The organism is Thermobifida halotolerans, from assembly GCF_003574835.2.
In the GTDB taxonomy this organism is placed as follows: domain Bacteria; phylum Actinomycetota; class Actinomycetes; order Streptosporangiales; family Streptosporangiaceae; genus Thermobifida; species Thermobifida halotolerans.
Map to the genome: position 1 here is coordinate 4,359,229 of NZ_CP063196.1, position 57,671 is coordinate 4,416,899.

The following is a 57,671-nucleotide window of genomic DNA, read 5'->3' on the forward strand; positions in this document are numbered from 1 at the left end:
GGAGACGATCGTCGCCTCGGTCAGGAAGACCGGATGCGCGGTCATCGCCGAGGACGACTGGCTGACCTACGGAATCGGCGCCGAGATCGCCGCGTCCATCCAGGAGGGCGCGTTCGACTACCTGGACGCGCCGGTGCGCCGGGTGGCGATGGCCGAGGTGCCCATGCCGTACGCCAAACCGCTGGAGACCGCCGCGCTGCCGTCGGCGGAGTCGATCACCACCGTCATCCACGAAACCCTGAGCGCCGTCGGCCGGAGGGTCGGTTAAGGAACACAGATGTCTGATATCTACATGCCGCGCCTCTCCGACACCATGGAGGAAGGCGTCATCAGCTCCTGGGTGAAGCAGGTCGGCGACAAGGTCTCCGCGGGCGACGTGCTGGTCGAGATCGAGACCGACAAAGCCGTCATGGAGTACGAGGCCTACGAGGACGGCTACCTGGTCAAACAGTCCGTCAGCGAGGGCGATACCGTGCCGATCGGCGCGGTGATCGGCGTCATCGCCGACAGCCCCGACGCCGCTCCGTCCGACTCCGGCACCGGCGGCGCCGCCGAGCAGGCCGCCGAGGAGAAGGCCCCGGCGCCGACCGTCGAGGAGGCGCCCGTCGTTCCCGCGCAGGCCCAGCCGACCGAGCCGGTCGAGCCGGTCGAGCAGCCGGAGGGGCCGCGTCCGCTCTCCTCCCCGTTGGCCCGCCGCCTGGCCCGGGAGTACGGACTCGACATCACCCGGATCAAGGGATCGGGTCCCAAGGGCCGTGTGGTGCGTGCCGACGTGGAGGCAGCGGCCAGGCAGCAGCAGGAGCAGGCTCCCGCCGCTCCGGCGCCCGCGCCGACTCCGGCCCAGGCGCCCGCCGCGGGTCGGCCGCAGCCCGAGTTCGAGGACCTCCGCGACTCCGAGGAGGTCCCGGTCGGCAACATCCGCAAGGTGATCGCCCGCCGACTGACCCAGGCCAAGCAGGAGGCGCCCCACTTCTACCTGCGCCGCACGGTCGACGCCGAGGAGCTCCGGGCGTTTCGCGCCCAGATCAACGAGCAGCTCGCGCCGACCGGGGTGAAGGTCAGCGTCAACGACCTGATCGTCAAGGCCGTGGCGACGGTGCTGCGCGACCACCCGGCGGTGAACTCCTCCTGGGTGGACGACAGGCTCCTCAGGCACAACCGGATCAACGTCGGTATCGCGGTGGCGGTGGAGACCGGCCTGGTGGTTCCGGTGCTGCACGACACCGACAAGCTGCCGCTGTCGGAGATCGCCCGGCGCTCCCGCGCGCTGGCCGAGAAGGCCCGCGACGGCAAGCTGAGCCCCCAGGAGATGAGCGGGGGCACGTTCAGTGTCAGCAACCTGGGCATGTTCGGCGTCGACAGTTTCTCGGCGGTGATCAACCCGCCCGAGGCCGCCATCCTCGCCGTGGGTGCGATGCGGCAGGAGCCGGTGGTGCGTGACGGGGAGATCGTGGCCCGGCACACCATCGCGCTGGAACTGTCGGTCGACCACCGTGCCGTGGACGGCGCGGTCGGCGCCGCCTACCTCAGGGACCTCGCCGAGGTCCTGGAATCCCCGATGCGGATCATCCTGTAGCCGGTCCCGCTGTCAGGCGCCCGTCCCGCCGAGTACGCGCGGGGCGGGCGCCGCGTGCGGGTGCCCACTCCGCCGCCCGCACCCCCGGGGCGAAGCGTCCCCGGAACCCGCTGACTCCCCGGCATCCGTTGAAAAGTCCCCGCCCGCCGGCCCCCTCCCCCAAGAAGGACCGGCGGGCGGGTGCTTTCCGCACCAGGGTCACGAACCCCGCGAGGTCGCCGTTCGGGGCGTCGTGAACACCTGGTGAGGCTGGAAGACGCAGATGTTGGTCTCGCCCTGGACGTTGGAGTCGGTGACCTCGACGAAGTAGGCGTAGGTCGTGTCGGGCTCGAGTCCCTCGGCGACGGTGACGCCGTCCCGGTTGAGACCGGCGGTCAGGTCGCCGCCGCCGATGCGCTGCATGAAGATGTTGTCCCACCAGGTGAGGTTCTGGGTGTCGAACTCACGCGCCGAACCGCCCTCGGCGAGCCGGTAGATGTAGTAGGCGTCCTGCCCCGCCAACTCCCTGAGGGTGGCCCAGGAGCACCTCAGGCCGGTCAGGCCCGTGCCCTCGGGCAGTCGTCCGTGCCCCGAGGGCGTGAAGGAGTCCAGCATCCGCTGCCGGTTGTCCCTGTAGGCCCCCACCAGGGCCTCGGCGGGCTCCTGCCGCTGGGTGCGGGACCTGGTCAGCACCTCGCCGCTGGTGCAGGTGACCTCGATGGTGTACTCCCCCTCCGGCATGAACCCGGTGGAGAGGTTGACCATGTACCAGTAGTAGTCCAGCGTCCGGTCGTAGATGTAGCCGTCGGTGTTGGACGGAGTGAACAGCTGGTTGGTGAACTCCACCTCGTAGCCGCCGGGGCCGCGGGCCACGATCCGCTCGACCAGCTCGGGAGTGGGAACGCCCTTGGTGGGATAGAAGGACACCAGGAACTTGTGCTGTTCCCGGGGCAGGGGCGAGCCGTCGAAATCCCAGTAGACGTTGCAGGCCATGATGTCGAAGATCCGGACAGCCGTCTCGGACATGGTTCGCGCTCCCTCGTGGTGGTCGGTGGCACCGGCTCGCCGTCCCGCGTCCGTTCCCCTCCAGCCTGAACCGGACACTGTTGACTCCACATCGGTGATATGACCAGTCCTGCCGGGTTCCGGAGGCCCCGAGGAGCGGAGGTCCCGACCGGACGGCGGCCTCGGCCCGCTCCTGTGGCACGGCGCCGCGCCGTGTTGGCCACATCCGGCCACCCCGATGGGCACGAATGCTGTCCGTGTTCTAATGCGGCAGTGACCGCGCCGCTCCCCCACCCCGTTCCGGGGTACGGCCCTCCCGGCTCCCACCCCTGAGCGGCGTCCGGAGGACCGCGGGCCACGTCTGCCTGCCGTTTCCCTCACCGGTCTCCGCTCCGTGCTCCGGTGCGCCCGCCAAGCCCCTGACACGCCCCCACGGTCCCGTGAAGGGAGAACGCCTTGCCCAGCAACGAGGAGCTCCTGGCCGAGTTGGCCGCCCTGCGCACAACCGACCTGCCCACCCGGGGCGGCCGCACCCTCGCCCACGTCTACGACTCCGGCCTGCCCTGCCTGGACGGCCTGGCCACCGCGGCCTACTCGGCCTTCGCCCCGGTCAACGGACTGGACACGGCAGCCTTCCCCAGCGTGGTGCGTCTGGAGAACGAGGTGGTGTCCTTCGTGGCACGCCTGCTCGGCGGTGACGCGGCGACCCGGGGTTCCTTCACCGGCGGCGGCACCGAATCCATCCTGCTGGCGGTCAGGGCCGCACGGGAGCACTCCAGAGCCGTGCGGGGAGTGACCGAACCGGAACTGGTGGCCCCCGACACCGCACACGCCGCCTTCCGCAAGGCCGCGCACTACCTGGGCCTGCGGCTGGTCACCGTGCCCACGGACCCGTCCTCCTGCGTGCCCGACCCCGCCGACATGGCGGCGGCGATCACCGAGCGGACGGCCCTGGTCGCGGTGTCGGCGCCCTCCCACGCGCACGGAGTCCTCGACCCGGTCGCCGAGACCGCCAACGCGGCGGCCGAGCGCGGCGTGTGGTGCCACGTGGACGCGTGCGTGGGCGGCATGGTGCTGCCCTTCCTGCGCCGCCTCGGCCACGAACTACCGGACTTCGACCTGTCGGTGCCGGGCGTGCGGTCGCTCTCGGTGGACCTGCACAAGTACGGCTTCGCCCACGGGGGCGCCTCGGTGGTGCTCTACCGCGACGGCGAACTGCGCCGCCACCAGTACTTCTCCTCCACCGACTGGCCCGGCCACCCGGTGGTGCACCCGACGGCGCAGGGCACCCGGTCGGCGGGACCGCTCGCCGCGGCCTGGGCGGTCCTGCGGCGGCTCGACGAGGAGGGCTACACCGAACTCGCCGCCACCGCGATCGGCGCGACCGAGGAGATCGTCGCGGGAATCAACGGGATCGACGGACTCCGCGTGGTCGGCGCGCCCGCGGCGACACTGCTGTGCGTGGCGTCGGAGCACGCCGATCCGCTGCACGTCGCGGACGAGATGCGCGAGCGCGGCTGGTTCCTGCGGACCCAGTTGTCGTTCGGCGCGCACCGGCGCAACCTGCACCTGACCGTCACCCCCGCCACCGCGCCCCGGGTTCCCGAACTGCTGTCCGACCTGGCCGACTCGGTGCGCGCCGCCGCCGCGCTGCCCTCCCCCGACCCCGCGCCGGACCTGGCGGCCGCCGTGGCCGCCCTGGACGCCGACACGGTCTCGTCCGAGGACCTGGCCTCGGTGCTGGACGCGGCGGGCCTGGACCGGTCGGCCGGTGGCCTGCCGTCCCGGACGGCCCCGCTGCTCGCCCTCCTGGACGGCGCCCCCACCGCCCTGCGGGAACGCCTCCTCACCGAGCTCACGGGCTCCCTGCTCACCGGCTCGGGGCTGTGAGGCCACCACCCCCACCCAGTCCCCGACGGCTGGGGACCGCACACCGCCGCCCGCTCCCCCGCGTCCCCGCCGTCTCCGTCTCCCGGACCTGCCGGGATGCCGCTCGCCTCCGCTGATTCCAGTACTGTGGTACTCCACATTCCCCGGGTGCCGAATCCCGGAGCCAACCGGGCGACCACCCCAGGGGAACTGGGTTTTCATCCTCGCGGCATTCAGGATGCCGGTGTGCGCTCGGCCCCGCCCCGGACGGAATCCGCGACCTTCCCTTCGGAGCAGCACACGGAACCCACACCTCGTCTTCTGGATGCTCCAGCCCAGTCCCACGAAGGTCTCATGAGCTGGGTGGTCGGTCTGATGGGGACTCTGGGCGGGCCCGGGGCCGGCCTGATCATCGCCCTGGAGAACGTGTTCCCGCCCATTCCCAGCGAAGCGGTCCTCCCCCTCGCCGGCTTCGCCGCCAGCCGGGGCGAACTCGGCCTGGTCGAGGCGGTCGCGTGGACCACGGCCGGATCGGTCGTCGGCGCGCTCGTCCTGTACTGGCTCGGAGCGCTGCTCGGCCGCGACCGCGTCCGGCGGATCGCGGCGCGCATGCCGCTGGCCAAGGTCTCCGACATCGAACGCACCGAGGCCTGGTTCCTGCGACACGGGACCAAGGCGGTCTTCTTCGGCCGGATGGTCCCGCTCTTCCGCAGCTTCGTCTCGATCCCCGCGGGAATCGAACGCATGCCGGTGCCCCTGTTCGTGGCCCTCACCGCCACGGGCAGCCTGATCTGGAACACCGTGTTCGTCCTCTCCGGCTACCTGCTGGGGGAGAACCGGATCCTGGTCGAGAGGTATGCGGGTCTGGTCTCCAAGGGCGTGGTGGTCGCAGTGGGCGTGGCCGTCCTCTACTTCGCCGTGGTGCGCGTCCGCGAGCTCCGGCGCGCCAAGAACGGCGACGACCGCCTCCCGGAGGCGACCGGATGAAAACCCAGTGCCGGGGAGTCAGGCAGGAGACGCGGCACTCCAGGTGAGCGTCCGGGGTGGGCGGTCAGGGCGCCCCGGCGTCGCGTCCGCCTTCCGCGCTTTCCGGGACGACCCGTACCGGAAAGCGCGGGATGCGCGAAAGTCTCCGGGCGCGGCTCAGCCGACCCGGCCCGCGCGGATGCGGGCCAGCCACTGCTCGGCCTCGTGGAAGTCGTCGTTGGTGGTGCTGATGCGCGCCGCCGGCCGGAGGTGCCCGAGCCCCGCGTCGGCGCGCGGGTAGCTGCCGAGGAAGCGCACGTCCTTGCAGATACGCCGCAGCCCCATCAGCGCCTCGCCGACCCTGGCCTCGGCCACGTGGCCGTCGGCGTCCATGAAGAAGCAGTACGTGCCCAGCCCGTCGCCGGTGGGGCGGGACTCCAGACGGGTCAGGTTGACGTCGCGGACCGCGAACTGGGTGAGCAGCTCGACCAGAGCGCCCGGATGGTCGTGGGGCAGGAACGCCACCAGCGAGGTGCGGTCGGCTCCCGTCGGTTCCGGCAGCGTCCCCGGCCTGCTCAGGTAGATGAACCGGGTGGCGGCCTCGGCGCGGTCCCCCACCCCCTCGGCGAGCGGGACCAGCCCGTAGCGCTCCCCCGCGATACGGGCGCAGATCGCGGCGTCGTACGGCGAGCTGGGCTCCTCGGCGACGGACTGGGCCGCCGCGGCCGTGGAGGAGACGATGTGGGCCTCCGCGTCGGGCAGGTTCGCCGCCAGCCACCCCCTGCACTGGGCCAGCGCGTGCGAGTGGGTGGCCACCCGCTTGACGTCGGGCAGCGCGGTTCCCCGCCGGGCGAACAGCGTGAACTCCACCGCGACCGCGATCTCCGCGGTGATCAGCAGCGGGTCGCCGTTGACGAGTTCCGCGGTGGTGGCGCTCACTCCGCCCTCGACGGAGTTCTCCAGCGGGACGACCCCGCCCGTGGCCTCTCCGCGTCGCACCGCCGCGAACACCATGTCCACGCCGTTGCACGGCACGAACTGCGCGGCCGGGGCGTCCGGTTTGAGCGCCCGCAGCGCGGCCTCGGTGAACGTGCCCTCGGGCCCGAGATAGGCATAGCGGTTCGACATGTACAGCAGGCTACTCGGCTGGGCGAACCGGTTCGTGCGCTCCTCGCGGCCCCGGCGGGTTCCCCGGCCGCCACGGCCTCGGCGTAGGTTCCTGTCTCGAAACGCCCGGTGGCAACCACGGAGCGACACTGACCGCTGCGGGGCGCTCCCCCGGCGAGGCGGTCAGTGTTTTTCCCGTTGCTTTCCCGCGACGCGGTGGACCGCTCCGCGTTCCGGAAGGACTCCGCGGCCTCTCCGGATTCCGGCACCGCGCACCTCGCGTACCGCGAGCGTGCGGGCGACGTCGACGAACTGGCGGGCACGGTGCAACTGGGCGCGGACGTCGGTGCCGGTGGCACGGTGGTCCATCGCGACATCGACCTCCAGCACCGTGAACCCGCGGCACAACAGGTCGATGGTCAGGCCGGTCTCCACACCGAACCCGGGGGCGAGCGGCCGTGCCGCCTCGAACGCCCGTCTGGTCAGGCAGCGCTGCCCGTTGAGCGGCTGCTCGGCCTCCCAACCGGTGGCGCGCCGGATGCCGTCGCGGGCCAGTCGGACCACGAAACCGTGCCCGCCAAGGCGGGCCCGCGTCTGCGGGAAGCGCGCGATCGTCATGTCCGCGGCTCCCGCGCGCACCGGTTCGATCAGCGGCGTGGCGGCGCCGGCGGTCACTCCGAGGTCGGCGTCCAGGAACAGCAGGTGCCGGGAAACGACATCGGCGCCTGACCGCCGTTCGTACTCCTCGAAGCCCCGGACCCCTTCGGCTCCGGTCTCCATGGCAGCCCCTTTCCCGCGGTTTCGGGCATGCCGGAACACGCGGGCACCGGCCTGACGGGCGGCGGCGGCCGTGTCGTCAACCGACCCGTCGTCGACCACGACAACAAGGTCCACTCCGGGAAGGCCGTGTGCGGCCCGAACGGTGTCGCCGATGCGTTCCTGTTCGTCCCTGGCCGGAATGACGGCCGCGACGCGGTCCGATCCGTCCGTCGGAGATGCCATGTCCGCCTTCCCGTCGGCTATTTGGCGGCGCCTGTGGCGGCCGCCGCCGGAGCGTCGACCGTCGCGTGGATGGTGAAGACCTCGTCCAGTCCGGTGATCTGCAAGATCCTGCGGACCGGAGACTGGAGGGCGGCCAGTTCGAGTTCGCCGCCGTTCCTGCGCGCCTGCTTCAGCGCCGACAGCAGCACACTCAGACCGGTGGAATCGCAGAACTCCACCCCGGACATGTCGACGACGGTTCTGGTCCTGGGGACCACCGCGTCAGCGAGTCCGCTGCGCAGCAGCGGCGCCGTGTAAAGGTCGAGTTCACCACAGATGGAAACCAGTGTGTGACCAATCCGAGACTGCTTTGAGATCTTCAACTCCACAGTCGTGACTGTAGCGGTCCGGCCCGACCGTGGCCACCTCGCGGAGGGTGTTTCGCCGCGCCGCCCCCGCACCCACGTTCTCCGCTCTGACCGGCTGAAACGCGGAGTGGGTCGGTTGCTCAGGCCGAGGAGGCGCGCGGGAACGCCGGAGCGGTCTCCGGGGTCACCGCCATGACCGGGATGTCGATGACCGCCCAGACGGTCGTGGTGCTGTCGTCCACTTCCGTGCCCCACTTGCTGGCGAGCCGCTGCACGATCCCCAACCCCCGACCGCCCAGCGCCGAGACCGACGGGCTCGCCAGTCTCGGCAGGGTCTCACCGCCGCCGTCGCTCACCGCGATCTCCACCCAGTTTCCCTCCGACGGCTCCGGCGCTTCGGAGGCACGCACCAGGGACCACGCCACCCGGACCTGTTCCGGTGGGTGGGGCGGAGGCAGCGGAGCCGCGTGACGCAACGCGTTGACCAGCAGCTCGGTGAGGACGATCGCGGCGTCGTCCACCAGTGACCGGACCACTCCCATGCTCCGCAGATCCGCGCAGAGATACCGGCGTGCAACGGCGACACTCGATGGCGCATGTGGCAGCAGTACGGCCCGCGACACGTCCCCACTCCTCAGTTCCCCGATGCCCGCCGGCACTCCGACGCGTCGACACGACGGCGCGGAGGCGACGACCTGTTCGTCCTACTGGTTCTGTCGGTTGTCGATCGACCACCGTGCGATGCCGTCCCGGATCTCACCAGGGGCGAAATGCCCGGTTCAGCAGCCCGGGAAACTCCTCCCGGAGACTTCGGTGGAAGCGGCCCCCTCACCCGGGGCTTCCGCTGTTCTCGCTCTGGGCGGAGACCTCCACTTTCTCACCAGAATCACCCGAATGGTCCGAAGCGCACTGTAACGTGAATCTCATCCGGGTTCCCCGGGGTTTGTTGGGATGGGCACTGATACGGCCGTTCTGCGCCTCCGCCAACTGCTGCACGATGTACAAGCCCAGCCCGAACCCCCCGAACCTGCGTCGATCCCCCGTCTCCCCCTGGACGAAACGCTCGAAGATCCGTCCGGAGTCGGTCGAGTCGATCCCCACCCCCTCGTCGACGACGGTGATGACCACGTGGCCGTCCTCCTCCGCCGCGGCCACCGTCACCGCTCCCCCGTCCGGGGAGTACTTCAACGCGTTCTCCAGCAACTGACTGATGATCACGTCGGTGGCCTCGGGATCGGCGAACACCTCCGGCAACCGCTCCGGTATCCGCAGTTCCAGCTCGTGGTCGGTGACCAGGGGACGGAACGCCGCGAACACCCCGCGCAGCGACTCCCGAACGTCGCAGGCCCGGATCTTCACCGGCAACTGGCCGCTTCCGGCCTGGACTCCCAGCAGCAGGTTGTCGACCAGGCGCGCCATCCGCTCGGAGCGATCGGCGATCAACTCCATGTAGCAGCGCCGGTCCTGGTCGGAGATCTGCTCCCAGTGCTCGATCAGCGTGCTGGAGAGTCCGCGCACGACCGTGAGCGGCGTGCGCAGCTCATGGCCCGCCGTGGCCAGGAAGAGGTCCTTCTGCTCCTCCAGCTCCTTGGCCGGGGTGATGTCACGGAAGTCGACCACCCGTTCCCGGGTGCCCGAGATGTCGGTGACCAGGATCTCCAGCCAGCGGCCGTTACCCATCTGGTACCTGACGAGTTCTCCCGGTTCCGTCGGGAGCGGGAACGGGGGCGGGTTGCCGACGACCTCCGCCCGCCCGTAGCCGGTCAGCTCAGCGGCGGCACGGTTCCACTTGCGCACCCGCCCCCAGCGGTCCAGCACCGAGATGCCGTCGGCGCTGGCCTCCACGATCGCGTGCTCGTGGGCGCGCTGACGCACCGTCTCCTTGTAGGCCATGGCGTTGCCGAGCGCGATCCCCGCGTGCGCCGCCAACAGCTCCAGCATCTCGATCTCGACGTGGCTGATCCGTCGCCTGCGGTACAGCGCGTACAACGCGCCGTAGGGGCGTCCCCGCACGTCACAGACGCACAGCGCAACCGTGTGCAGCCCCTCCAGGTCGGCCCACACCAACTCCTGCAGCGGCCGGACCTCGTCCGTTGTCAGCAGCACCTTCTTGCCGCTGGCCAGAAGCTCACCGAACAGGCTCTGCCGCAGAGGGGTCTCGAAGCCGAGCAACTTCCGCGACAGCCGGGTGACACTGGCCAGCTTGAGGGAGTCCCCCTCGATCAGCGCGAAACCGCCCGCGTCCGCGCCGGTGAGTTCGGTGAGGCCGCACACGACCCGGTCGAGGACCTCCTCGATGTCCTGGTCGGCACTGATGTCGGTCATCATGTCGGTGAGCCGCCGCACCAGATGCGCGCGCTCGGCCAGGTGCAGCAGTTCGAGCTCGTTCTCCGTGGGGGTCATGGTGTGCGGATGGAAGACGCACACCCACCCGCCCATGGCCCCGTGCACGTCGGTGAGCCGGTTGAAGCTGGCCCGCACGTCGAGCAGATCGCCGTCGCGGTGAATCCGCCTGGTGGTGATCGAGATCGGCTGACCGACCCGCACCCGCTCGAGAACCGCGTGGTACTCGGCCTTCCGGTCATCGGGCACCATCGGGACCGGGTGGCCGATGACCTCGGTGAGCGTCCAGCCGAACAGGTCCTCTGCTCCCTTGTTCCACTGGACGACCCGCTGGTCGATGTCCAGGACGACGACGGCGTCAGCCACTGCGGCCACCACGGCCTCAGCGGTGAAGGTTGCCGAGTCGAATCTCACCTACGCCATAGTGCCACTCGGGAAGCCCTCCGTGGCGGGGGATTGGCGGAGGTCGGTCCAAATTCCGTCACCCGGACGCCCCCGGGGAGGTCGCCGAGCCCGTCCGCCCTCCTCACCGTCCCGGCCTCAGACGACCACCGGAGACCGACCGTCCTCACTGACCATGGGACGTCCGGCCAGCGCCCAGGCGCTCATGCCCCCGGCGACGTTCGCCGTCCGCCATCCGGCCTCGTTGAGGACCTGGACCGCCTGCGCGGAACGACCGCCGACCCGGCAGACGACATACACCTGGGCGTCCCTCGGAATCTCTCCGGCGCGGCGCGCCAACTCCCCCAGGGGAATGTGCACGGCACCGGGAGCGTGTCCCGCACGCCATTCGTCGTCCTCGCGGACGTCGAGCAGGTAACCGTCTTCGGGCACCGCGTTGACCTCGACCACCGGAATACTGGCAGCGGACACCGGGACACCTTTCCGTCACATCACGTCACCGACACGTCGCGCACCGGGAACCCCATCCCGTTCACGCACGTCTCAAGGGTATGCGCAGCCTCATCCCGACCACCTCGCGGATTCCGCTCACCGTGCTCGTCGCCACGGGCGTCCTGCTCTCCGGCTGCGGGGAGACGACCGTCACCCCGGGCGATCCGGGGCAGACCTCCGCGGAGTCCCCGTCCACCCGGCGTCCGCGAATCGAACTGACCATCGAGCGGGACGTGTCGTCCGAGGCCGACGGCTCCACGGGGCTCGACGGATTCTCTCCGGGGGTGTGGACACTGACCTGCGATCCGGTCGGTGGCGACCACCCCGACCCCGAGGCCGCCTGCGCGGCGCTGGAGGAGGCGGGGATCGAGGTCTTCGCCCCGGTTCCCGAGGACCAGCCCTGCACCATGATCTACGGCGGCCCGGAGACCGCGACCGTCACCGGACGCATCGGGGACACCGAGGTGAACGCCGAGTTCTCCCGCACCAACGGCTGCGAGATCGACCGCTGGGAGCGGCTGTCCCCACTGCTGAACCCGTGAAGGGAGCCCCCCGAAAAAGCAAAACCCCGGCCATGGGGCCGGGGTCTCTGTGGGCGAGGAGGGATTTGAACCCTCACATCCTTTCGGACACACGGACCTGAACCGTGCGCGTCTACCGTTCCGCCACCCGCCCGAGTGACACTCACCGCGTCTGTCGACATAGTATCGACCTGGGAGTTCCCCGGGTCGTTCCCTTTCGACGTGTTCAAGGCTAGCACGCTCGCGGAGGGGCTCGTGCCACCTCTTCTCCACCGGTCGTTCGGTAACGAGTCCGTCTGGTGAAGCAAAAGAGGCCGTAGCCCGGTTACGATCATCTCATCGGGACGTGGAGTCAAGGGAGGTACCTCGTGGGAGTGCTTCAACGCTTCGAGCGCCGGCTCGAAGGGATGATCGAAGGCACCTTCGCGCGAGCCTTCAAGTCGGAGCTCCAGCCCGTCGAGGTCGCCAGCAACGTGCAACGAGAGATGGACGAGCGCGCCGCGATCGTCGCTCAAGGCCGCACCCTGGTCCCCAACGACTTCGTCGTGGAACTCTCCGGCTCGGACAGGGAGCGACTCGCCGTCTACGCGGACAACCTCGGCCAGGAGCTGGCCAAGCTGGCCCGCGAGTACGCCACCGAACAGGGCTACTCGTTCGTCGGTCCGGTCCGGGTGCGGTTCGAGACGGCCGACGACCTCCAGACCGGCCGGTTCCGGGTTCGTTCCGCTGTCATCCGTGGAGACACCTTCAAAGACGGCGAGATCATCAAGCCGGTCACCGATCACCCCCGCCACGGAAACGCGGTTCCGGGCCGCCCCCGACTGCTGCTGTCCCCCGGCGGTGCGGCGGCCGAAGGCACCTTCACCGCGCAGGGGTCGCAGCAGGCCTACGAGCTGACCTCCGAGGTGACGCTCCTGGGGCGGGGCACCGACTGCGATCTGAGACTGGTGGACAACGGTGTCTCACGTCACCACGCGGAGATCCGGGTGGAGGGCGCCGAGGCCGTCCTTGTGGACCTGAACTCCACCAACGGAACCTTCGTCAACGGCCAGCAGGTCAAACGGGCACGTCTCGTCGACGGCACCCGGATCAGCCTCGGCAGGACGACGATGACGTTCCGGCGCGACTGAACAACTGAATCAGGCAACGAGACCCGCGACGTTACGTGACGTAGCGGGTCTTCCCCATAGCGACACCAATCATGCCGAGGCAATTATTCATCCCCCCAGCAGGACTTTATTCCGAATACCGCTTCAATCGGGCACAATAACCGGGTCCAATGGGTTCACCTGGCTTCCGAGGCGGTAGGCACGGTTCGACGCGACAGTACGCGCTGGCGGAGCCATCACCGCTGACCCAGCCGGAGCACGACAGGGGCTGAAGAGCACTGCAATGTCCGAGTTGACTCTCATGTTGATCAAGCTCGCGTTCCTCGCGGTGCTGTGGCTGTTCATCATCATGGCGGTGGGAGTGATCCGCACCGACCTGTTCGGCCCTGCCACCAGCAAGAAACGCGGCTCCGCCCGCGGCGGCCGAGAGGCCGGACGCCCCAAACCCGCCCGCCCCGCACGCGGGCGGCGCAACGAACCCCGCGCCCTGGTTGTCACCAAGGGTCCCCTGGCGGGGACAACCATCGACCTCACCGCCCAGCCGATCACCATCGGCCGCGCCAAGGACTCCACCCTCGTCATCAACGACGACTACGCCTCGGGGCGGCACGCCCGACTCTTCCCCGACAACGGCCGCTGGATCGTCGAGGACCTCGGTTCGACGAACGGCACCTACCTCGGCACGGCCCGGCTGACCCGCCCGCAGCCCGTCTCCGTAGGCCAGCCCATCCGCATCGGCAAGACCGTTCTGGAACTACGCAAATGACCATCGCACTTCGATACGCGGCGTACTCCGACGTCGGCTGCCTGCGAGAGGGCAACGAGGACTCCGGTTACGCGGGACCCAATCTGCTCGTCGTGGCCGACGGGATGGGCGGACACGCGGGTGGCGAGATCGCCAGCGCGCTGGCTGTGCACTCGTTGATGCCCCTGGACGAGGACATGCCCGGCAGCGAAATGGTCCGCGCCCTCGAGAACGCCGTCGCGGCGGCGAACGACGCGCTGGCCCGCAGGGTCATCCAGGAACCCCACCTGGAGAACATGGGCACCACGCTGACCGCCATGCTGTGGTCGGGCGCGCGGACGGTCCTGGTCCACGTCGGCGACTCACGCGCCTACCTGCTGCGCAACAACGAACTCCAGCAGATCACCAGCGACCACACCCTGGTGCAGACCCTGGTGGACGAGGGGAAGATCACCGAGGACGAGGTCGCCACCCACCCCCAGCGCTCCCTCCTGCTGCGCGCCATCCAGGGCCAGGGACGCGTCGATCCGGACCTGTCCGTGCGAGAGGCCCAGATCGGCGACCGTTACCTGCTCTGCTCCGACGGCCTGTCCGGAGTGGTCAGCAAGGAGACCATCCACGAGACGCTCGCCACGGAGCGCAGTCCCGAGACGGCGGCGACCCGACTCATCGAACTGGCCATCCGCGGCGGCGGTCCCGACAACATCACCGCCGTGGTCGCCGACGTGATCGACACCGCCGTCGATCCGCTCGGTCCGACAGCCACTCCCACCCTGGTCGGCGCGGCGAGCCAGCGTCGGGAACCGGCCGTGACGTCCGACACCCCGGCCGGACGCGCCCAGGAGTTGACGCGCGGCGCCGGCGACACCGCCGAGATGGACCGCATCCCCTCCTACGACCCCGAGGACGACGAGCCCGACCCGCCGCGCACCCAGCGCTGGTGGCCGATGGTGCTCACCTTCCTCGTCCTGGTGGCGATCGTGGCGGGGGCCGGCTTCTACTTCGGCCGCCAGTTCCTGGCGAGCCAGTACTTCGTGGGTGCCAGCGAGGACGGCGAAGTCGCGATCTACCAGGGCATCAACACCGACGTCGCGGGATACAGCCTGGCGACCGAGGTACAGCGCACCGACATTCCGCTGGACGGGCTCCCCGACACCGAACGCGAGTCGGTGGAACGCAGCATCACCGTCGACAGCCTCGACGAGGCGGAGGAGCGTGTCGCCACCCTGCGGGAGACCTTCGAGGCCTGTGAGCGGGAGCCCTCCTCCTGCGGCCTCGACGACACCGACAACGGCGTCGCGCCGACCTCCGCGCCCACAGGGGACGAGGAGGCGCAGACGCCAGGAACCTCCGCCCGGGAACCCGCGTCTCAACCCAATGAGACGGACCAGGGTGGGCAGGACACGGGAGGCGAGCAATGAGCGACGCACTGTCGACCGCGCTGCCGCCGGTCAAACGGCGTAACGCCGAACTGGTCATGCTGCTGATCTCGATCGGCATCACGCTGTTCGCGATGATCGAGGCGAGCCTGACCCGCAACGGTGAGATGCCGCCGAACCTGTTCCTGTACGGGGGGCTGTTCGGCGGTCTGACACTGCTGGCCCACGTCTTCATCCGTTTCTTCGCGCCCTACGCCGACCCGCTGCTGCTGCCGCTGGCCACCCTCCTCAACGGACTGGGCATCGCCATGCTGTGGCGCCTGTTCGAGGCCACCGGCAGCACCGACAACGGCAGCGCGATGGACCAGTTGATCCTGACCGCGGGCAGCCTGGTGGTCTTCGCCGCGATCGTGTACTTCCTCAAGGAGCCGCGGGTCCTGCAGCGCTACCCCTACCTCACGGCGCTCTGCGCGGTGTTCCTGCTGCTCCTCCCGCTGATCCCCGGCCTGGGCATGACCATCAACGGTGCCCGGCAGTGGATCAACCTGGGCGTCACCAGCCTCCAGCCGTCCGAGTTCGCCAAGATCGCGCTGGTCGTCTTCCTGTCCGGATACATGGTCACCAAGCGCGACGTGCTCTCCCTCGTGAGCAAGCCGGTCAAGATCGGTCCGATCAAGGTACTGGAACTGCCCCGGATGCGCGACCTGGCCCCGATGGCCGTCATGTGGGGCTTCTGCATCATCGTCCTGGTCATCCTGATGAACGACCTGGGCACCTCACTGCTGCTGTTCGGCACCTTCCTCGCGATGATCTACGTCGCCACGCAACGCTCCTCGTGGATCATCCTGGGCCTGAGCGCGTTCTTCGGCGCCTGCGCCCTGCTGTACCCGTTCGTCCCGCACTTCCGGACCCGCGTGGTCACCTGGCTGGACGCCTTCAGCCCCGAGGTGTTCTGCACCGACGAGGTCATCGCCAACAACACCGACGCCTTCTGCGTGCAGGCCGGACAGACCAGTCAGCAGCTCGTACAGGGCCTGTTCGCGATGGGCGAGGGCGGCATTCTGGGTGCCGGACTGGGCGGCGGCAAGCCCGGTCACGTCCCCGAGGTGCAGAACGACTTCATCTTCAGCGCGTTCGGCGAGGAGCTCGGGCTCACCGGGCTCATGGTGATGCTGTTCGCGCTGGCCCTGCTCGCCGAACGGGGCATGCGCATCGCGCTGGCCTCCCGGGAGCTGTTCGTCAAGATGTTCGCCTCGGGAATCTCGTTCCTCATCGCCTTCCAGAGCTTCGTGGTCATCGGCGGCGTCACCCGCGTCATCCCGATGACCGGTGCGACCATCCCCTTCGTGGCCAAGGGTGGTTCCGCGCTGCTGTCCAGTTGGATCATGCTCGCCCTGCTGGTCCGGATGAGTAACAACGCCCGTAAACCGGCCCCCGTGGCCATCCAGGACGAGGGGGCGACCCAGGTGATCTCCCGATGAACAAGCCCATTCGCAGACTCGCGGTGTTCTCCCTGGCGCTGTTCGGGGTGCTGCTGCTGAACACCACCTGGATCCAGGCGTTCCAGGCCGAGTGGCTGCGCGAGCACGAGTTCAACCGCCGCGACGTCGCCGAGCGGACCTCCCTGCCACGCGGCCCCATCGTGGTGGGCAACGAGCAGATCGCCACGTCCACGTTTGTCGAGGAGGAGGAGTACTACCAGCGCGACTACCCCCAGGGGGAGCTGTACGCGCACCCGGTGGGTGTGTTCAACCCGATGGGCAACTTCGGTATCGAGCAGACCCACAACTCCTACCTCAACGGCTCCGACGAGAGCCTCATGGTCCGCAACTTCCTGGACATGCTGACCGGCACCGACCCGCAGGGCGCCTCGGTCGTGCTCACCCTGGACCCCGCGGCCCAGCAGGCGGCCCTGGACGGGCTGAAGGCCAACGCCACCAACGGTCGGGGCGCGGCCGTCGCCATCGACCCCGAGACCGGCGCGATCCTGGCCGCCGCCTCGATCCCCACCTACGACCCGAACTCGGTGGCCGACCTCTCCGACGTCAACACCTCGGTCGAGAACTGGAACGCGCTGGCCGACAACGAGAACCAACCGCTGCTGAACCGGGTCCTCAACGAGCGCTACCCCCCGGGTTCCACGTTCAAGATCGTGACGGCCGCCGCGGCACTGGAGAACGGCCACACCATCGAGTCCACCATCGACGCTCCCGCCTCGATCCCGCTGGGCGGCAGTTCGCTGCCCAACGCCTTCGGCGGTCCCTGCAACGGCGGGGCGCCCGACTCGATCGCGCACTCGATCGAGATCTCGTGCAACACCTCGATGGCCAACTGGGCCATCGAACTCGGTGCCGATGCCATGCACGAGCAGGCCAGCGCGTTCGGGTTCAACTCCGGCCCGATGGAGATCCCGCTCCCGGTGACGGAGAGCCTGGCCCCCCTGGAACCCGACGACAACCTGCGCGCCCAGATGGGCATCGGGCAGGGCAAGATCGAGGCCACCCCCCTGCAGATGGCGATGGTCGCGGCCGGGGTCGCCAACGACGGCACCGTCATGCAGCCCTACCTGGTGCAGGAGATCCTCGGCCCGGACATGTCCGAGATCGAGTCCACCACCCCCGAGGTGTTCAGCGAGGCGATCAGCGCCGACACCGCCGAGCAGCTCACCGAGGCCATGATCCTGGTCACCGAAGGCGACGAGGGCAGCGGCACGAGCGGTGCGATCCCCGGCATCCAGGTGGCGGGCAAGACCGGAACCGCCGAGGTCGGTGACGGCGACACCCACAACTGGTTCATCTCCTTCGCTCCCGCCGACGACCCCCAGGTCGCGGTGGCGGTCGTCATCGAACGCGGTAACGCCAGCGGCGGCGTCCTGGCGGCTCCCGTGGCCAAAGCGATCATGGAAGCAGTGATCAACGAGTGAGTGGAAACCCTGAGCGCGGCCTCGGCTCCCGGGCCGGGGTGGTGCTGATCGACCGGTACCGCCTCGACGAGCGGATCGGCGTGGGCGGCATGGGCGAGGTGTGGCGGGCCACCGACATCCTGCTCAGCCGCCCCGTCGCGGTCAAGATGCTGCACCTGGCCCAGGTGAGCGATCCGGTCTCCCAGCAGCGGTTCCGCACCGAGGCCCAGATCACCGCGGCCCTGTCCCACCCGAACATCGCCCAGGTCTACGACTACGGCGAGCAGGACGGCTACGCCTTCCTGGTCATGGAGTTGATCTCGGGCGAGTCGCTGTCGGCGATCATCAAGCGCAACCCGGGACTCTCCCCCGACATCGCGCTGGACGTGCTGGACCAGGCCGCGCAGGCGCTCTCCGCCGCGCACGCCGGAGGGGTCATCCACCGCGACATCAAGCCGGGCAACCTGCTGGTGACCGAGGACGGCGCGGTGAAACTCACCGACTTCGGCATCGCCCGCGGCAACGAGTCGGTGACTCTGACCCAGACCGGCATGGTGATGGGTACCGCCCAGTACATCTCCCCCGAACAGGTGGCGGGAAAGCCCGCCACCCCGCTGTCCGACATCTACGCGCTGGGCATCGTCACCTACGAGTGCCTGGCGGGACGGCCACCGTTCACGGCGGACACCCCGCTGGCGCTGGCCCTGGCGCACTCCCGGGAACCGCCTCCGCCGCTGCCCGAGACCGTACCGCTCCCGGTGCGTGAACTGGTGGAGCTGATGCTGGCCAAGGACCCGCAGGACCGCCCGTCCTCCGCGGCCGAGGTCGCCCGGTTGGCGCAGCACGTGCGGTCCGTCCTGGGCAGCGGCAACGCCACCGAGACGCTGGGGCTGGCGTCCGCGGCCGACGCGACAGCGGTGGTCGCGGCTCTTCCCGGTCCCGCGACCGGTCCCGGCGCCACCGCCCACGGTCATCCCTCCGGAGCACAACCGCGGACGTGGTCTCCTTCGGAGGTCAGCGGCTCGGATAGAGTTGCCGAGAGATCCGCAGCACCGAACAGCCGCCTGAACCTGCCCGTCGTGTTCGCTCTGATCGCAACTGTCGGAGCCGTCGCGCTGGGAATCTTTCTGGTCGGGCAGCCGTGGAAGGAAACTGAACCCAATGGGACCCCTGCCAGCAGCCGGTCGGTCGTCCCCTCTCTTTCCCTGTCCCCCGACGAAACCGAGGACATAGCGACCGATCCGGAGACGTTTGCCCCGGATGAGCCTGGCGGCCAGCACGTTCCGGTCGAGACCGAACCGGAGCCCAGCTACTCGCCGACCACGGACCCAGAGCTACAGACCACACCGCCACCGTCCGCGGAACCCACCCCGCCCGACGACACCGAGACCGAGACCGACCCCGGTGACGATTCAGGTGACGACGAGGGCGAGGGCGCCCCGGACGCCGGTGGTGCGGCGCCTGGCGGTCCGACCACGGACACCAGCAGCGAGTCGAGAGACTTCACGTTGCCCTGATGCCCGCGGACGGCCGCTCAGGTCCCTTCACGACCGTGAGGAACAGTTCACGACATGTCTCAGCCACGGCTACTTGGTGGCCGCTACCAACTTGAGGCCCCCGTCGGGCGGGGTGGCATGGCCGAGGTCTTCCGCGCTCGCGACCTCCGTCTCGACCGGCTGGTGGCCGTCAAGACCCTGCGCTCGGACCTCGCCCGGGACCACACCTTCCAGGCCCGGTTCCGCCGGGAGGCGCAGTCCGCGGCCTCGCTGAACCATCCGTCGATCATCGCCGTGTACGACACCGGCGAGGACATGATCGACGGGCTTCCCATCCCGTACATCGTCATGGAGTACGTGGACGGACGCACGCTCAAGGAGCTGCTCGACGACAACCGGCGTCTGCTGCCCGAGCGGACGCTGGAGATCACCGACGGCATCCTGCGGGCCCTGGCGGCCGCACACGCCCGAGGCATCGTGCACCGCGACATCAAGCCTGCCAACGTCATGCTGACCCGCCAGGCCGAGGTCAAGGTGATGGACTTCGGCATCGCGCGGGCCATGGACGACTCCCAGGCCACGATGACGCAGACCTCACAGGTCATCGGCACCGCCCAGTACCTCTCTCCGGAGCAGGCGCGCGGTGAGCGGGTCGACGCGCGCAGCGACATCTACTCCACCGGCTGCGTGCTGTACGAACTGCTGACGAGCCGCCCCCCGTTCACGGGCGACTCCCCGGTGTCCATCGCCTACCAGCACGTGCGGGAGGACCCCATCCCGCCGTCGGAGCTGGACCCGGAGATCCCGGAGTGGATCGAGGCCATCGTGCTGCGCGCGATGACCAAGGACCGGGAGCAGCGCTACCAGAGCGCCGAGGAGATGCGCGCCGACATCCAGCGCGGTCTCCAGGGCATGCCGACCGCGGCGAGCACGATGGCTCTGGCCGCGGCGAACGGCGGCGCCACGACCGCGCTGCCCCCGGTGCGGGACCGCCGCCGTGACGACGACTACGACGACTACGACGACTATCCCTACGACGACGAGGACGACCGTCGGGGCGGCGGCAAGGCCCTGTGGATCGTGCTGGGCGGCGCGGTGCTGGCCGCCGCGGTCTTCCTGGGCTGGCTGCTGCTCTCGTCGGGCACGGACAACGTCACCGTCCCCGACGTGTCGGGGATGACGGTCGAGGAGGCCGAGGAGAGGCTTCGGGGAGCGGGCTTCGAGAACACCGAGGTGGACGAGGAGGGAGTGCCTGACAGCGAGGTCGAGGAAGGCCTGGTCGCCGGAACCGATCCCGCCAGGGGCGACACGGTCGCACCCGACACCCAGATCACCATCCTGGTCTCCAGCGGCCCGGAGATGATCGAGATGCCCGACCTGACCGGAATGACGCAGAGCGACGCGCTCGGTGAGATCAACCGTTCGGGGCTGGAACGCGGGGAGATCACCCACCAGGAGTCCGACGAGCCGCAGGGGACGGTGCTGTCGACCGATCCCGCGGCCGGCGAGGAGGTCGAGCCGGGGACTCCGGTGAACCTGGTGGTCGCCAAGGCCAGCAGCAGGATCCAGGTGCCCAACTTCTCGGGCATGACCCAGGACCAGGTCAGCGAGCAGCTCGCGGAGCTGGGGCTGACGCTCGACGCCCAGACCCAGGAGACCGACCAGGCCGCTCCGGGAACCGCGATCTCCCAGTCCCCGGAGGCGGGTGCCGAGATCGAGCGGGGCGGCACGGTCACGGTGACCTTCGCCGAGGCTCCTCAGCAGCCCACCGAGCAGCCCGGTCAGGGCAACGGTAACGGCAACGGCGACCAGTCTCCCCCCGACGGCTTCCCCACCGATTCCGACGACTGGGAGGATCTGTTCGAGAACTATCGCGGCAACGAGGAGTGACCGAACTCGACCGCGGGGCCGTCCGATCCTGGTGGATCGGACGGCCCCACCAGCGTTGATGACGGTCCGTCGCGGGAGTTATTCGCCCACACGTCCGGTTGTGCCTTAGACTGGCTTACCGTCCCGGATAACCTTTCGGACCACCTGTATTTTGGAGCAGCGACCGTGCCCAAGTCCCGCAGCGTGCGCAAGAAGAAGGCCGTTTACACGCCACCCCCGACGGCTCCCCAGCCGAAGATCGGCGGGCGCTGGGTGGCACCGGTCATGGTGGCATTCGGTGTCCTGGGAATCCTGTGGATCGGGGTCTACTACCTCATCGGCAACTTCGTCCCGGTCTCGTTCCTGGAGAACCAGCCCAACTGGAACCTCGCCATCGGGTTCAGCGGGATCATCCTGGCGCTCATCGTCTCCACACGCTGGCGCTGATTGTCCACAAGGTGGACGTGGCGCTGTTTTCCCAGCTCCATAGGGGTGCTGTGGGTTCTGTCCACAGATGATCCACTAGTTATCCACAGGGTTATCCACAGGGCGGTCGCCAGCGGCGCAAGGCCGCAGCCAGGCCGCCCTCCAGGACCAGGACGTGGTTTCCCGGCCGAACAGGCCGGGTCTCTTTCTGTGTCTCAGCGCAGGACCGTCCCGAGCACGGCCGCGACCGCGAGAACCACCATGTACCCAGCGGTGAGTCCGACGTGCCAGGCCGCAGGCGCCCACGGCCGGGTGCTGTCCCTCCTCGGTGGCAGGTAGGCGTACACCACTCCCAGGACCAGGCCGCTCACCAGACCACCGATGTGCGCGGTCCAGGAGATGCCCGGCACCAGGAAGGTGATCAGCAGGTTGGCCACCAGCAGGCCGAGGATGAAACGGGTGTCCAGCCTCAGCCGCCTGCCGAGCACGAAGGTCGCGCCGAACAGTCCGAAGATCGCCCCCGAGGCTCCGACCGACATCACCCCGGGCTGCAGCAGAAGACCCAGCACCGACCCACCGAGCGCACTGATCAGCCACAGGGCCGCATAGCGCAGGTGTCCGAGCCAGTTCTCCAACTGGGGTCCCAGGATGTACAGCGCGAAGCCGTTGAACAGCAGGTGCATCACACCGCCGTGCAGGAAGGCTCCGGTGATCAGGCGGTACCACTGGTCCCCTATGATCACCGCCGCGCCCCACATGCCGAACTGGCCGACGAGCGGGTCGTACTGGGTGGCGACCAGCCCCAGCGAACCGGCCGACACGACTTGGGCCACGAACACCACCGCGACGAGTCCCAGCAGCGTCCAGGTCACGTAGGGCTTGGCGATGAGCTTTCCTCCAAAAACGGTGCGCGCCTCTCTCACGCTCCGATTCCCCTCGGCGACGCATTCCACACACTGGAAGCCGACCGCGTCCTCCCTCATGCAGTCAGGACAGATCGGCCGGTCGCAGCGGCGGCATCGGAGGTAGGTCTCCCGGCCCGGATGCCGGTAGCAGACCGGAGCGTCCTGGGATGTCGGTTCGGAACTCGGAGAGGCGCTCATACCGTGTCGGGCCTACCTGCGTTCGATCGAGACGGTCTGGAGGACGACCGGATCCAGCGGCTTGTCCATCTGGTCGGTGGCGACCTCGGAGATGGTCTTGACGACCTCGCTGCCCTCGACGACCTCACCGAAGATGGTGTGCCTGCCGTTGAGCCAGTCGGTGGTGCCCACGGTGACGAAGAACTGGGATCCGTTGCTGTTCGGTCCCGCGTTGGCCATCGCCAGCAGGTAGGGACGGTCGAACTTCAGTGACGGGTGGATCTCGTCCTTGAACTTGTATCCGGGGCCGCCACGTCCGTTTCCGAGCGGGTCACCGCCCTGGATCATGAACCCCTTGATGACGCGGTGGAACACCGTGCCGTCGTAGAGCTTGGCCGTGGTGGGCTTGCCCGTACGGGGGTCCACCCACTGCTTGGTCCCCTCGGCGAGACCGACGAAGTTCGCGACCGTCTCTGGCGCCTCGCTGGGGAAGAGCTTGACGACGACCGTCCCCCTGGTGGTGTTCAGCCGCGCGAAGAGCTGACCATTGGTGTCAGACACCCGAGTGCCTTTCCGTTGCGGATGCTTACCCCTGACACGTTACCGCTCACCCGGGCCGCTCCGACTGCCGGAACAGCCTGAAAAGAGACACCGGACACGGTGTTTGAGGCGTGATCGGACCCGTATCGACCACGTATGTTGAGATAACACCCTGATAACGGACCGGTCGAGAACTGCGGGTCTGACGTCGAAGGCATAGGCCCTTGGCGTTCGGGAAGAGGGCACCCAGCAGCCCGCGAGTCAGAGGAGGACCACGTGGCAGTCGCATTGCAGCGTCGACAGGCCAGGAAAGAAGCCGAAGAAGCTCTGAGCCGCTTCCAGGAAATGGCCAGGGAGCAGGCGGAACGACTCACCCCATACACCACGCAGGCCAGGGAGGCCGCGGCACTGCGCATCCAGCAGGCTCGCGGCTGGACCGCTCCCCGCCTGCAGACCGCGGCCCAGCGGGTGGAGGACACCGTCGCGCCCCGCGTGGCCGGTCTCCTGAACACCGCCGCGCAGAAGGTGGAACCGGTTCCCGTCGTTCGCCGTCGCCGGGTTCCGAGGACTCTCGTCTACGTCGGGGTCGGAGCGGTCGGGCTCGCCGCCGTGTACGGCGTGCTGCGCCTGCGCCAGGCCACCCAGGACGCCGAGTGGCAGGCCAACCTCGAAAACGCTCGTGAGCAGGTGCGCCACACCAGGGAGCAGTTGGCGGCCAAGGCCCGTGAGACCCGTGAGAGGCTCATGAACAACACCGCGACGTCCCCCGAGGACGAGAAGACCACTCAGGGCGCTACGGAGGGCTCCAGTGAACTGAACGGTCGGGTCAAGCGGTAGCCCTTTGTGCCTCTTCGCCGTGAACGCCGGTGGCCCCACAGTTCCGACTGTGGGGCCACCGGCGTTTGTCGGTCCTGTGCGGCGCCGGGTGCGGCTGCGTCACCGGGTGGTGCGTCTGTCCTTGACGATCTGGTAGGTGAACGGGTAGCGCCAGTTGCTTCCCAGGAGGGTGCTGGCCCCCGCGACCAGTGGCAGGACGATCCAGCCCACCAGCATGAGGACGTAGATGGGGATGGTGACGATCAGCCACAGGGCGATCGGCGCCACCGCCATGGCGATGAGGATGTTCAACTGGTAGTTCAGCGCCTGGAACGCCTGGGCGCGCACGTACGGCGAGTTTCCCTGGACGAGCAGGACGATGAGCGGTCCCAGAAGGGAGACGAAGTAGCCCGACAGGTGTCCGCCCATTGCCCAGAGGCGTTCCGTCTGCGTCGGTTCGCCCCGCGCTCCGATGGCAGACGTAGCCGCCGAGGTCGGGACGGCGGACAGGTCGGCGACCAGTGGTTCCAGGTCCCCCCTGGTCTTGGCCGCCATCGCCTGGCCGAGCCGTTCGTCGAACTCCTCCTCGTCGAGTTGTCCCTCCGCGTACGCCTCCCGCAGCACTTCGGTGATACGGTCGCGCTCGGCATGGGTCACCCGCATCTGGGACGGCGGGACGGGACTTCCCCCTCGGGGGGAAGGAGGCGTCGGGTTGTACACGGCCACGATCACTCCCTGCCGCGCTCTGGTTCTGCTCTGGCCTTCCCGTTCAGGAAGCTGTGCTCTCCCTGTCCATGATCGGTCATCATGGATGTCCGGAACTCCGGGGACGCCCCTGAATATCCCCTGATTTCCACCCCCGTCGCTCCTCGTCGACGCAGTGTGTGCCCGGCGCGGCAGCCGTCGCCGCCTCAGGAGAGGGCGCGCCCGTCCGGACGGGGGTCACTCAAGGATTCCAACGACCGCCCGGCCGTCCTGGTTCCCCGTACCGATGGCCCCCGACGAAGTGCCTCGCCGGATATGCGAAGGCCGCCCCCTCTGGTGAGTGGGCGGCCGTTGTGGTCTGTGCTGACCTGTGTGTTCACTGGTGGAGCCAAGGGGAGTCGAACCCCTGACCTCCGGTATGCAAAACCGGCGCTCTGCCAGCTGAGCTATGGCCCCTCGGCAAGGTCATTGTCGCATTGCCTACGACAACGATTGAAGAGCATACCGCTCTCTCGCCATGTGTGGGGCGACCGGCGACCTTCAACCGGAGGACGGCACCAGGGTTTCTCTGGTGGAGTTCGGCGACGCGTCGGACTAGTTCTCGCTGGCGGCGGTGGCCTCGGTCCACAGGTCCAGCTCGGCGCGGTCAGCCTGGATCTTGCGGTAGATGGCGAACGCCCCGAGGGCCACCAGCACCAGGATGATGATCTTCTTCACGGTGAGGACCCCTTTACTTTCTTTTCGGGATGCTTGAGACGAGGCTCGACGCACGGTCCAGGCCGAGCTGAGTCGTGGCCGACATTGGTTGGCCGGTTTCGCCTGGGCCAGTCAAACCGAGCCAAGGCGCCTTTACAGCGCTTTATGGTTTTGTCCCCAAGCAGCCTAGCAACCCCGCGGCACTGTTACCTTGAATGGCATGCGGTGGCGTGCCTCCCATCCGTCTTGATCTCGGCGTTACCGGGATCAAAGCGCAGGTGGGTGACTGTTGCCGCGCCGTGGGAGTCCGGCGACGTGGCCACACTAGGTCAACAGGTCCAGGCGCCGAAGGACGGTGACGGTGTCCTGCCGGTCGGCTGCCATCCCGACCAGGTCATGCCACACCTCCTGGTAGGACGCCACATCTGCCTCCGCCTCCACGATCGTGCCGCCGTGGGGGTTGTCCACGAACACCAGCGAACTCTCCCCCTCGTCGAACCCCAGCACGGTGAAGGGGCCCGCGAAACCCGCGTGCGGACCGAGCGAGGAGGAGAGCAACTGGATGGTGACCCGTTCGTGCTCCTCTGCGAGCTCGATCATCCGGCTCAGTTGCGCGTGCCTTGTTTCCGGATCGGTCACCCGCTGCAGCGCGTCCTCCTCGACCAGGGCGTGATAGCGGGTGAGGGTGTCCCGGTCCAGGTTCTCCTGACGGTTGAGGTAGGCGGCGACCATGCGGTCGGTCAGGCGGCCGTTGTAGCCTCTGCTGCGCGCCAGCAGAGCCGTGTACTCGGGTGCCTGGAGAAGGTCGGGAATCAGCGCTCCGCCATAGGTGTCGATCGCGACGGCACCGGCCTCGTTGCCGACGTAGGCCGAGGAGACGACATTCTCGTAGTCGCTCCACCACGGGCGTGTCCGCGCCTCCCGAGCCAGCGTCAGGATGGCCTCGCGCTGCCCTCCGGTCACGCCGTACAACTGGAGCAGCGCGGACACCTCGGGGATCGAGAGCTTCTTGCGAATACCCGTCTCGATGTGTCCGAGTTTCGCCGGCGACCAGTCGAGTTCCTCGGCGGCGTCGCTGAGTGTCATACCCGCCCGCACACGCCAACGGCGTAGTTCCGCTGACAGGCGACGGCGACGAACAATGGGGCTGGTCATGACCTTCAGTCCGGGAACGCTGACGACCTCTGGCTCTGTAACCAGAGAATCACTACTGTCAGCCACGGGCAATGCGTTCCTGGAAATTGTTTGACGCTCGGGTGGGCGTCCCACCCCTTGGGGAAGCTGCCGCGGCGGAGGCCCTGTCGGACGCACCGGTGGAGTTCTTCTTCCGCACGGGCATGCCCCAACGGACCGGAGCGGTCAACAGGACGCGTCCCGGACGCCCCGAACCCGTTCCTCCTCGGTCCGCCGACCGCGCCGAACCGGTGTTCCCGGTCTCGCCCTGTCCGGCCTTCAGCGGTCTTGTGGGCAAACGCGGTGAGTCCGGACTATCGACCGCGTACGATGCGATGAGCCAGGAAACCAGAAACCTTCCGGTCGCAGCCTAGGAAACCGATGAGCTACCCCGTTGACGACACCGAGCAGTTGATCGAGGCCGTGGAGAAGGAGCTACCCCCATCCACACGCTCACGACTGATCGCGAAACTCCGTATGGGGGTCCACATCGACGACGCCGCGCGCGAGCTGGGGGTGAGTCCCCAGCGGGTGTTCTCGGCCGCGCGTGTTCTCGGTGCGTTCGGCGCCCAGCTCGACGCCACGCTCACGGCCGAACGCGACCCTGGACTACCGCACGGCACCGTCACCGGTTACAACAAGCGCTGCCGCTGTCCCGACTGCCGCGCTGCCCTCCAGCGGCGTATCTGATTCCGTCGCACTTTGAATATGCGCAGGTCAGACCGGTAAACCCCATACGCAAAACACCTGAAACCAGGATTTCACACAGTTTCTTCCGGGTTTTGGTCTCGGGGCATGCTTATTGATCTTGCAACCGGGGAACCGCGTCATCATGAATGAGCATGTGGACTGGGCCGCGATGAGCGACGAAGAGTTCATAGCGCTGGTGCGCCAGTTGCTCGAAGTACCGGTGGGGGCGGACTCCGAAGAGGAGTGACGCCCCTTCTCCGTATTCCTGGTCGAAACACTCCGCACCCTCTGGCGAGCCGTTGTCATCGGCTGGTGGGTCCGCTGTCACCGCACAGTGGTGGGCGCACTTCTCCCGCACGCCTGTGAACAGCCGCCTCGCCAGAGCGTGACTGCCGGTTTCCCGAGGAAGCTCGGGGGTAGCCAGCCTCGACATGGACACCGGCCCGTCGGCACCGATCCACGAGAGTGACCTGGAGTCTCCTGGGATCACTCGGCGCAGACGTGGTCGGGGGTTCAGTTATCTGGCTCCCGATGGAACCCCCTTGGACAGGCGGGAGCTCGCACGGGTCAAGGCTCTCTCAATCCCTCCGGCCTGGCGGGACGTGTGGATCTGTCCCTCACCTCTGGGACATGTCCAGGCGACGGGGGTGGACTCGGCCGGTCGCAGGCAGTACCTCTACCACGAGGAGTGGCGACGACGGCAGGACCGTGAGAAGTACGACCGCGTGGTGGAGTTCTCGACGTTCCTGCCCAAGATCCGCGAGGTCACACGGGCCGCTCTGGCACAGCGGGACTTCACCCGCGATCGGGTGCTGGCCGCTGGCCTGCGGCTGATCGACCTCGGTCTCTTCCGTGTGGGAAACGACGAGTACGCCGAGAACAACGAGAGCTACGGAGTGTCCACCCTGTTACGCGAGCACGTGACGTGCTCCAGGAGAAAGGTGGTTTTCCGCTTTCCCGGGAAGGGCGGCCAGCACAACGAGATCGAGTTGCGGGAAACCGGGGTGTGCCGGGTTGTCAGAGGGCTGCACCGGCACCGCGGCAGGGGCGAGAAGCTGCTGGCGTTCCGGGACCGCGGTTCCTGGTACGAGGTGACCTCCGACGATCTCAACGCCTACCTGAAGGAGATCGCCGGGGACCGGTACAGCGTGAAGGACTTCCGGACCTGGCACGCGACCGTGCTGGCCGCGGTCGGCCTGGCGGTGTCCAGCGAGGTCTCCGAGGAGGATGAGGCCGCGGTCCGACGCGCGGAGGCACGGGTGTGCAAGGAGGTCGCCGGTTACCTGCGAAACACGCCGGCGGTGGCACGGGCCTCCTACATCGATCCTCGGGTCTTCACGCTGTTCGAGAAGGGCGTGACCGTCCGGGACCGACTTCCCGAGCTGGGGAAGCAGACCGACCTCGGTGACCTCTCCACGGAGGGACCGGTCGAGGAAGCCGTGCGGGAACTGCTGACCGAGGTTTGACAGCCGGGTTGGCGGCGGATGCGATTCAGCCGCACCCCCGGCGAGGTCGAGGCATTCCACGGAACTCTCCAGAAGCGGGACACCACAGGTTGCCGGTGGCCGGTCGAGGCGCCCCCGGCGCCGAGTCCGGACACGGCCCCACCCACCCGCACTCGGATCACCCACCCGCACCACAGGGCGCTGCCCTCCTGGGGTGGCTGGTGTTCTTGCGGCTGTTCCGTCTGTGGGGGCGCGCCTGGACTCGGCGCCGGGGGCGCCTCGACCAGGCGCGGCCAGCCGGTGGTGGCCCGCCCCGGACGGCCGGGGTGGAATACCTCACCCATCCCCGGGACCCCCGCGCCCACCGCAGAACCGAACACTCACACCTCAGTGAGTGGGTGAGGGTCCCGCCTTCAGAACATCCCCCAACGCAAAAAAAGAGAGGGGCCGCCCCTTGCGGGGGCGGCCCCTCTCCAACACTGTGTACGGCGGCGACCTACTCTCCCACCCCACCAAAGAGGCAGTACCATCGGCGCTGGACGGCTTAACTACCGGGTTCGGAAAGGGACCGGGTGGACCCCGCCCGCTATGACCGCCGTAACCCTCACACCCACCCACACACCCAACAAAAGCATGCAAGCAGGAAACCTCAACATGAACAACGTGCGCGAGCACCCAGCATCTGCGGTGGACAAGCCCTCGGCCGATTAGTACCGGTCAGCTCCACCCCTCACAGGGCTTCCACATCCAGCCTATCAACCCCATCATCTCTGGGGAGCCTTACCCACTCGAAGTGGAAGGAGACCTCATCTCGAAGCAAGCTTCCCGCTTAGATGCTTTCAGCGGTTATCTCTCCCGAACGTAGCCAACCAGCCATGCCCCTGGCGGGACAACTGGCACACCAGAGGTTCGTCCATCCCGGTCCTCTCGTACTAGGGACAGCCCTTCTCAAGTCTCCAACGCGCGCAGCGGATAGGGACCGAACTGTCTCACGACGTTCTAAACCCAGCTCGCGTGCCGCTTTAATGGGCGAACAGCCCAACCCTTGGGACCAACTCCAGCCCCAGGATGCGACGAGCCGACATCGAGGTGCCAAACCATCCCGTCGATACGGACTCTTGGGGAAGATCAGCCTGTTATCCCCGGGGTACCTTTTAGCCGTTGAGCGACGCCGCTTCCACACGCCGACGCCGGATCACTAGTCCCTGCTTTCGCACCTGCTCGACACGTCCGTCTCACAGTCAAGCTCCCTTGTGCACTTACACTCACCACCTGATTGCCAACCAGGCCGAGGGAACCTTTGGGCGCCTCCGTTACCCTTTAGGAGGCAACCGCCCCAGTTAAACTACCCACCAGACACTGTCCCCGAACCGGATCACGGCCCCAGGTTAGATGCCCGAAACAGCCAGAGTGGTATTTCACCAACGCCTCCACCCGAACTAGCGTCCGAGCTTCACCGGCTCCCACCTATCCTACACAAACCATCCCAAACACCAATGTCAAGCTGTAGTGAAGGTCCCGGGGTCTTTCCGTCCTGCTGCGCGAAACGAGCATCTTTACTCGTAGTGCAATTTCACCGGGCCCACGGTTGAGACAGCGGGGAAGTCGTTACGCCATTCGTGCAGGTCGGAACTTACCCGACAAGGAATTTCGCTACCTTAGGATGGTTATAGTTACCACCGCCGTTTACCGGCGCTTAGATTCCCAGCCTCGACCCGAAGGTCTAACCGGTCCTCTTAACGTTCCGGCACCGGGCAGGCGTCAGTCCGTATACCGCGTCTTACGACTTCGCACGGACCTGTGTTTTTAGTAAACAGTCGCTTCCCCCTGGCCTCTGCGACCCCACCCAGCTCCGGACGCACAGTCCATCACCAGACAGGGCTCCCCTTCTCCCAAAGTTACGGGGACAATTTGCCGAGTTCCTTAACCATGGTTCACCCGAACGCCTCGGTATTCTCTACCAGACCACCTGCGTCGGTTTCGGGTACGGGCCGCCCACACACTCGCTAGAGGCTTTTCTCGACAGTACGGGATCACTCACTTCGGCTCAACGCCTCGACATCACGCCTCACCCCTGTAACGGAGCACGGATTTACCTGCACTCCGGGCTACACGCTTGACCCGGGACAACCACCGCCCGGTAGAGCTACCCCCCTGCGTCACCCCATCACTTACCTACTACCTCCTCGGACCCCACGCCGACACCCACCATCATCCGAAGACAACAGCAGCGCCGGTGGTGGTTAGCATCAGAAGCCTCGGTATCGGGCGCATGCGGACGGGTACGGGAATATCAACCCGTTATCCATCGACTACGCCTGTCGGCCTCGCCTTAGGCCCCGACTCACCCTGGGCGGATTAACCTGCCCCAGGAACCCTTAGTCAATCGGCGCACACGTTTCTCACGCGTGTTTCGCTACTCATGCCTGCATTCTCACTCCCACGCAGTCCACCCCGGATCACTCCACGGCTTCACCCCACGCAGGACGCTCCCCTACCACACCAGGAAAACCTGGCATCCACGGCTTCGGCGGTGTGCTTAAGCCCCGCTACATTATCGGCGCACAATCACTCGACCAGTGAGCTATTACGCACTCTTTCAAGGATGGCTGCTTCTAAGCCAACCTCCTGGCTGTCTCAGCAACTACACAACCTTTCCCACTTAGCACACGCTTAGGGGCCTTAGCCGATGATCTGGGCTGTTTCCCTCTCGACCACGAAGCTTATCCCCCGCAGTCTCACTGCCACGCTCAACTTCACCGGCATTCGGAGTTTAGCTGACCTCAGTAACCTTGTCGGGCCCATCAGCCAACCAGTCGCTCTACCTCCGGCAAGCACCACGCAACGCTGCACCTAAATGCATTTCGGGGAGAACCAGCTATCACGGAGTTTGATTGGCCTTTCACCCCTACCCACACCTCATCCCCCAGGTTTTCAACCCTGGTGGGTTCGGGCCTCCACGAGGTCTTACCCCCGCTTCACCCTGGACATGGGTAGATCACCCCGCTTCGGGTCCACAGCATGCGACTCAAACGCCCTCTTCAGACTCGCTTTCGCTACGGCTCCCCCACCCGGGTTAACCTCGCCACACACCATGACTCGCAGGCTCATTCTTCAAAAGGCACGCCATCACCCACCCCAAAAGACAGGCTCTGACGGCTTGACAGCACACGGTTTCAGGTACTCTTTCACAACCCCTCACCGGGGCACTTTTCACCTTTCCCTCACGGTACTCGTCCACTATCGGTCACCAGGACGTATTCAGGCTTAGCAGGTGGTCCTGCCAGATTCACACGGAATTCCTCGGGCTCCGCGCTACTCGGGAACACATCCAACACCATGCCGACAGGCTTCGCCTACGGGACTCTCACCCACTCCGGTACCGTTTCCCACCGGTTTCGACTACCCACGACACAAGCGCTCCAGGCCGGCAGACCCAGACAGACACGCCCCACAACCCCACACACGCAACGACTGCCGTCTTTACCACGCATGCGGTTTAGCCACCATCCCCTTTCGCTCACCACTACTCAGGGAATCACTGTTGTTTTCTCTTCCTGCGGGTACTGAGATGTTTCACTTCCCCGCGTCACCACCAACTGCCCTATACATTCAGACAGCGGCGACGTGCCATAACGCACGCCAGGTTTCCCCATTCGGACACCCACGGATCAACGCCCGGTTGACAACTCCCCGTGGACTATCGCGGCCTCCCACGTCCTTCATCGGCGCCTGGTGCCAAGGCATCCACCGTATGCCACTCTCGCTTGGCCACCACAGAAACAAGATGCTCGCGCACACTATCCACAAATCAAAACACACACCACACACCCGACCACCACCAGACAGGACCCAACCAGACCCACGTCCAACCAAACCCCACCCGGAGTTCGTCGGGATGGCACCCGCGGAAACAACCACCCAGCACCCCACCCACCCGGGCAGGACACCAAGGAAACACGGTTGCTCCCTCAGACACCCAACAGCGCGCCCCCACCAGACCACAAAGACCCAGCAGGGGAAGTTCGCTCTCACAACCGAGTACCAGACCCCGGCCACCGACAACCGGCGACACCAGAGCTGGTTCCACTCACGAGCCCGCCAACCCATCGACAAAACGGTTGGCTCGAAAAGCTCCTTAGAAAGGAGGTGATCCAGCCGCACCTTCCGGTACGGCTACCTTGTTACGACTTCGTCCCAATCACCAGCCCCACCTTCACACGCTCCCTCCCCGAAGGGTTAGGCCACGCGTTTCGGGTGTTGCCGACTTTCGTGACGTGACGGGCGGTGTGTACAAGGCCCGGGAACGTATTCACCGCGGCGTTGCTGATCCGCGATTACTAGCGACTCCACCTTCATGGGGTCGAGTTGCAGACCCCAATCCGAACTGAGACCGGCTTTAAGAGATTCGCTCCGCCTCACGACATCGCACGCCCTCTGTACCGGCCATTGTAGCATGTTTGCAGCCCAAGACATAAGGGGCATGATGACTTGACGTCATCCCCACCTTCCTCCGAGTTGACCCCGGCAGTCTCCCATGAGTCCCCACCATCACGTGCTGGCAACATGGAACAAGGGTTGCGCTCGTTGCGGGACTTAACCCAACATCTCACGACACGAGCTGACGACAGCCATGCACCACCTGTCACCGATCCCCGAAGGACCCCACATCTCTGCAGGATTACCGGTGATGTCAAACCTTGGTAAGGTTCTTCGCGTTGCGTCGAATTAAGCAACATGCTCCGCCGCTTGTGCGGGCCCCCGTCAATTCCTTTGAGTTTTAGCCTTGCGGCCGTACTCCCCAGGCGGGGCGCTTAATGCGTTAGCTACGGCACGGAAACCGTGGAAAGTCCCCACACCTAGCGCCCAACGTTTACAGCGTGGACTACCAGGGTATCTAATCCTGTTCGCTCCCCACGCTTTCGCTCCTCAGCGTCAGGTAAGGCCCAGAGACCCGCCTTCGCCACCGGTGTTCCTCCTGATATCTGCGCATTTCACCGCTACACCAGGAATTCCAGTCTCCCCTACCTACCTCAAGCCTGCCCGTATCCACTGCACACCCGAAGTTAAGCCCCGGGCTTTCACAGCAGACGCGACAAGCCGCCTACGAGCTCTTTACGCCCAATAATTCCGGACAACGCTCGGACCCTACGTATTACCGCGGCTGCTGGCACGTAGTTAGCCGGTCCTTATTCCCCACCTACCGTCAACCCCCAGAACACTGGAAGCCTACGTCAGTGGTAAAAGAGGTTTACAACCCGAAGGCCGTCATCCCCCACGCGGCGTCGCTGCGTCAGGCTTCCGCCCATTGCGCAATATTCCCCACTGCTGCCTCCCGCAGGAGTCTGGGCCGTGTCTCAGTCCCAGTGTGGCCGGTCGCCCTCTCAGGCCGGCTACCCGTCATCGCCTTGGTAGGCCATCACCCCACCAACAAGCTGATAGGCCGCGAGCCCATCCCCAACCGAAACAACTTTCCACCCCCACCCATGCAGGCAGGAGTCATATCCGGTATTAGACCCGGTTTCCCGGGCTTATCCCAGAGTCAGGGGCAGGTTACTCACGTGTTACTCACCCGTTCGCCGCTCGTGTACCCCCGAAGGGGCCTTACCGCTCGACTTGCATGTGTTAAGCACGCCGCCAGCGTTCGTCCTGAGCCAGGATCAAACTCTCCATCAAAGGCCAAACACCAACCCCCGAGCAACCCCGAAGGCGGCAAACCTGAAACAGAGGCTCATCCCAACCAGACACCCAAACCAGGGTGCCGATCAAAGGAACCCCCACCCCCTCAAACCGAAGGAGTGGCAGGAGCCAAAATCACAAACTCGGCTGTAAAAACAAACACGCGCTGTTGAGTTCTCAAGAAACAACCGCCGACCGTCCACAAGCCACCAGGCTCTTCCCCAGCCGCGGCATTCCCGCTTCGTTGTCGGTTCCGACTCTAGCAGCTCCCCGCCCCGGCGCAAATTCGCGCCGATCCGGAAAACCACCGGAGAAGAAACCGGCCGGAGTTTCCCCGCAGAAACCATTCCGCCGTTCCGCTCCGTTGCGCTCTGGACTTTACCGGCTCTCCCCGAAACCGCCAAATCGGCGTTTCCGGATCCTTTCCGGAGGCACAGAGCAAGGTATTGCCGCCAATTCCTCGCGGCATGGCAATCATGCCAGAAGAAAGAGGCGCTCAAGACCGTTGGGTGTTGGGCACGTCCACCAGAGCGGTGTCCGGTTCGCCCAGAGAAGGTCGCCACCACGCCCGGGCGTTGCCACGGGCTCCAGGGCGACTCGACTAAATCTAGTCGCCCTCCACGGCCATGACAACCAAAAGCACTGTGACCTGCATCACATATCCCTGTCCAGGAGGACCGCCTGCTCCGCCGCCCACGGGCTGATGCTCCAGGAGGCGGTCTCGGCCATGTCGACAAAAGCCTGCCAGTCGACCCACCGCCAGTCCATGACCTCCGCCGGATCAGGCTGCGGCTCGTCCTCCGTCGCGGCGACGTACACGGGGCAGACCTCGTTCTCCACCACACCGCTCGCGTCGACGGCCCGGTACCGGAAATCCGGCAGGACCAGGCGCAACCGCTCGATCCGCAGCCCCAACTCCTGCTGCACCCTGCGGTGTACCGCCGCCTCGACCGCCTCTCCCGGTGCCGGGTGACCGCAGCAGGAGTTGGTCCACACCCCTGGCCAGGTCCGCTTGTCCAGCGCGCGCCGAGTGACCAGGAAGCGGCCCCGCGAGTCGAAGATGTAGCAGGAGAACGCCAGATGCAGCGGGGTCCGCTCGTGGTGCACTCCGCTCTTGGCCGCCGCACCGATCGGTCGACGCAGCTCGTCGAGCAGGACCACGTTCTCCCGCCCGGCCGGTCTCGCAACACCGCTCATCAGCTTCTCCCGACTCTCTCCCCGAGGTTACCCGCCACCATCACACTGACTACCTAGAGTTCTACAGGGAACACAGAAAGTCTCCTGTTTTCGAGACGACGGTGTTCCGCCGCGACCGGGTGGCGGCCACCACCCTGCCAGGGAGGCTCCATGCGAACCGTGACCGGACCGACGGACCACGTCGTGGTGGTGGGTGCGGGGCTGTCCGGGCTCGCCGCCGCACTGCATCTACTGGGTTCGGGACGACAGGTGACCGTGGTCGAGCGGGAGGCTCACCCCGGAGGCCGCGCCGGGCGACTGGATCTGGACGGATTCCACGTCGACACCGGACCGACCGTCCTGACCATGCCGGAACTGCTCGACGAGGCTCTGGCCGCGGTGGGCGAGTCGGTGTCCGACCGTCTCGACCTGGTGCCGCTGTCCCCGGCCTACCGGGCCTCGTTTCCGGACGGCTCCACCCTCGACGTGCACACCGACGCGGCCGCGATGGCCGAGGAGGTCGCACGGGTGTGCGGCCCCCGCGAGGCCACCGGCTACCTGCGGCTGCGCGGGTGGCTGCGCGAACTGTACGAACTGGAGATGGCCCGGTTCATCGACGTGAACTTCGACTCCCCGTTCGCCCTGCTCTCCCCCCAACTGGCTCGGTTGGCGGCCGTCGGCGGGTTCCGGCGCCTGTCCTCAGCGGTCGGCGGCTTCGTCAGGGACGAACGGCTACGCCGAGTGTTCTCGTTCCAGTCCCTCTACGCGGGAGTACCACCTCACCGGGCGTTGGCCGCCTACGCGGTGATCGCCTACATGGACACCGTCGCCGGGGTCTACTTCCCGCGCGGCGGCATGCGCGTGCTGGGCGGGGCCCTCGCGGACGCCGCCGCCAAGGCCGGGGGGCGGCTGCGTTACGGACAGGCGGTGACCCGACTGGAGCGGCGCGGCGACCGGGTGAGCGCCGTGCTCCTGGCCGACGGGGACCGCATCCCCTGTGACGCGGTGGTGCTGACCGTGGACCTGCCGGTGGCCTACCGACTGCTGGGACGGACCCCGTGGCGACCGGTGCCGCTGCGGTTCTCGCCGTCAGCGGTCGTACTGCACGCGGGAACCGACCGGACCTGGCCGCGACTCGACCACCACACCATCCTGTTCGGTGCGGCGTGGCGGCGTACGTTCACCGAGATCACCCGTGCGGGAACGCCGATGAGTGATCCGTCACTGCTGGTGACGCAGCCGACGGCGACCGACAGCGGGCTGGCCCCACCGGGCCGGCACCTGTTCTCCGTGTTGGCGCCCTGCCCCAACCTGCGGACCGGGCGGATCGACTGGGCGTCCTTCGGTCCCCGTTACCGGGACCACCTGGCGGCGACGCTGCAGGCACGCGGAATGCCGGGTTTCGACTGCTCGGTGCTGGTCGAGCGGTTGGTGACGCCCGAGGACTGGTCACGCCAGGGGCACGCGTTCGGCAGCCCGTTCGCCACAGCGCACACCTTCGCCCAGACGGGACCGTTCCGGCCGCGCAACCTGGTGTCGGGAACCGCCAACGCGGTGCTGGCCGGCTGCGGGACCACCCCCGGTGTGGGGCTGCCCACGGTCCTGGTCTCGGGAAAACTCGCCGCGGCACGCATCACCGGAGACGTCCCCGTCTCCTCCCGGACGACGGTCACGACCTCGGGGAGACGGCGATGAGGCGGGAGCTTCGGGCGGCGGGCATCACCGACCCCCGGCTGTGCGCGGACTACGTCCGCTGCCGGGAACTGCACGCCCGGTACGGACGCACCTACTACCTGGCCACGCTCGCGCTGCCCCCGCAGCGGCGGCCCGCGGTCCATGCCCTCTACGGTTTCGCGCGGTGGGTGGACGACGTGGTCGACGACCTGGACGACACCGTCCCCGTGGAGGAGCGGACCGCCGTGCTCACCCGTCTGGACGCGGAGCTGACCACCGCGCTGTCCGGCGGGGAGAGCACCGAACCGGTGGTCAGGGCGGTCGCCGACACCGCGTGGCGCTACGGGATCGGGGCGGAGTTGTTCGCGGCCTTCCTGCGGTCCATGCGGATGGACCTGTCCGTCACCGACTATCCGACCTTCGACGACCTGCGTGGCTACATGTACGGCTCGGCCGCGGTGATCGGTCTGCAGGTGCTTCCGGTTCTGGGGACAGTGGTGCCCCTGCCCCGTGCCGCCCCGCACGCGGCGGCGCTGGGGGAGGCGTTCCAACTCACCAACTTCCTGCGCGACGTGGCCGAGGACCTCGACCGGGGGCGGGTCTACCTGCCCGCGGACGTGCTGGCGCACCACGGCGTGGACCGGGAGTTGCTGGCGTGGTGCCGGGCTCGGCGGCGCGGGGATCCCCGGGTGCGGGACGCGCTGGCGCACATGGTGGCGGTGAACCGGGACGGCTACCGGATGGCCGAGCCGGGAATCGCGATGCTCGACCCGGTCTCGCGGCCGTGCGTGGCCACCGCGTTCACGCTCTACCGGGGCATTGTCGACGCGATCGAGGCGGCCGACTTCGACGTGTGGAGCCGCCGCCGCTCGGTGCCTCGGCGGCGGCGCGTACGGGTGGCGGTTCCGGCCTTCGCCCAGGCCGTACTGCTCAGAGTCGGGGGAAGACGACGGACGGACAGCGGTACGGCGCCGCGAGCGGGCGGCGCACGGATTTCGGGGAGGGACTGAGTTGCCCGAGGACATGACATCTCGGCGGCTTCCGCTGCGCAGGCTGCCGAAGACGGTGTGGGAGCGGCAGGAACCGTCGTGGCGGGGCGCCCGCCCGGGACTGATCGAGGGAGCGCTGAAGCGGGCGTTGGCACGGCCGTCCGGAAACTGGTTCGTGCTGGCGGCGAGTGCGCAGATCCGTCCGGGGCGGCCCTTCGGCCGGATGGTGGCGGACGTCGAGGTGGTGGCGTGGCGGTCACCGGACGGGACGGTGCACGCGGCTCCGGGGGCCTGTCCGCATCTGGGGGCGCCGCTGTGTCGGGGGGCGGTGCGCGGTGACCGGCTGGTGTGCCGGTGGCACGGCCTGTCGTTGGGCTCGGAGGGGTTTCCGGGGTGGTCGCCGTTTCCCGTGTACGACGACGGGGTGCTGGTGTGGGTGCGGTTGGACGCGGCGGGCGGCGAGGAGCCGCTGGCGAAGCCGGTGCTTCCGGAGCGCCCGGAGGCCGCGCGGGCGCTGGCCGCGGTGGAGACGGTGGCCGCTCGGTGCGAACCGGAGGACGTGGTCGCCAACCGGTTGGACCCGTGGCACGGGTCGTGGTTCCACCCGTACTCGTTCGTGGGACTGCGGGTGGTCGAGGCTCCCGAGGAGGGGGTGTCCGACAGCGACGACCGGTTCGTGGTGGACGTGTCGTTCAGGGTCGCGGGTCGGCTCGGGGTTCCGGTGCGGGCGGTGTTCCACTGCCCGGAGCCCCGCACCGTGGTCATGCGCATCATCCGGGGTGAGGGGGCGGGCAGCGTGGTGGAGACGCACGCCACCCCGTTGGGGGTGGACCGGCAGGGGGTGCCGCGTACGGCGGTCGTCGAGGCGACGATCGCGACGTCGGACCGGCCCGGGTTCGGTGTTGCGCGTCGGGTCGCTCCCCTGGTCCGCCCGGTGATGCGGTTCGCGGCGCGGCGGCTGTGGCGTGACGACCTCGCCTACGCCGAGCGCCGTCACACCCTGCGCTCCTCGGGACGCTGGCCCTCCTGACCCGGACCGTTCTCCGGGAACGCGGCCCGTTCCCGCTCTCCCGTGGCGGGGACGGGCCGCGTGTCCCGCATGGCGGGCCGGGGCTATCCCTCGACCAGGTCCTGTCCCGGATAGCGGCCCCTCGCGGCGGCGGGGACCGCGAACAGGGCGCTGCCCTCGTGCCGGGTGTAGCGGTTGAGGGCGTCGCCCCGGTCGGCGAGGCTGCGCTGCACCGGGACGAACCCGGTGGCGGGGTCGCCCTGCCAGGCCATGAAGAGCAGTCCCGCGTCACGGACGCCGTCGTCGCGCCATCCCTCGTCGTAGCTGTAGCCGCGCCGGAACATGCGCGCCCCCAGGTTGCTCTCCGGGTTGGCCAGCCGCACGTGCGCGTCCTCGGGGATGACCGGCCGTCCGCTCGCGTCGCGGGCGGTCAGCACGACGGGGTCGGTCTCCTTCCGCCCGCCCAGGGGTGCGCCCGTGTCGAGGCGGCGGCCGAGCACCCGTTCGCGTGCGGGCACGTCCAGTCCCCGCCACTCGTCCAGCAGCATCCGGATGCGCCGTATGACCAGATAGCTGCCGCCGTCCATCCACGCGTGCGCGGGGTCCCGGGCTTCCCGCGCGGTCACGGTCCGGTCGAACAGGGCGTGGTCCTGGGCCGGGTTGGCGGTTCCGTCGATCTGGCCCATGAGGTTGCGCGGGGTGGCGTCCGGATTCCGGGCTGCCGCGGCGGTGTGTCGGAAGCCGCGCAGCGCCCAGCGCACCGTCGTGGTCCGCGTGGACGCCGCCACCAGTTCGTCGGCGGCCGCGGCCAGCACCATGGGGTCCTCGGCTCCGATCTGGAGCAGCAGGTCTCCTCCGCACCACCGGGGACGCAGTTCGTCGGTGGAGAACTCGGGCAGGTCGGCGAGGGCGTCCGGGCGTCGGTCCGCCGCGCCGATCGCCTGGAGGAGGGAGCCTCCGAGACCGACGGTGACCATGAGAGAGGCGGGAAGCAGGCCGGTGGCGGCAGTGCCCTCGGCGGGTCCGTCCTCGTGCAACCGGGTCGCCAGTTCGGCCCAGGAGCGCAGCACGGTGGCCGCGGCCTCGCGGGCGGTGCCGGTGTTCTCCCGGACCGTGTCGGCGAGGTCGAACGAGAGGACGTGGACGAACGCGGGAGCCCGTCCGGTGATTCCGGGTTGGGGTGTGGCGGCGGCGTCGGCCGGCTGACCGGCCATGCGCAGCCGTTCCTCGGCGGCGGGATCGGTGGCGGGGCCGGGGTCGGGCAGGAGGGGCCGGACGGCTTCCCCCGCCGCCATGCCGGCTCCCGCACCGGTCAGTGCCGCCGCGCCCAGTCCCGCGAGGAACCTCCGACGGGAGGCGTTCCCCGTCCGGGTCGGCTCCGGTCCGGTCATGGCTGTTCGTCTCCCGGGCGGTGCCCGCCGCTTCCGGCACGCTCCCGTACCGGGGCTTCGACCTCGACGGTCTCACCGTTGTCGAAGGTCAGGGTGATGGTGGCGGTGTCGCCGACCTCGGGGGGCCGCTCCATTTCCAGCACCATGATGTGGAGGCCTCCGGAGGCGAGTTCGACAGTCTCGCCCGCGGGGACCGGAATCGTGTCGACGGGCGTCATCTGCGACGCACCGCTTTCGGTGGTCTCCACGGTGTGCAGTTCGGTCCGGTCCGACAGTGACGTCTCCGCCTCGGTCAGGGAGACGTCGCCGTCACCGCTGTTGGTGATGGTGAGGTAGCCGGCGGTCATCGACGGCTGTGCGGGTTCGGCCAGCCACGCCCCTTCGACGGTGAGGTCGCCGGCCTCGGCGCTGCCCATGGCGGAGCCGTGTTCCTTGGGCTGGTCGGTGTTCTGGGTACCGCAGCCGGACAGGGCGAGCACGGCGGCGGCGCCGATGGCGAGGAGGGCGGGGGTGGATGTGTTCACGAGGATGTCTCTCCGCATGGCTGTGGAAGTCCTGGGGTTCAGATCTGTTCGGTGAGCAGGTCGGGCAGGACGGCGCTCATCTGTTCGCCCGAGGTGCCCGGGTCGAAGAATCCGACGGCGTCGCCGCCGGGGCGCAGGACCGCGACCCGCTCGCCGTGGGTGACGAGGTAGTTGCCCTCGCTCTCCCGGGGCGCCTCCACCGGGATGCCGTACGCCTGGGCGGCCTGCACGACCTCGTCGATGGGGCCGGTCACGCCCTCGAAGTCGGGGTCGAAGCCGGTCAACCAGGAGCGCATCTGTTCGGCGGTGTCCCGGGCCGGATCGGTGCTGACCATGACCACGTCGATCCGCTCGGCGTCGGGGCCGATGCGGCCCATCGCGTCGGTGATGTCGGCCATCGTCGTGGGGCACACGTCGGGGCAACTGGTGTAGCCGAAGTAGAGAAGGGTGAGCCGGTCCTCGGCGACTCCGGTGAACGACCACGGTTCGCCGTCCATGGTGCGGAACTCGTGGTCCGGCGCGGTCATCGGGGTTTCGGTCAGGTCGAGGTAGTAGTCGAATCCGCCGCGCTGCTGGCTGGCCCCGCTGTCGGCCGGGCCGCACCCGGCGAGGACGAGCACGCCGACCGCCGCGAGCGCCGCGGCCCTGCCGCCTCTCCTGTTTCGGACGCGCCGATATCCCGGTTTCTGGGAAATCGGGATGTTGTGGGCGATGATGGAAGCGTGAGGTGTATTGACTGTCGAACCGCTCTTTCCGCCGAAATCGACGGGGAGGAGACGAGCCACTCTCCCGAGCAGGTCCGCGCCCATCTGCGTGAGTGTGCGGAGTGCGGTGTCTGGCTTTCCGCCGCACGGGGGCTGCACCGGCTGGTCGGCGTCACCACACTGGCCTCCGCCCGGGATGAGGGCGAGCGGATCGGGCAGCGGACCCACGGCTAGCCGCCTGTGGCGATTCTCACGGGCATCACTGGTCATGCTGGTTTTCCTCGGATCGGTCCGCGCGGCGCCGAACCGGATTCCGGGCGCACGCGGGACAGCCGCGGCGCGGTGGCGCGCGGCCTGGGCTGAAGGGTTGACGGGTCAGCTCGATCGAGGAGGGGGTGGCCCGCGTCGGACGACCGTGTGCCGCAGCAGCGTGCCGACGGCGGGAGCCGGTCCGCTCCCGCGGAGGGGAGTCTCCTCTGGCGGGCACGGCACCGCGGGAGGTGGGGCGAGCAGCAGGAGCACGCCGGACAGCAGGATGCGCAGTTCCCGGGCGAGCCGGAACGCCGCGGCCTCACCGCGGCGCAGCCACAGTGCGCAGACCAGTGCCGCGCCCAGGTGCGCGGCCAGCATTCCGGAGGAGGATGGCTGTCCGGCGGCCGCGGTGGTGAGTGTCGTCGCCTGGTGGACGGAGTGGGTGCCGACATCCGACTGGGTGGCGCCGAAGACGAGGTGCAGGGCGAGTTGGCCCCACAGCATCCAGCCGAGGATGGTGCCGCCGCCACGCTCCCTGCCCGCGATCGCCCATCCCACGGCCAGCATCAGTGCGAGGCCGAGCAGGGTGCCGCCGAGGGGGACGCCGTGGCCGGCCTGGAACGCGTGTCCGTTGGCGGACACGCCGACGCACACCGCGGCGAAGACCCCGGCGCGGGTGAGCCTGGTGAGTGACGTTCCGTGCACAGCGCCTCCATCGTCGCACCGGTTCCGGGCGGGGGTCGCCGGGGGTGGGAAAACGCGTTGGCGGAACCGATACGGGTGGGGGTATTGTTGCGAGCGAAGAGGTGATGACCGATGGAGATGAAGCCCGAACTGGTCGGTGACGCTCTGACCAGGCTGCGTCGCGCACACGGACAACTGGGCGGCGTCATCGCGATGATCGAGTCCGGTGAGGACTGCACCGCGGTGCTGACCCAGCTCGCCGCGGTCTCCCGCGCACTGGACCGGGCCGGGTTCAAGATCGTGGCCAGTGGCCTGCGCCACTGCGAGGCAGCGCGTGAACGCGGCGAGGAGCCGCCGATGAGCGAGCAGGAGTGGGAGAAGCTCTTCCTCGCCCTGGCCTGAGCGCGTCAGGCGTGCGCCCCGAGACCGGGGATCACGCCGCACCGTCCACGCCGAGGCACACCTGCCTCTGCCATATACCCCAGGGGGTGTGTAGTGCTTCGATGGGGAGCCGCAGGAGCTCCGGAGGTCACGGTGGACCGACTCGACGCCGCCCGCGCTGAGGTCGCCCTGGTGCTCGACGTGCGCGAGCCCGGAGAGTTCGCCTCCGGGCACGTGCCCGGAGCCGCGAACCTGCCACTGGAGCGGGTGGCCGCCGAGGCCCACCGGTTCGCCGGGCGCCCGGTCTGCGTGATCTGCCGGTCGGGGCAGCGCAGTCTGCACTCCGCCCCGCTGAACCGGGCCGGAGCGCAGGCGGTCTCGGTGGCCGGAGGAACCCGGGACCGGCTCGCCTCGGGGCGGGCCGTGACCACCGGCTGATCCCGCCGCGGCCACCCCGCCCACCCACCTCTTCCACATACCCCCGCCCGTACCAGACAACAGAGAGGACTCCCGTGAACGGTTCCCATCCCGCGACCCTCGCCCCCGAGCAGGTCCGCGAACTCCAGGAACGCAATCCCCGCGTGCGGCTGATCGACGTGCGCACCCCCGGCGAGTTCGCCGGGGCGCACATCCCCGGCTCCTACAACGTGCCGCTCGACCTGTTGCGGGAGCACCGGCGCGAACTGAGTGCCGAACACGACGACCCCGTCGTGCTGGTGTGCCGTTCGGGAATGCGCGCCGACCAGGCGCGCGCACTCGTCGCGGGCAGCGGACTGGAGCGGATCAGCGTGCTGCGGGGCGGCATCAACGAGTGGGAGCGCGTGGGCGCTCCCCTGAACCGGGGCACCGGCGGGCGTTGGGCGATGGAACGTCAGGTGCGCCTGGTCGCCGGATCGGTCGTGCTCACCTCGGTCGCGGCCAGCGCCGTCTTCGGACCGCTCAAGTGGGTGGCCGCCGGCATCGGCGCGGGGCTGGCCCTCGCGGCCGTCACCGACACCTGCATGATGGCGCGCCTGCTGGCTCGGCTGCCCTACAACCGCGCCGACTCCTGTGACGCTCCGGCGATGCTGACCGCGCTCACCGACGCCGCACCGGCGGCACGCCACTGACATGGCACTCACGGCGGCGCTCTTCGGTGTGGTGATCGGACTGCTGCTCGGCCTGCTCGGCGGCGGTGGTTCGATCCTGGCGGTGCCCGCACTGGTCTACGGGGTGGGCCTGCCGCTGGCCGCGGCCGTTCCGGCCTCCCTGGTCGTGGTGGGCGCGTCGTCGGCGACCGGCCTGCTGACCAGGGCCCGCACCGGTCTGGTCCGCTGGCGGGTGGCGCTGGTCTTCGGACTGGCCGGGCTGCCCTCCGCGTTCGGCGGCAGCGCGGTGGGACGTCTACTCCCCGACCGTTGGCTGATGCTCGGCTTCGCGGCGCTCATGGTCGTGGTGGCCGTACGCATGCTGCGGCCGGGGCCCGCTTCGGACGGGGTCTGCCGCGGCGGGACCGGCGAGGTGAACTGGCGCGCGTGCCTGCCCCGGTCCGTGCTGGCGGGCGCCCTGGTGGGGTTCCTGACCGGGCTGTTCGGGGTCGGCGGCGGGTTTGTCATCGTTCCGGCGCTGAGCATGGGACTGGGGCTGACCGCTGCCGAGGCGGTGGCCACCTCGTTGGCGATCATCGTCCTCAACTCCGCCTCCGGGCTCGCCGCACACACCCAGGCCCTGGCCGAACTCGACTTCCTGACCGTGGGAGTCTTCGCGATGAGCGCGATGGCCGCGGCACTGGCCGCCGGAGGTCTGGCCGCGCGTCTGCCCGCCGCACTGCTGAGACGCGGTTTCGCCGTCCTCGTCCTCGCCGTCGCGGCGGGAGCGGCGGCGGGCGCCCTGGCAGCGCCCGAACTGCTCCTGTAACCGCTACCGGACAACCGGACCCCACCGGTCCACGACACAGCACAACCATCGAACCGATATACCCCCCGGGGCACGAAGAGCCATCCCGGAGAATACGGAGAGGAAACCACGATGCTGTTCACGCAGTACTACCTCGACTGCCTGTCCCACGCGTCCTACCTGATCGCCGACGAGGGCACCGGCCGGGCCGTCGTGGTCGACCCCAAACGCGACATCACCGACTACCTCGCGGACGCCGAGGAGAAGGGGTTGACCATCGAGGCGGTCATCAACACCCACTTCCACGCCGACTTCGTCGCCGGGCACCTGGAGCTGGCCGAGCGCACCGGCGCGTGGATCGGCTACGGAAGCCGTGCCGAGACCGAGTACCCCAGTCGGAAGCTGGCCGACGGCGAGCGGATCGCGCTGGGTGACGTCGTCCTGGAGATCATGGAGACGCCCGGGCACACCCCCGAGTCGATCAGCATCGTGGTCCACGAGCACGTCGACGACACCGTCCCCTACGGCGTCCTCACCGGCGACGCGCTGTTCATCGGTGACGTGGGCCGTCCCGACCTGCTGGCCTCCCTCGGCTCCACCGCCGACGAACTCGGTCGGATGCTCTACGACTCGGTGCAGCACAAGCTCATGGGACTCCACGACGACGTGCGGGTCTTCCCCGCACACGGCGCTGGCTCGGCGTGCGGCAAGAACCTGTCCACCGAGCGCTGGTCCACCATCGGCGAGCAGCGGCGCACCAACTACGCCTGCCGTCCGATGGACGAGTCGACCTTCCTCGCGCTGGTCACCGCCGGGCAGCCGGCCGCTCCCTCCTACTTCGCCTACGACGCGGTGCTCAACCGCAAGCAGCGCGGGGTCCTGGACACCGAGAAGATCGTGGTCGCCCTGTCGGCCGAGGACTTCCTGGCCCGACGGGCCTCCGGCGCGGTGGTCGTGGACTCCCGGGACCCGCAGGAGTACGCGGCGGGCCACCTGCGCGGCTCGATCAACGTGCCGGTGGACGGCCGGTTCGCCGAGACCGCGGGAAGCGTGCTGAAGCCGGGGACGCCGCTGCTCGTCGTCGCCCCCGAAGGGCAGGAGGCACAGACCCTCGTCCGGTTGGCCCGGGTGGGCTTCGACACCGCCGAGGGCTACCTGCCGGAACCGGAGAGCGTCTTCGTCACCGTTCCCGAGGAGATGGAGAACGCCTCCCGGAGGACCGCTGCCGCGCTGTCCGAGGACCTGCGCGGCGACGAACCACCGGTCGTGCTGGACGTGCGCAACCAGGGGGAGCGCGACCAGGGCGCCGTTCCCGGGTCGCTGCACATCCCGCTCGCGGAACTGCCCGCCCGACTGGGTGAGGTGCCCATCGGCCGTCCGATCGTGGTGCACTGCGCGGGCGGCTACCGCTCCAGCGTCGCGGCCAGTCTGCTGCGCGCCGAGGGCGTGCCGAACGTCTCCGACCTGCTCGGCGGCTACGCGGCCTTCGAGGCCCTGCACCAGACGGTCTGATCCGTTCCGGGTGGCGACGGGACCGCGTCCAGCACGGTCCCGTCGCCGCCCGAAGGTCGACAAAGCGATTTGTCGACAAAGTCGGCGGGGGTGTCGCCCCGGGACCCCGGTCGGCATGGCAGAAAAGGTGGGAAACTCGTCATTGCCGCCATGGCCCGGCGGTCGAATACTGGGGCCATGCCGAACCGCCGCGTACTCATCGTCCTCTTCGAGGGCGTGCAGAGTCTGGACGTCACCGGACCACTGGAGGTCTTCACCGGCGCCGACCGCTACGTGGCGGCGAACCGGAGCGGTGTCCGGGGCTACGAGGTGGTGACCGCCTCGCTCGGCGGCACCCCTGTTCGCACCTCCAGCGGGCTGCGGGTCGCTCCCGACGCCGACCTCGCCCACGTTCCCGTCCCGCACACACTCGTCGTTCCGGGAGGGGACGGCACCCGTGTGCCCCACTCCGCCCTCGTGGCGTGGCTCCGCGTGCACGCCCACCGGGCCGAGCGCCTGGTCTCGGTGTGCACCGGCGCGTTCCTGCTGGCGGAGGCGGGCCTGCTGGACGGCCGACGCGCCACCACCCACTGGAACCACTGCGCGAGCCTGGCCGCACGCTTCCCCCGGATCCGGGTGGATCCCGACCCGATCTTCGTGCGGGACGGCCGTGTGACCACCTCCGCGGGGGTGACCGCCGGCATCGACCTGTCGCTGGCGCTGGTGGAGGAGGATCTGGGCCGGGAGGCGGCCCTCACCGTCGCCCGCCACCTGGTGGTGTTCCTGCGCAGACCCGGCGGACAGGCCCAGTTCAGCAGCCAACTCCAGGCCCAGACCGCGCGGCGCGAACCGCTGCGCGAACTCCAGGGGTGGATCAACGACCACCCCGGCGCGGACCTGTCGGTGGAGGCGCTGGCCGAACGCGCCGGGCTGTCCCCGCGCCAGTTCGCCCGGGTGTTCACCGCCGAGACCGGGGTCACCCCCGGGCGGTACGTGGACCGGATCCGACTGGAGGCGGCCCGCCGTCTGCTGGAGGACAGCACCGACGGGATCGCGCGGATCGCGCGCCGCTGCGGCTACGGCACGCCGGAGGCGATGCGCCGCGCCTTCCTGCGCGCGCTCGACGTCTCACCCGCCGAGTACCGGCGACGGTTCCACCCGTCGACAACAGAAACAACGGAAAGGAGCGATCGTGCAGATCGCCGTCCTGCTCTTCGACCGGCTCACCGCGCTTGACGCCGTGGGGCCCTACAGTGTCCTCTCCTGGCTCCCCGGAGCGGAGATCGTCTTCGTCGGCGAACGCACCGGCGAGGTACGGAGCGACACCGGACGGCTCGGCCTGCACGTGGACGCGGTGCTCGACGAGGTCACCGCTCCCGACATCGTGATAGTGCCGGGCGGCCACGGCCAGGCCGCGCTCATGGACGACGGTCCGGTGCACGAGTGGCTGCGTGCTGTCGACCGCACCAGCACCTGGACCGCGTCGGTGTGCACCGGATCGCTGCTCCTGGCCGCCGCCGGACTGCTCACCGGGCGGCGCGCCACCTCGCACTGGCTGGCGCTGGACCAGCTTCCCGCGTTCGGTGTGACGCCGACGCTCGAACGCGTGGTCACCGACGGCAAATACGTGACCTCGGCGGGAGTCTCCTCCGGCATCGACATGGCGCTCACGCTGGCCGCCCGGGTCGCCGACGAGACCACCGCGCAGATGATCCAACTCGGCATCGAGTACGATCCGCGTCCTCCGTACACAGCGGGTTCGCCGGAGACCGCTCCGCCCGCCGTCGTCGAGACCCTCCGCGGCCACCGCTCCCTCGTCCTGCGGGGGGAGTGACCGCGCCGCCCCGGAGACAGGGGACCTCGTCCGTTCCCCTCAGCGTTTGCCGGGTTTTTAGCGGCACCGGCCCTTGGACCGCGCGGACGCGGGAAGCAGCGGAAGTTGTCATGGAGCGCACCACTTTCGCCGCTGCCGTTGTCGGGGGGACCGCTCTTGCCGTCGGTTCCCTCCTCTCCGCCGGACTCCACTCCCTTCCGGGACAGGACGTGACCGCGGTCCGGTCGACGTCCGCCATCACTCGGAGCCCGTCGACCACGCCCGACTCCGCCGCCCCGCGCTTCGAGGAGATGCCCGAACCCGCCGACTTCGAGGGGGTGACGGCCAGTACCGGGGACTGGCGACTGCGGATCACCGAGGTCCGCGTCGACAGCGACGGTGTCGTCACCGGCGACACGGGCAGCGGCGTCCACGCGCCCGAGGGAACGGCGTACCACGTCTTCACCCTTCAGGTCACCAACAACGGCCCCGAACCGCGCGCCTTCGCCCCCGCCGGTTCCACCGCCGCCAGCGTCGACGGTCGCACCTTCCCCCACGACCCCGAGGCCGAGCGAGCCGCGGCCGACGGCGGCGACCCGACTCCGGCCCACCTCGCTCCGGGCGCGTCCACCGAGGTCGACGTGGTCTTCCCGGTTCCCTCCGGCGCCCACCTGTACGAGATCGCGGTCACCGTGGAGTACGGGGCGGTGTTCGCCAATCTGGAGGCCCGAGACTGACCCGACCGGTGACGGCGCTGCTCCGGTACGCCGCCTCCCTCCCGGTCGGGGTCCGGACAACGGCAGTCGGCCGGTGCCCGCGGGCACCGGCCGACCGTGTCTCGCACCGAGTGGTCCTACAGCGTCCGTGGAGGGCGGAGCCACTCCGGGCCTCCGTCATCCTCCTCGTCATCGTCGTCCGGATTGGTCGTGACGGCGCCGACGTACGGCGCCCGAGTGGCCTGCACGATCCGGGGGAACGCCGGTTCGGCCGTCGCGTACGGCCACGCCCCGTACACGGCCCCGGCAGTGCTGGGGATCGCATCCACCTTCAGAGGCAGGATCATCACCACCATGTAGTCACCCTAGTACCGAACAGTCGGTTTTCGGTGGCCGGTATGAGCCAGCCGGGTTCTGCCCGTATCGGGAGCAACTATCCCTCTGCGGCGAGAAAGGCCCGCCAACCTCCGAAGGAAGTGATGTCGCGGGCGCCCGCGACCGCCGCCGGCTCGCACAGGAAACCCACGTGTTCGGCGCCGCCCTCCAGTACCACCCGCCCCAGGGCCATCGGCGCGGGCAACTCCGCGAGCAGCGCCCCCAGTCCCGCCCGGGGCAGCGCCCACAGTTCGGCCCCGATCCGCGCGCCGCCTTCGGTCACCCGCACCAGTCCCGGTTTGGGCGGCTCGGTGTCCAACGCGAACAACCGGTACGTGGCGGCTGTGCGCACCGGAGCCAGCAGGCGCGCTCCCAGCGCGGTCAACTGTCCGTTCAACGGTTGCCCCGACAGGTGCGCGCCGACCACCACGAGCGGCACCACCGACGGGGGCAACGCGACCGCGCCGGGCGCTCCGGGGAGAAACCGCTCCGCGATGTCGGCGATGACGTGGTCGGAGAACGCCGGGGCCGCCAGTGTCACCCCGAACTTCGCGCCGTCGGCCGTCTCACCCGCCGGGACCGCGATCGCCGCCATGTCGAACAGGTTGCAGAAGTTGGTGTAGGTGCCCAGCCGGGTGTTCACCCCGATCGGGTCTCTCTCGACCTCGGTGATCGTCGGGTGCTCGCCCACCGTCGGCAGCAGGACAGCGTCCAGTCCCGTCATCTCCTCACGGGCTTCGGCACGCAGCCGATCCAGTCGTTCGGTGTCCGACGCCAGTTGGTGTGCCGGCAGCCCCCTGGCGTTGCCGATGATCGCCGCCACCGACGGGTCAAGGTCTTCGGCCGCCTCCGGGCTGGTGACGAACGCACCCACCGCCGCGTACCGCTCGGCCACGAACGCACCCTCGTACAGCAACCGCCCCGCTTCGAGAAAGGGTTTCACGTGAAACGGCACTGTCTCGACCCCGGTGTCGGCCAACCGCTTGACCGCCGCCTCGAACGCCGTCACCCAGCCCGGAGCCATCCCGACCAACTCGGCCGGGTCCGGCACCCCCACCCGGGGTCTCGGCGGCGCGCCCAGCGGCGCCTGCACCGGCCAGGGACGTGAGCGGAGGTCACTGTCGTCGACCCCCGACATCAACCCCGCCACCAGCCGCGCCAGGCCCAGTTCGGCGGCGAACACCGTCACACAGTCCAGCGTCCGGCAGGCGGGGACCACTCCGGTGGTGGGCACCAGGCCGACCGTGGGCTTGATCCCCACGATCCCACCGAACGCCGCGGGCACCCGGCCGGACCCGGCCGTGTCCGTGCCGAGCGCGAAGTCCACGACTCCCAGCGCCACGGCCACACCCGACCCGGCGCTGGAGCCGCCCGACACCCGGTCGGGCCGGTGGGCGTCGCGGACCTTGCCGTAGGGGCTGCGGGTGCCCACCAGACCGGTCGCGAACTGGTCCAGGTTGGTCTTGCCCAGGACCACCGCGCCCGCGTCCAGCAGTCGCGCCACCGCGGGGGCGCTCTCCTTCGGGCCGTAGGCGTATCCCGGATGTCCGGCCGTCGTCGTGAACCCCGCGACGTCGATGTTGTCCTTGACCGCGAAGACGGTGCCCGCCAGTGGAAGGTCCGCCCCGGAGGCCGTCCGCTCGTCGACCCGTCGGGCCGCGGCCAGCGCCTCCTCCTCGTCGAGCAGGCTGATCCACACCTCGGGGCGGTCGACCTCTCCGATGCGCGCGTACGCGGCCCGTACCCGGTCCTCCGCCGACTCCGCGGCGCCGGTCGTCGCTGTGGTCACGTTCATGCGGCCTCCTGTCCGGCGAGAACAACCAGTGCCGTTCCCGCGTTCACCTGCTGTCCCGGGGTGACCAGGATCTCGGCGACCTCCCCGTCGGCGGGCGCGCTCACCACGGTCTCCAACTTCATCGCCTCGAGGGAGAGCAGGGTGTCTCCCGCGCTGACCCGCTGACCGGGGCGTACGTCCACCCGCCACACTCCGGCCGCGAGCGGCGCCTCCACGACGGCGCCCCCCGGAGGCGCGGCCACCTCCTTCGGCAGGACCGGTTCCGGTTCGGGTCTGTCGTCGAACTCGCCCGCCGCCGCCCAGGCGTCGCGTTCGGCCGCGAACGCGGCGGCCTGGCGCTCCCGGAACGCGGCGATCGACTCGGCGTTGTCGGCCAGGAAGCGCTCGTGTTCGGCCAGGGCGAACTTGCCCGGTCGGATGTCCAGTTCGGTGCGGCCCGCGGCGAAGTCCGCACGCACGTCCAGCAGCTCCTCGGCCGAGACCGGATGCCAGATGATGCGGTCGAAGAACCGCAGCAGCCACGGTGCGCCGGATTCGAACGACCCGCGCTGACGCAGTCCGCTCCAGATCGGGACGGTCCGTCCGACCAACTGGTAGCCGCCGGGACTGTCCATGCCGTAGACGCACAGGTAGGAGCCGCCGATACCGACCGTTCCCTCGGCCGTCCAGGTGCGCGCCGGGTTGTACTTGGTGGTCACCAACCGGTGCCGGGGGTCCAGCGGTGCGGCGGCGGGCGCCCCCAGGTAGACGTCGCCCAGGCCCATCACCAGGTACTCGGCGGCGAACACCGTGTCGCGCACCTCCTCGACGCTGGACAGTCCGTTGATGCGGCGCATGAACTCGATGTTGCTGGGGTTCCACGGCGCGTCGTCGCGCACCCCGGCGGTGTAGCGGGCGATCGCCTCGGCGACCACGGGGTCGTCCCACGACAGCGGCAGGTGCACCTCTCGGCTGGACACCACCAGTTCCGAGGTGGGCGGCAGCGACTCCTCGGCCTCGCGCAGCGCCGCCAGCAGCGTGCGCACCGGCAGCACGTCGGGGTCGGTGTGCAGGTGCAGCGACCGGATTCCCGGCGTGGTGTCCACGAGTCCGCGCACCCCCTGCTCGGCGAGGCGCCGCATCAGGGCGTGCACCCGCATGCGCAGTCCCAGGTCCAGGGTCATCGGCCCGTACTCGACGAGGATGTTGTCGTCCCCACCGCGCCGGTAGGTCACCGACGGCGCGGTGTCGGTGGCCTCGACGCGCGCGAGCACTCCGTCGTCGCCGTCGGTCCCGGAGACGAAACCGCCCGCCACCGGCCTCCGGCCCGCACGCAGTCCGTCCGAGGTCGCCTCGGTCACCGGGACGAACCGGACGGAGTCTCCGGGACGCAGTTGGCCGATCTTCCACCGTTCGGTGCTGAGCACCGTCACCGGGCACACGAACCCGCCGAGGCTGGGACCGTCCGGGCCGAGCAGGATCGGCGTGTCCCCGGTGAAGTTGACCGCCCCCACCGAGTACGGGTTGTCGTGCAGGTTCGACGGGTGCAGTCCGGCCTCGCCGCCGTCGGCGCGCGCCCACTGCGGTTTCGGGCCGCTCAGCCGGACGCCGGTGCGCGCGGCATGGTGCTGCACCTTCCACGTGGTGGCGTAGAACCGCTCCATCGACTCGCGGGTCAGGAAGTCCGGCGCGGGCTGCGGCCCCTCGGCGACCGCGACCTGCCACACCTCGCTCATCACCGGCCGGGACTCCAGCGGCACCGGTTCGGGCCGCGGCGCCTCGGGCGCTGCCCCGGCCACGCGGAGCACGTCGCCCACCGCGAGCGCCCGGCCGCCGTGTCCCCCGAAGCGGCCCTGTGTGAACGTGGCGGCACTGCCCAGGTAGCGGGGGACGTCCAGGCCGCCGCGGACAAGCACGTAGGTGCGCACCCCCGGACCCTCGGCCGGGCCCACGTCCAGCACCGATCCGGCGGGCACCTCGACCGGCTCCCACCGGGGGACCGGTTCCCCGTCCAGGGTCACCGGGGCCGGGGCACCCGTGACGCACACCGTCGCCGCCACACCGAACCGCAGGGCGGGGCCGTTGAGCGTGCACTCCAGGCCGGGTGCTCCCTCGGGGTTGCCGAGCGCGGTGTTTCCCGCCCGGAACGAGGCGTCGTCCATCGGGCCGCTCGGCGGAATGCCGACCTCCCAGTAGCCGACCCGGCCGGGCCAGTCCTGCACCGTGGTCAACGTGCCCGGCCGCAGCACGTCGATGCGCGGTTCGACCACGCTGACGTCCGCGAGGGAGGAGGTGGTGTGCTCGGCCGCCAGGACCGTGTCGTCACCGCAGACCGTGCGGAGCAGGTCCAGGTTGGTGGCGACACCGTCCACCTTCGTCGACTCCAGTGCGCGTTCCAGGGCGGCCAGCGCCTCGGCGCGGCTCTCGCCGGTGGCGACGACCTTGGCGAGCAGGGGGTCGTAGGCGGTGGACACCTCGTCGCCCGCCTCCACCCACGTGTCCACACGGACGTCGTCGGGAAACTCCACCCGGGTCAGCAGGCCGGGGCTGGGCCGGTAGTCGCGGGCCGGATCCTCGGCGTAGAGCCGCGCCTCGACCGCGTGGCCGCGCGCCGCCGGTCCGCTGTCGGCCACGTCGCTGAGCACGTTCTCGCCGCGTGCCAGCCGCAGCATCCACTCCACCAGGTCCACCCCGGTCACCGCCTCGGTCACCGGGTGCTCCACCTGGAGTCGGGTGTTCACCTCCAGGAACGACGCCTGACCGCGTTCGGCGTCGTAGACGAACTCGACGGTCCCCGCCGAGCGGTAGTCCACCGCGGCGCACAGTTCGCGCGCGCCGCTGTGCAGGCGTTCCCGCAGTTCTTCGGGGAGGTTGGGGGCGGGCGCCTCCTCGACGACCTTCTGGTGGCGGCGCTGGAGCGTGCAGTCCCGGTCGCCCAGGCTCACCACCCGTCCCCTTCCGTCGCCGAAGACCTGCACCTCCACGTGTCGCGCGCGGCGGACGAAGCGCTCCAGGAACACCCCGCCGACACCGAAGTTGGCCTCGGCGGTGCGGACCACGCCGGGCAGGACCGCGCGCAGTTCGTCGGCGTCGGCGCACACCCGCATACCGATTCCGCCGCCACCGCCGGTGGCCTTGACCATCACCGGGTAACCGATCTCCTCGGCCGCGGACACCGCCGCGTCCACGTCGGTCAGCAGGCCACTGCCCGGGACCAGCGGCACGCCCGCGTCGCGCGCGGCCGTGCGCGCGGTGTGCTTGTCGCCGAACACGGTGATCTGTTCGGGGGTGGGTCCGACGAACACCATTCCCGCGTCCTGGACCGCCCGGGCGAAGGCGGCGTTCTCCGACAGGAATCCGTATCCGGGGTGGATGGCGCCCGCACCGGTCTCGGCGGCGGCTTCCAGGATGCGGTCGACGCGTAGGTAACTCTCCGCTGCCGGTGCGGGGCCCAGCCGTATCGCCTTGTCGGCCATCCGGACGTGGGCTGCGGCGCGGTCCGCGTCGGAGAAGACCGCCACCGTACGCAGTCCCAGTCGGTGGGCGCTGCGAATGATTCGGCAGGCGATCTCGCCCCGGTTGGCGACCAGAAGGGTGTCGAACATGAGGATTCCTCGATCGTGTCCGTGCTGGGGGTGGCGTGGTCGGCCCGGTGCCGGGGGAGAGGCCGGCACCGGGCCCTGGGGGAGGAGAGAGGTCTGGGACACGGCGGCCGGGCGCCGGGGCACGGGCGGGTGCGGTCCTGCGCGCTCCGGGTGTCCCCGCCGCCGTGGAACCGGGGCTACTGGCCGGTGTGCAGGGTCATCTGGGTGAGGGCCTCCTGCGCCCGCCGCACGACGACCTCCAGCGACTCGCCGACGTGCGCGTGCAGGGCGCGGTAGCCCTGTTCGAGTTCTCCGGCGAGGACGAACTCCACGATTTCGATGTGTTCGTCGATGGTGCTCTGGATGCGGTCCGCGGTGAGGAAGTCGTACATCCGGACCCGCCGGATCTTCTGGTTGACGCTCACCAGGGCGTCGGTGAGGGCCGGGTTGCCCGACGCGGCGGACAGCGCGGCGTGGAACTTCTCGTCCTCCACCACGAAGTGCGGGTCGGGGGCGGGCGGGTTCTTCCGGAAGTCGTGCCAGCGGCACAGTTCGGCTTCCAGGACCGCCCTGTCGTGCCTGATGGACGGATCCTCGATCGCACGGGCGACACCGCGCAGTTCCAGCACCACCCGCAGTTCGTAGAGGTCGCGCAGCTCGGTGAGGTTCGGCACGGTCACCATGAAGCTGCCGTCGCGCCGCTCGACCAGCCCCTCGACCTCCAGCCTGGCCAGCGCCTCGCGCACGGGGGTGCGCGACACTCCGAGTCGACGCGCCATCCGCTCCTCGGCCAGCCGGGTCCACGGGGCGAAGTGGCCGCTCATCACCTCGTGGCGGAGCCGCTCGTACACCTCCTCCCGGCGGGAGCGGGTACGGCCGCCGGGCGAGGCCGCTGTGTTCTCTGTTCCACCGTTGGACTCTTCAGCGGTATACAGCGCGGTATGCATGTTGCGACGGTAGGAAGGGCGTATTTCACCGCCTTTGTGGAGCCGTTAACTCTGTGTATCGCCGCTCCTTCCATGCTGACCAGGGCGGATCTGTGCCCACAGGGCGGTCAGCATCGTCGGTACCGGTGTGTGTGCGCCGATCGCCAACTCCTCCAGCGGGCCGGTCGTCCCGTCGAGGAAACGCAGCAGCCGAGGCAGCGGGTTGTCGCGGAACAGCGTGGCGAAGAACTCCGCGCCGTCGATCACGCCGTCGTCCAGGCCGCGCAGCAGCACCGTGTCCATGAGCAGGTGGCGTCTCCGGTGCGCCGGACAGCGGCCCGGTGTCCGGCCCTCCGCCAGCGCCGCCGCGATCTGTCGGGTCTGGCGTTGCGCCCCGGCGAACGTGTACCCCGTGGCGGGGCGGGTGGCGCCCCCGGCCGTGCCGATCCGGTACACACGGCGCCCCGCCCGTGTGGGAAGTCGGGCGCTGGTCATCGGGATCACGCCCTGTTCCACCCCGATGATCGTGAAGACGCCCAACTCCAGCAGGCGCCCGGTGTAGTCGCGTAGCGCCTCCTCGTATCCGGCGTCGTCGAGGACGTCCCGCGTGAACTCGGTGTACTCCACCAGCGCGGTGCGGGAGTCGAAGGGGAGCACGTAGCCGAACGCCACCCCACGGTCCGGTTGCGGCACGCGCAGATCCATCAGCACCGCCGCCGAGAGGTCGAAACGCGGCCGGTCGGTCCGGACGAACCAGCCCCGGAAGTGCTGGCGCAGTGTGACCGCGCCCGCCGGGAACCCGCGGGGCGGACGCGAGTCGAACACCAGGCCCGCGGCCAGTTCCGTGTCCGCGCCGTCGGATCCGCGCAACCGCAGCACCGCCTCCTCGGGTCCGTCGGCGATGCCGGTGACCGTGCCGCAGAGCGTACGCACCCTCCTCAGTCCGTCCCGGACCAGCGCCTCGAAGTCCCTGGAACGCACCATCTTGTACACCAGCGGGTCGGTGGGCGACCGCCACGTCGTCCCGTCCGGTCCCACCACCGACAGGGCGTGCCAGCGGTGGCTCACCACCGCGTCCCACTCCCCCTCCGGGGCCTCCCAGAAGCACCAGGTGCGCTCGGGCGGGCGCAGTCCGGCGTCGGGCGTCTCCACCACGACCACCGACCGTCCCGACAGGACCCGCTCCAGGCGGTGGGCCAGCGACAGCCCTGCCGCGCCCGCGCCCACGATCGCCACGTCCACCCGCTCCACGACACCCCTTCCCTCGGCGACACGCCAACCATTCCCACGGGTAGCGTTTCCATGACACTGCGCGACTTCTGGGGGGAACGCATGCCGCTGACAGCGGAGGCCATGAAACGCCACCGGATCACCGCCGAGTTCGACCACTCGGCGGCCGTCTACGACCGACTCGTCGCCGTCAACCCCGGCTACCACGCGCAGTTGCGCCGCTCCGCGGCCCGCCTGCGACTGCCCGGCGGCGGTGCGGGGCTGCGTCTGCTGGACCTGGGCTGCGGAACCGGAGCGTCCACCGCCGCACTGCTGCGTGCGGCCCCGCGCGCCGAGATCGTCGCGGTCGACGCCTCGGCCGGGATGCTCGCCGCCGCCCGCGCCAAGCCCTGGCCGGACAACGTGCGGTTCGTACACGCCCGCGCCGAGACGCTCGCCGACACGGACGACACCGGTTCCTTCGACGCGATCCTCGCCGCCTACCTGCTGCGCAACTGCCCCGACCGCGACGGTGTCCTCTCCGTCATGCGCGACCTGCTGCGTCCCGGCGGTCGGTTGGCCCTCCACGAGTACTCCGTCGCCGACTCCCCCGCCGCGGCGGCCGTGTGGACCGCGGTCTGCTGGTCGGTGGTCATCCCGCTGGGCCGGGCGCTCTCGGGCCGTGCGGACCTGTACCGCTACCTGTGGCGCGGGGTCCTGGAGTTCGACGGGGTGCAACGCCTCACCGGGCGTATGCGCGCCG

At 69.1% G+C, this 57,671-nt stretch carries 51 protein-coding genes, 2 tRNA genes and 3 rRNA genes (2 of these 56 only partly in view); 29 read left to right on the plus strand and 27 right to left on the minus strand.

Annotated features, from left to right (window positions below; all coding sequences use genetic code 11):
• Together NI17_RS19515 and NI17_RS19520 are read left to right on the plus strand one after the other, a co-directional pair.
• Positions 1-268, plus strand: the 3' portion of a protein-coding gene (locus tag NI17_RS19515; protein WP_068691419.1) for an alpha-ketoacid dehydrogenase subunit beta. Its footprint begins 728 nt before the window's first position; the window shows 268 of its 996 coding nt (coding positions 729-996); its start codon lies beyond the left edge, outside the window; the stop codon is at positions 266-268.
• Between the two features lie 9 nt (positions 269-277).
• A complete protein-coding gene (locus NI17_RS19520; protein WP_068691417.1) occupies positions 278-1,576 on the plus strand; it encodes a dihydrolipoamide acetyltransferase family protein in 1,299 nt (432 codons plus the stop codon).
• A 198-nt stretch (positions 1,577-1,774) separates the two neighbouring features.
• On the opposite strand, the gene NI17_RS19525 is transcribed toward NI17_RS19520, so the two are convergent.
• Positions 1,775-2,581: a hypothetical protein gene (locus tag NI17_RS19525; RefSeq protein WP_068691414.1), complete on the minus strand. Its 807-nt coding sequence runs from the start codon at positions 2,579-2,581 to the stop codon at positions 1,775-1,777.
• Positions 2,582-3,016: 435 nt separating this feature from the next.
• On the opposite strand from NI17_RS19525, the gene NI17_RS19530 reads away from it, so the two are divergent.
• Together NI17_RS19530 and NI17_RS19535 are read left to right on the plus strand one after the other, a co-directional pair.
• Entirely contained in the window at positions 3,017-4,450 is a 1,434-nt protein-coding gene (locus NI17_RS19530; RefSeq protein WP_068691412.1) for a pyridoxal phosphate-dependent decarboxylase family protein, read from the plus strand.
• A 333-nt stretch (positions 4,451-4,783) separates the two neighbouring features.
• Positions 4,784-5,416 (plus strand): DedA family protein, encoded by a 633-nt coding sequence (locus tag NI17_RS19535; RefSeq protein WP_068691410.1) that lies wholly within the window; start codon positions 4,784-4,786, stop codon positions 5,414-5,416.
• A gap of 156 nt (positions 5,417-5,572) precedes the next feature.
• On the opposite strand, the gene pheA is transcribed toward NI17_RS19535, so the two are convergent.
• From pheA to NI17_RS19565, 6 genes are all read right to left on the minus strand, one after another.
• Positions 5,573-6,523 (minus strand): prephenate dehydratase, encoded by a 951-nt coding sequence (gene pheA / locus NI17_RS19540; protein ID WP_068691408.1) that lies wholly within the window; start codon positions 6,521-6,523, stop codon positions 5,573-5,575.
• Positions 6,524-6,685: 162 nt separating this feature from the next.
• Positions 6,686-7,504: a glycosyltransferase gene (locus NI17_RS19545; protein ID WP_068691406.1), complete on the minus strand. Its 819-nt coding sequence runs from the start codon at positions 7,502-7,504 to the stop codon at positions 6,686-6,688.
• Positions 7,505-7,521: 17 nt separating this feature from the next.
• Entirely contained in the window at positions 7,522-8,106 is a 585-nt protein-coding gene (locus NI17_RS24560) for an STAS domain-containing protein (RefSeq protein ID WP_341721503.1), read from the minus strand.
• Complete coding sequence (locus tag NI17_RS19555) at positions 7,992-8,510, minus strand: ATP-binding protein (RefSeq protein ID WP_341721504.1); 519 nt, start codon at positions 8,508-8,510, stop codon at positions 7,992-7,994. The genes NI17_RS24560 and NI17_RS19555 overlap by 115 nt, the downstream gene beginning before the upstream one ends.
• Positions 8,511-8,679: 169 nt before the next feature.
• Positions 8,680-10,560, minus strand: coding sequence for a PAS domain S-box protein (locus NI17_RS19560; protein WP_243597549.1), 1,881 nt, complete (start codon positions 10,558-10,560; stop codon positions 8,680-8,682).
• A 174-nt stretch (positions 10,561-10,734) separates the two neighbouring features.
• Positions 10,735-11,067 (minus strand): rhodanese-like domain-containing protein, encoded by a 333-nt coding sequence (locus tag NI17_RS19565; protein ID WP_068691401.1) that lies wholly within the window; start codon positions 11,065-11,067, stop codon positions 10,735-10,737.
• Positions 11,068-11,147: 80 nt separating this feature from the next.
• On the opposite strand from NI17_RS19565, the gene NI17_RS19570 reads away from it, so the two are divergent.
• On the plus strand, positions 11,148-11,630 hold the full coding sequence (locus NI17_RS19570; RefSeq protein WP_068691399.1) for an SSI family serine proteinase inhibitor: 483 nt from the start codon (positions 11,148-11,150) through the stop codon (positions 11,628-11,630).
• 50 nt (positions 11,631-11,680) lie between these two features.
• Here NI17_RS19570 and NI17_RS19575 read toward each other — a convergent pair.
• Positions 11,681-11,763: transfer RNA gene (locus NI17_RS19575), tRNA-Leu, on the minus strand.
• Positions 11,764-11,977: 214 nt separating this feature from the next.
• Here NI17_RS19575 and NI17_RS19580 point away from each other — a divergent pair.
• From NI17_RS19580 to NI17_RS19615, 8 genes are all read left to right on the plus strand, one after another.
• Entirely contained in the window at positions 11,978-12,739 is a 762-nt protein-coding gene (locus NI17_RS19580) for an FhaA domain-containing protein (RefSeq protein WP_084012606.1), read from the plus strand.
• A gap of 262 nt (positions 12,740-13,001) precedes the next feature.
• Positions 13,002-13,484: an FHA domain-containing protein FhaB/FipA gene (locus tag NI17_RS19585; RefSeq protein ID WP_068691397.1), complete on the plus strand. Its 483-nt coding sequence runs from the start codon at positions 13,002-13,004 to the stop codon at positions 13,482-13,484.
• Positions 13,481-14,884 carry a Stp1/IreP family PP2C-type Ser/Thr phosphatase gene (locus NI17_RS19590; protein ID WP_068691395.1) on the plus strand — a complete coding sequence of 468 codons (1,404 nt, stop codon included), beginning with the start codon at positions 13,481-13,483 and terminating at the stop codon, positions 14,882-14,884. Before NI17_RS19585 ends, NI17_RS19590 begins: the two co-directional genes overlap by 4 nt.
• The gene (locus tag NI17_RS19595) at positions 14,881-16,323 is read left to right on the plus strand and encodes an FtsW/RodA/SpoVE family cell cycle protein (protein WP_068691393.1); all 1,443 of its coding nucleotides are present in this window, start codon (positions 14,881-14,883) and stop codon (positions 16,321-16,323) included. The genes NI17_RS19590 and NI17_RS19595 overlap by 4 nt, the downstream gene beginning before the upstream one ends.
• Positions 16,320-17,765 (plus strand): peptidoglycan D,D-transpeptidase FtsI family protein, encoded by a 1,446-nt coding sequence (locus NI17_RS19600; RefSeq protein ID WP_119268144.1) that lies wholly within the window; start codon positions 16,320-16,322, stop codon positions 17,763-17,765. The genes NI17_RS19595 and NI17_RS19600 overlap by 4 nt, the downstream gene beginning before the upstream one ends.
• Entirely contained in the window at positions 17,762-19,261 is a 1,500-nt protein-coding gene (locus NI17_RS19605; protein WP_068691392.1) for a serine/threonine-protein kinase, read from the plus strand. Before NI17_RS19600 ends, NI17_RS19605 begins: the two co-directional genes overlap by 4 nt.
• A 54-nt stretch (positions 19,262-19,315) precedes the next feature.
• Complete coding sequence (gene pknB, locus NI17_RS19610; RefSeq protein ID WP_068691390.1) at positions 19,316-21,130, plus strand: Stk1 family PASTA domain-containing Ser/Thr kinase; 1,815 nt, start codon at positions 19,316-19,318, stop codon at positions 21,128-21,130.
• Between the two features lie 165 nt (positions 21,131-21,295).
• A complete protein-coding gene (locus NI17_RS19615; protein ID WP_068691388.1) occupies positions 21,296-21,556 on the plus strand; it encodes a cell division protein CrgA in 261 nt (86 codons plus the stop codon).
• Positions 21,557-21,750: 194 nt separating this feature from the next.
• Here the strand turns inward: NI17_RS19615 and NI17_RS19620 are convergent, their stop codons facing one another.
• Positions 21,751-22,458 carry a rhomboid family intramembrane serine protease gene (locus NI17_RS19620; protein ID WP_234401929.1) on the minus strand — a complete coding sequence of 236 codons (708 nt, stop codon included), beginning with the start codon at positions 22,456-22,458 and terminating at the stop codon, positions 21,751-21,753.
• 192 nt (positions 22,459-22,650) lie between these two features.
• Positions 22,651-23,178, minus strand: a complete 528-nt coding sequence (locus NI17_RS19625) for a peptidylprolyl isomerase (RefSeq protein ID WP_068691384.1) — start codon at positions 23,176-23,178, stop codon at positions 22,651-22,653.
• A gap of 255 nt (positions 23,179-23,433) precedes the next feature.
• Here NI17_RS19625 and NI17_RS19630 point away from each other — a divergent pair, with 255 nt between their 5' ends.
• Positions 23,434-23,994 carry a hypothetical protein gene (locus NI17_RS19630; RefSeq protein WP_068691382.1) on the plus strand — a complete coding sequence of 187 codons (561 nt, stop codon included), beginning with the start codon at positions 23,434-23,436 and terminating at the stop codon, positions 23,992-23,994.
• A gap of 99 nt (positions 23,995-24,093) precedes the next feature.
• Here NI17_RS19630 and NI17_RS19635 read toward each other — a convergent pair whose 3' ends face one another.
• The 4 genes from NI17_RS19635 to NI17_RS19650 form a co-directional block, all read right to left on the minus strand.
• Positions 24,094-24,699 carry a DUF1707 and DUF4870 domain-containing protein gene (locus NI17_RS19635; RefSeq protein ID WP_243597550.1) on the minus strand — a complete coding sequence of 202 codons (606 nt, stop codon included), beginning with the start codon at positions 24,697-24,699 and terminating at the stop codon, positions 24,094-24,096.
• Between the two features lie 359 nt (positions 24,700-25,058).
• Positions 25,059-25,134: transfer RNA gene (locus tag NI17_RS19640), tRNA-Ala, on the minus strand.
• Between the two features lie 138 nt (positions 25,135-25,272).
• A complete protein-coding gene (locus tag NI17_RS19645) occupies positions 25,273-25,395 on the minus strand; it encodes a DLW-39 family protein (RefSeq protein WP_211329501.1) in 123 nt (40 codons plus the stop codon).
• Between the two features lie 303 nt (positions 25,396-25,698).
• Positions 25,699-26,529, minus strand: coding sequence for a helix-turn-helix domain-containing protein (locus NI17_RS19650; RefSeq protein ID WP_084012604.1), 831 nt, complete (start codon positions 26,527-26,529; stop codon positions 25,699-25,701).
• Between the two features lie 399 nt (positions 26,530-26,928).
• Here NI17_RS19650 and NI17_RS19655 point away from each other — a divergent pair, with 399 nt between their 5' ends.
• Positions 26,929-27,237 carry a hypothetical protein gene (locus tag NI17_RS19655; RefSeq protein WP_068691377.1) on the plus strand — a complete coding sequence of 103 codons (309 nt, stop codon included), beginning with the start codon at positions 26,929-26,931 and terminating at the stop codon, positions 27,235-27,237.
• A gap of 431 nt (positions 27,238-27,668) precedes the next feature.
• Positions 27,669-28,703 (plus strand): DNA topoisomerase IB, encoded by a 1,035-nt coding sequence (locus NI17_RS19660; protein ID WP_068691376.1) that lies wholly within the window; start codon positions 27,669-27,671, stop codon positions 28,701-28,703.
• A gap of 462 nt (positions 28,704-29,165) precedes the next feature.
• Here NI17_RS19660 and rrf read toward each other — a convergent pair.
• From rrf to idi, 4 genes are all read right to left on the minus strand, one after another.
• Positions 29,166-29,282 (minus strand): 5S ribosomal RNA (gene rrf, locus NI17_RS19665).
• A gap of 86 nt (positions 29,283-29,368) precedes the next feature.
• Positions 29,369-32,456, minus strand: a 23S ribosomal RNA gene (locus NI17_RS19670).
• A 368-nt stretch (positions 32,457-32,824) separates the two neighbouring features.
• Positions 32,825-34,358, minus strand: a 16S ribosomal RNA gene (locus NI17_RS19675).
• The 16S, 23S and 5S rRNA genes sit together here, the layout of an rRNA operon.
• A gap of 657 nt (positions 34,359-35,015) precedes the next feature.
• Positions 35,016-35,558 carry an isopentenyl-diphosphate Delta-isomerase gene (idi, locus tag NI17_RS19680; protein WP_068693902.1) on the minus strand — a complete coding sequence of 181 codons (543 nt, stop codon included), beginning with the start codon at positions 35,556-35,558 and terminating at the stop codon, positions 35,016-35,018.
• Between the two features lie 150 nt (positions 35,559-35,708).
• Between idi and crtI the strand changes: the two genes are divergently transcribed.
• Genes crtI through NI17_RS19695 form a run of 3 tightly spaced genes read left to right on the plus strand, consistent with a single transcriptional unit; the run spans position 35,709 to position 39,230 of the window.
• Positions 35,709-37,232, plus strand: coding sequence for a phytoene desaturase family protein (crtI, locus tag NI17_RS19685; RefSeq protein ID WP_068693900.1), 1,524 nt, complete (start codon positions 35,709-35,711; stop codon positions 37,230-37,232).
• Positions 37,229-38,221: a phytoene/squalene synthase family protein gene (locus NI17_RS19690; RefSeq protein ID WP_068693898.1), complete on the plus strand. Its 993-nt coding sequence runs from the start codon at positions 37,229-37,231 to the stop codon at positions 38,219-38,221. Before crtI ends, NI17_RS19690 begins: the two co-directional genes overlap by 4 nt.
• 13 nt (positions 38,222-38,234) lie before the next feature.
• A complete protein-coding gene (locus NI17_RS19695; RefSeq protein WP_068693910.1) occupies positions 38,235-39,230 on the plus strand; it encodes a DUF5914 domain-containing protein in 996 nt (331 codons plus the stop codon).
• Positions 39,231-39,313: 83 nt separating this feature from the next.
• Here the strand turns inward: NI17_RS19695 and NI17_RS19700 are convergent, their stop codons facing one another.
• The 3 genes from NI17_RS19700 to NI17_RS19710 are packed head-to-tail and all read right to left on the minus strand — an operon-like array spanning position 39,314 to position 41,744.
• Positions 39,314-40,600 carry a Dyp-type peroxidase gene (locus tag NI17_RS19700; RefSeq protein ID WP_068693896.1) on the minus strand — a complete coding sequence of 429 codons (1,287 nt, stop codon included), beginning with the start codon at positions 40,598-40,600 and terminating at the stop codon, positions 39,314-39,316.
• Positions 40,597-41,124 carry a copper chaperone PCu(A)C gene (locus NI17_RS19705; RefSeq protein WP_068693894.1) on the minus strand — a complete coding sequence of 176 codons (528 nt, stop codon included), beginning with the start codon at positions 41,122-41,124 and terminating at the stop codon, positions 40,597-40,599. The genes NI17_RS19700 and NI17_RS19705 overlap by 4 nt, the downstream gene beginning before the upstream one ends.
• A 38-nt stretch (positions 41,125-41,162) precedes the next feature.
• Positions 41,163-41,744, minus strand: coding sequence for an SCO family protein (locus NI17_RS19710; RefSeq protein ID WP_234402149.1), 582 nt, complete (start codon positions 41,742-41,744; stop codon positions 41,163-41,165).
• Between the two features lie 102 nt (positions 41,745-41,846).
• Between NI17_RS19710 and NI17_RS24755 the strand changes: the two genes are divergently transcribed.
• Positions 41,847-42,062, plus strand: coding sequence for a zf-HC2 domain-containing protein (locus NI17_RS24755; protein WP_424565558.1), 216 nt, complete (start codon positions 41,847-41,849; stop codon positions 42,060-42,062).
• Between the two features lie 141 nt (positions 42,063-42,203).
• On the opposite strand, the gene NI17_RS19715 is transcribed toward NI17_RS24755, so the two are convergent.
• Positions 42,204-42,785 carry a hypothetical protein gene (locus NI17_RS19715; RefSeq protein ID WP_068693892.1) on the minus strand — a complete coding sequence of 194 codons (582 nt, stop codon included), beginning with the start codon at positions 42,783-42,785 and terminating at the stop codon, positions 42,204-42,206.
• A 111-nt stretch (positions 42,786-42,896) separates the two neighbouring features.
• On the opposite strand from NI17_RS19715, the gene NI17_RS19720 reads away from it, so the two are divergent.
• The 8 genes from NI17_RS19720 to NI17_RS19755 all read left to right on the plus strand — a co-directional run bounded on the left by NI17_RS19720 (position 42,897) and on the right by NI17_RS19755 (position 49,061).
• A complete protein-coding gene (locus NI17_RS19720) occupies positions 42,897-43,166 on the plus strand; it encodes a metal-sensitive transcriptional regulator (RefSeq protein WP_068693890.1) in 270 nt (89 codons plus the stop codon).
• A 132-nt stretch (positions 43,167-43,298) separates the two neighbouring features.
• On the plus strand, positions 43,299-43,583 hold the full coding sequence (locus tag NI17_RS19725; protein WP_119268145.1) for a rhodanese-like domain-containing protein: 285 nt from the start codon (positions 43,299-43,301) through the stop codon (positions 43,581-43,583).
• A 74-nt stretch (positions 43,584-43,657) separates the two neighbouring features.
• On the plus strand, positions 43,658-44,254 hold the full coding sequence (locus tag NI17_RS19730; protein ID WP_068693886.1) for a rhodanese-like domain-containing protein: 597 nt from the start codon (positions 43,658-43,660) through the stop codon (positions 44,252-44,254).
• Between the two features lies 1 nt (position 44,255).
• Positions 44,256-45,041: a sulfite exporter TauE/SafE family protein gene (locus NI17_RS19735; protein ID WP_068693885.1), complete on the plus strand. Its 786-nt coding sequence runs from the start codon at positions 44,256-44,258 to the stop codon at positions 45,039-45,041.
• 111 nt (positions 45,042-45,152) lie between these two features.
• A complete protein-coding gene (locus NI17_RS19740) occupies positions 45,153-46,532 on the plus strand; it encodes an MBL fold metallo-hydrolase (RefSeq protein WP_068693883.1) in 1,380 nt (459 codons plus the stop codon).
• Positions 46,533-46,709: 177 nt separating this feature from the next.
• The gene (locus NI17_RS19745; protein WP_084012867.1) at positions 46,710-47,747 is read left to right on the plus strand and encodes a GlxA family transcriptional regulator; all 1,038 of its coding nucleotides are present in this window, start codon (positions 46,710-46,712) and stop codon (positions 47,745-47,747) included.
• A complete protein-coding gene (locus NI17_RS19750; RefSeq protein ID WP_068693881.1) occupies positions 47,704-48,345 on the plus strand; it encodes a DJ-1/PfpI family protein in 642 nt (213 codons plus the stop codon). Before NI17_RS19745 ends, NI17_RS19750 begins: the two co-directional genes overlap by 44 nt.
• Before the next feature lie 110 nt (positions 48,346-48,455).
• Entirely contained in the window at positions 48,456-49,061 is a 606-nt protein-coding gene (locus tag NI17_RS19755; protein WP_068693879.1) for a DUF4352 domain-containing protein, read from the plus strand.
• Positions 49,062-49,177: 116 nt separating this feature from the next.
• Here the strand turns inward: NI17_RS19755 and NI17_RS19760 are convergent, their stop codons facing one another.
• The 5 genes from NI17_RS19760 to NI17_RS19780 form a co-directional block, all read right to left on the minus strand.
• Positions 49,178-49,396, minus strand: coding sequence for a hypothetical protein (locus NI17_RS19760; RefSeq protein ID WP_068693877.1), 219 nt, complete (start codon positions 49,394-49,396; stop codon positions 49,178-49,180).
• 77 nt (positions 49,397-49,473) lie between these two features.
• Positions 49,474-51,210 carry an allophanate hydrolase gene (gene atzF, locus NI17_RS19765; protein ID WP_068693874.1) on the minus strand — a complete coding sequence of 579 codons (1,737 nt, stop codon included), beginning with the start codon at positions 51,208-51,210 and terminating at the stop codon, positions 49,474-49,476.
• On the minus strand, positions 51,207-54,794 hold the full coding sequence (gene uca, locus NI17_RS19770; RefSeq protein WP_068693873.1) for an urea carboxylase: 3,588 nt from the start codon (positions 54,792-54,794) through the stop codon (positions 51,207-51,209). Before uca ends, atzF begins: the two co-directional genes overlap by 4 nt.
• Before the next feature lie 176 nt (positions 54,795-54,970).
• Positions 54,971-55,624, minus strand: a complete 654-nt coding sequence (locus NI17_RS19775) for a GntR family transcriptional regulator (protein WP_243597551.1) — start codon at positions 55,622-55,624, stop codon at positions 54,971-54,973.
• Positions 55,625-55,765: 141 nt separating this feature from the next.
• On the minus strand, positions 55,766-56,950 hold the full coding sequence (locus NI17_RS19780; protein ID WP_068693871.1) for a lycopene cyclase family protein: 1,185 nt from the start codon (positions 56,948-56,950) through the stop codon (positions 55,766-55,768).
• An 81-nt stretch (positions 56,951-57,031) separates the two neighbouring features.
• Between NI17_RS19780 and NI17_RS19785 the strand changes: the two genes are divergently transcribed.
• Positions 57,032-57,671, plus strand: the 5' portion of a protein-coding gene (locus NI17_RS19785; RefSeq protein ID WP_068693904.1) for a class I SAM-dependent methyltransferase. 104 nt of this gene lie beyond the right edge of the window; only the first 640 of its 744 coding nucleotides appear in the window; the start codon lies at positions 57,032-57,034; the stop codon falls past the right edge of the window.

What these genes read in the sequence shown, in the direction of transcription:
- NI17_RS19760 (WP_068693877.1), bottom strand. Translation starts at nt 49,396, where the DNA reads ATGGTGGTGATGATCCTGCCTCTGAAGGTGGATGCGATCCCCAGCACT.
- idi (WP_068693902.1), bottom strand. Translation starts at nt 35,558, where the DNA reads ATGAGCGGTGTTGCGAGACCGGCCGGGCGGGAGAACGTGGTCCTGCTC.
- NI17_RS19535 (WP_068691410.1), top strand. Translation starts at nt 4,784, where the DNA reads ATGAGCTGGGTGGTCGGTCTGATGGGGACTCTGGGCGGGCCCGGGGCC.
- NI17_RS19585 (WP_068691397.1), top strand. Translation starts at nt 13,002, where the DNA reads ATGTCCGAGTTGACTCTCATGTTGATCAAGCTCGCGTTCCTCGCGGTG.
- pknB (WP_068691390.1), top strand. Translation starts at nt 19,316, where the DNA reads ATGTCTCAGCCACGGCTACTTGGTGGCCGCTACCAACTTGAGGCCCCC.
- NI17_RS19595 (WP_068691393.1), top strand. Translation starts at nt 14,881, where the DNA reads ATGAGCGACGCACTGTCGACCGCGCTGCCGCCGGTCAAACGGCGTAAC.
- NI17_RS19700 (WP_068693896.1), bottom strand. Translation starts at nt 40,600, where the DNA reads ATGACCGGACCGGAGCCGACCCGGACGGGGAACGCCTCCCGTCGGAGG.
- NI17_RS19590 (WP_068691395.1), top strand. Translation starts at nt 13,481, where the DNA reads ATGACCATCGCACTTCGATACGCGGCGTACTCCGACGTCGGCTGCCTG.
- NI17_RS19735 (WP_068693885.1), top strand. Translation starts at nt 44,256, where the DNA reads ATGGCACTCACGGCGGCGCTCTTCGGTGTGGTGATCGGACTGCTGCTC.
- NI17_RS19740 (WP_068693883.1), top strand. Translation starts at nt 45,153, where the DNA reads ATGCTGTTCACGCAGTACTACCTCGACTGCCTGTCCCACGCGTCCTAC.
- NI17_RS19745 (WP_084012867.1), top strand. Translation starts at nt 46,710, where the DNA reads ATGCCGAACCGCCGCGTACTCATCGTCCTCTTCGAGGGCGTGCAGAGT.
- NI17_RS19660 (WP_068691376.1), top strand. Translation starts at nt 27,669, where the DNA reads ATGGACACCGGCCCGTCGGCACCGATCCACGAGAGTGACCTGGAGTCT.
- NI17_RS19755 (WP_068693879.1), top strand. Translation starts at nt 48,456, where the DNA reads ATGGAGCGCACCACTTTCGCCGCTGCCGTTGTCGGGGGGACCGCTCTT.
- crtI (WP_068693900.1), top strand. Translation starts at nt 35,709, where the DNA reads ATGCGAACCGTGACCGGACCGACGGACCACGTCGTGGTGGTGGGTGCG.
- pheA (WP_068691408.1), bottom strand. Translation starts at nt 6,523, where the DNA reads ATGTCGAACCGCTATGCCTATCTCGGGCCCGAGGGCACGTTCACCGAG.
- NI17_RS19655 (WP_068691377.1), top strand. Translation starts at nt 26,929, where the DNA reads ATGAGCTACCCCGTTGACGACACCGAGCAGTTGATCGAGGCCGTGGAG.
- NI17_RS19690 (WP_068693898.1), top strand. Translation starts at nt 37,229, where the DNA reads ATGAGGCGGGAGCTTCGGGCGGCGGGCATCACCGACCCCCGGCTGTGC.
- NI17_RS19570 (WP_068691399.1), top strand. Translation starts at nt 11,148, where the DNA reads ATGCGCAGCCTCATCCCGACCACCTCGCGGATTCCGCTCACCGTGCTC.
- atzF (WP_068693874.1), bottom strand. Translation starts at nt 51,210, where the DNA reads ATGAACGTGACCACAGCGACGACCGGCGCCGCGGAGTCGGCGGAGGAC.
- NI17_RS19545 (WP_068691406.1), bottom strand. Translation starts at nt 7,504, where the DNA reads ATGGCATCTCCGACGGACGGATCGGACCGCGTCGCGGCCGTCATTCCG.
- NI17_RS19600 (WP_119268144.1), top strand. Translation starts at nt 16,320, where the DNA reads ATGAACAAGCCCATTCGCAGACTCGCGGTGTTCTCCCTGGCGCTGTTC.
- NI17_RS19525 (WP_068691414.1), bottom strand. Translation starts at nt 2,581, where the DNA reads ATGTCCGAGACGGCTGTCCGGATCTTCGACATCATGGCCTGCAACGTC.
- NI17_RS19520 (WP_068691417.1), top strand. Translation starts at nt 278, where the DNA reads ATGTCTGATATCTACATGCCGCGCCTCTCCGACACCATGGAGGAAGGC.
- uca (WP_068693873.1), bottom strand. Translation starts at nt 54,794, where the DNA reads ATGTTCGACACCCTTCTGGTCGCCAACCGGGGCGAGATCGCCTGCCGA.
- NI17_RS19695 (WP_068693910.1), top strand. Translation starts at nt 38,235, where the DNA reads ATGACATCTCGGCGGCTTCCGCTGCGCAGGCTGCCGAAGACGGTGTGG.
- NI17_RS19720 (WP_068693890.1), top strand. Translation starts at nt 42,897, where the DNA reads ATGGAGATGAAGCCCGAACTGGTCGGTGACGCTCTGACCAGGCTGCGT.
- NI17_RS19650 (WP_084012604.1), bottom strand. Translation starts at nt 26,529, where the DNA reads ATGACCAGCCCCATTGTTCGTCGCCGTCGCCTGTCAGCGGAACTACGC.